The 57,671-nt window shown below is 66.6% G+C and carries 50 protein-coding genes (2 of these 50 running past the window's edge); 25 read left to right on the top strand and 25 right to left on the bottom strand.

Annotated features, from left to right (window positions below):
* The 8 genes from G6P88_RS10695 to G6P88_RS10660 form a co-directional block, all read right to left on the bottom strand.
* Positions 1-483, bottom strand: the beginning of a protein-coding gene (locus G6P88_RS10695) for a heavy metal translocating P-type ATPase (protein WP_165323141.1). Its footprint begins 1,635 nt before the window's first position; only the first 483 of its 2,118 coding nucleotides appear in the window; it begins with the start codon at positions 481-483; the stop codon falls past the left edge of the window.
* The gene (locus tag G6P88_RS10690; RefSeq protein ID WP_345719153.1) at positions 480-938 is read right to left on the bottom strand and encodes a FixH family protein; all 459 of its coding nucleotides are present in this window, start codon (positions 936-938) and stop codon (positions 480-482) included. The genes G6P88_RS10695 and G6P88_RS10690 overlap by 4 nt, the downstream gene beginning before the upstream one ends.
* Positions 935-2,377 carry a cytochrome c oxidase accessory protein CcoG gene (gene ccoG, locus G6P88_RS10685; protein WP_165323140.1) on the bottom strand — a complete coding sequence of 481 codons (1,443 nt, stop codon included), beginning with the start codon at positions 2,375-2,377 and terminating at the stop codon, positions 935-937. The genes G6P88_RS10690 and ccoG overlap by 4 nt, the downstream gene beginning before the upstream one ends.
* The gene (ccoP, locus tag G6P88_RS10680; protein WP_165323139.1) at positions 2,377-3,246 is read right to left on the bottom strand and encodes a cytochrome-c oxidase, cbb3-type subunit III; all 870 of its coding nucleotides are present in this window, start codon (positions 3,244-3,246) and stop codon (positions 2,377-2,379) included. Before ccoP ends, ccoG begins: the two co-directional genes overlap by 1 nt.
* On the bottom strand, positions 3,239-3,403 hold the full coding sequence (locus G6P88_RS10675; RefSeq protein WP_165323138.1) for a cbb3-type cytochrome c oxidase subunit 3: 165 nt from the start codon (positions 3,401-3,403) through the stop codon (positions 3,239-3,241). The genes ccoP and G6P88_RS10675 overlap by 8 nt, the downstream gene beginning before the upstream one ends.
* Entirely contained in the window at positions 3,400-4,134 is a 735-nt protein-coding gene (gene ccoO, locus G6P88_RS10670) for a cytochrome-c oxidase, cbb3-type subunit II (protein WP_165323137.1), read from the bottom strand. The genes G6P88_RS10675 and ccoO overlap by 4 nt, the downstream gene beginning before the upstream one ends.
* 11 nt (positions 4,135-4,145) lie before the next feature.
* On the bottom strand, positions 4,146-5,795 hold the full coding sequence (gene ccoN / locus G6P88_RS10665; RefSeq protein WP_165323136.1) for a cytochrome-c oxidase, cbb3-type subunit I: 1,650 nt from the start codon (positions 5,793-5,795) through the stop codon (positions 4,146-4,148).
* Positions 5,796-5,867: 72 nt separating this feature from the next.
* Positions 5,868-6,596 (bottom strand): Crp/Fnr family transcriptional regulator, encoded by a 729-nt coding sequence (locus G6P88_RS10660; RefSeq protein WP_425594445.1) that lies wholly within the window; start codon positions 6,594-6,596, stop codon positions 5,868-5,870.
* A 317-nt stretch (positions 6,597-6,913) separates the two neighbouring features.
* Between G6P88_RS10660 and G6P88_RS10655 the strand changes: the two genes are divergently transcribed.
* Positions 6,914-11,392, top strand: coding sequence for a beta strand repeat-containing protein (locus G6P88_RS10655; RefSeq protein WP_165323135.1), 4,479 nt, complete (start codon positions 6,914-6,916; stop codon positions 11,390-11,392).
* Positions 11,393-11,454: 62 nt separating this feature from the next.
* On the top strand, positions 11,455-12,303 hold the full coding sequence (locus G6P88_RS10650; RefSeq protein WP_165323134.1) for a sugar phosphate isomerase/epimerase family protein: 849 nt from the start codon (positions 11,455-11,457) through the stop codon (positions 12,301-12,303).
* On the opposite strand, the gene G6P88_RS10645 is transcribed toward G6P88_RS10650, so the two are convergent.
* A complete protein-coding gene (locus G6P88_RS10645; RefSeq protein WP_165323133.1) occupies positions 12,289-13,065 on the bottom strand; it encodes an SDR family oxidoreductase in 777 nt (258 codons plus the stop codon). The genes G6P88_RS10650 and G6P88_RS10645 overlap by 15 nt on opposite strands.
* Before the next feature lie 114 nt (positions 13,066-13,179).
* Between G6P88_RS10645 and G6P88_RS10640 the strand changes: the two genes are divergently transcribed.
* Positions 13,180-14,019 (top strand): MaoC family dehydratase, encoded by an 840-nt coding sequence (locus tag G6P88_RS10640; RefSeq protein WP_165323132.1) that lies wholly within the window; start codon positions 13,180-13,182, stop codon positions 14,017-14,019.
* Between the two features lie 12 nt (positions 14,020-14,031).
* On the opposite strand, the gene G6P88_RS10635 is transcribed toward G6P88_RS10640, so the two are convergent.
* The 9 genes from G6P88_RS10635 to G6P88_RS10595 form a co-directional block, all read right to left on the bottom strand.
* The gene (locus tag G6P88_RS10635) at positions 14,032-16,347 is read right to left on the bottom strand and encodes a xanthine dehydrogenase family protein molybdopterin-binding subunit (protein ID WP_165323131.1); all 2,316 of its coding nucleotides are present in this window, start codon (positions 16,345-16,347) and stop codon (positions 14,032-14,034) included.
* Entirely contained in the window at positions 16,344-16,808 is a 465-nt protein-coding gene (locus G6P88_RS10630) for a (2Fe-2S)-binding protein (protein WP_165323130.1), read from the bottom strand. The genes G6P88_RS10635 and G6P88_RS10630 overlap by 4 nt, the downstream gene beginning before the upstream one ends.
* Before the next feature lie 243 nt (positions 16,809-17,051).
* Positions 17,052-17,399 carry a hypothetical protein gene (locus G6P88_RS10625; protein ID WP_165323129.1) on the bottom strand — a complete coding sequence of 116 codons (348 nt, stop codon included), beginning with the start codon at positions 17,397-17,399 and terminating at the stop codon, positions 17,052-17,054.
* Between the two features lie 306 nt (positions 17,400-17,705).
* Positions 17,706-18,350, bottom strand: coding sequence for an N-carbamoylsarcosine amidohydrolase (locus tag G6P88_RS10620; protein ID WP_345719151.1), 645 nt, complete (start codon positions 18,348-18,350; stop codon positions 17,706-17,708).
* Positions 18,350-19,540, bottom strand: a complete 1,191-nt coding sequence (locus tag G6P88_RS10615) for a CaiB/BaiF CoA transferase family protein (protein WP_165323128.1) — start codon at positions 19,538-19,540, stop codon at positions 18,350-18,352. Before G6P88_RS10615 ends, G6P88_RS10620 begins: the two co-directional genes overlap by 1 nt.
* Positions 19,541-19,543: 3 nt before the next feature.
* Positions 19,544-21,430: a hydantoinase B/oxoprolinase family protein gene (locus G6P88_RS10610; protein WP_165323127.1), complete on the bottom strand. Its 1,887-nt coding sequence runs from the start codon at positions 21,428-21,430 to the stop codon at positions 19,544-19,546.
* A 14-nt stretch (positions 21,431-21,444) separates the two neighbouring features.
* Positions 21,445-23,493 (bottom strand): hydantoinase/oxoprolinase family protein, encoded by a 2,049-nt coding sequence (locus G6P88_RS10605; RefSeq protein ID WP_165323126.1) that lies wholly within the window; start codon positions 23,491-23,493, stop codon positions 21,445-21,447.
* A gap of 6 nt (positions 23,494-23,499) precedes the next feature.
* A complete protein-coding gene (locus G6P88_RS10600; RefSeq protein ID WP_425594493.1) occupies positions 23,500-24,408 on the bottom strand; it encodes a hydroxymethylglutaryl-CoA lyase in 909 nt (302 codons plus the stop codon).
* A gap of 20 nt (positions 24,409-24,428) precedes the next feature.
* Entirely contained in the window at positions 24,429-25,487 is a 1,059-nt protein-coding gene (locus G6P88_RS10595) for an LLM class flavin-dependent oxidoreductase (protein WP_165323125.1), read from the bottom strand.
* 280 nt (positions 25,488-25,767) lie between these two features.
* On the opposite strand from G6P88_RS10595, the gene G6P88_RS10590 reads away from it, so the two are divergent.
* From G6P88_RS10590 to G6P88_RS10580, 3 genes are all read left to right on the top strand, one after another.
* Complete coding sequence (locus G6P88_RS10590) at positions 25,768-28,227, top strand: TonB-dependent receptor (protein ID WP_165323124.1); 2,460 nt, start codon at positions 25,768-25,770, stop codon at positions 28,225-28,227.
* A gap of 53 nt (positions 28,228-28,280) precedes the next feature.
* Positions 28,281-29,036 (top strand): SDR family NAD(P)-dependent oxidoreductase, encoded by a 756-nt coding sequence (locus G6P88_RS10585; RefSeq protein ID WP_165323123.1) that lies wholly within the window; start codon positions 28,281-28,283, stop codon positions 29,034-29,036.
* Between the two features lie 91 nt (positions 29,037-29,127).
* Positions 29,128-29,787: a GntR family transcriptional regulator gene (locus tag G6P88_RS10580; RefSeq protein ID WP_165323122.1), complete on the top strand. Its 660-nt coding sequence runs from the start codon at positions 29,128-29,130 to the stop codon at positions 29,785-29,787.
* A 31-nt stretch (positions 29,788-29,818) separates the two neighbouring features.
* Here G6P88_RS10580 and G6P88_RS10575 read toward each other — a convergent pair whose 3' ends face one another.
* A complete protein-coding gene (locus G6P88_RS10575) occupies positions 29,819-30,733 on the bottom strand; it encodes a peptidase associated/transthyretin-like domain-containing protein (protein WP_165323121.1) in 915 nt (304 codons plus the stop codon).
* Positions 30,734-30,851: 118 nt separating this feature from the next.
* Complete coding sequence (locus tag G6P88_RS10570; RefSeq protein ID WP_226946519.1) at positions 30,852-31,595, bottom strand: response regulator; 744 nt, start codon at positions 31,593-31,595, stop codon at positions 30,852-30,854.
* A gap of 160 nt (positions 31,596-31,755) precedes the next feature.
* On the opposite strand from G6P88_RS10570, the gene G6P88_RS10565 reads away from it, so the two are divergent.
* From G6P88_RS10565 to G6P88_RS10520, 10 genes are read left to right on the top strand one after another with little or no spacing between them, the layout of a single operon-like run.
* Positions 31,756-32,424, top strand: coding sequence for a lytic transglycosylase domain-containing protein (locus G6P88_RS10565; RefSeq protein ID WP_226946518.1), 669 nt, complete (start codon positions 31,756-31,758; stop codon positions 32,422-32,424).
* Positions 32,421-32,669: a TrbC/VirB2 family protein gene (locus G6P88_RS10560; protein WP_165323120.1), complete on the top strand. Its 249-nt coding sequence runs from the start codon at positions 32,421-32,423 to the stop codon at positions 32,667-32,669. The genes G6P88_RS10565 and G6P88_RS10560 overlap by 4 nt, the downstream gene beginning before the upstream one ends.
* Before the next feature lie 9 nt (positions 32,670-32,678).
* Positions 32,679-32,957, top strand: coding sequence for a VirB3 family type IV secretion system protein (locus tag G6P88_RS10555; protein ID WP_165323119.1), 279 nt, complete (start codon positions 32,679-32,681; stop codon positions 32,955-32,957).
* Between the two features lie 11 nt (positions 32,958-32,968).
* Entirely contained in the window at positions 32,969-35,359 is a 2,391-nt protein-coding gene (locus G6P88_RS10550; protein ID WP_165323118.1) for a VirB4 family type IV secretion/conjugal transfer ATPase, read from the top strand.
* Positions 35,356-36,528 (top strand): TrbL/VirB6 family protein, encoded by a 1,173-nt coding sequence (locus tag G6P88_RS10545; RefSeq protein ID WP_165323117.1) that lies wholly within the window; start codon positions 35,356-35,358, stop codon positions 36,526-36,528. Before G6P88_RS10550 ends, G6P88_RS10545 begins: the two co-directional genes overlap by 4 nt.
* Positions 36,525-37,253 carry a TrbG/VirB9 family P-type conjugative transfer protein gene (locus G6P88_RS10540; RefSeq protein WP_165323116.1) on the top strand — a complete coding sequence of 243 codons (729 nt, stop codon included), beginning with the start codon at positions 36,525-36,527 and terminating at the stop codon, positions 37,251-37,253. Before G6P88_RS10545 ends, G6P88_RS10540 begins: the two co-directional genes overlap by 4 nt.
* A complete protein-coding gene (locus G6P88_RS10535; protein WP_165323115.1) occupies positions 37,250-38,353 on the top strand; it encodes a TrbI/VirB10 family protein in 1,104 nt (367 codons plus the stop codon). The genes G6P88_RS10540 and G6P88_RS10535 overlap by 4 nt, the downstream gene beginning before the upstream one ends.
* Positions 38,350-39,318 (top strand): P-type DNA transfer ATPase VirB11, encoded by a 969-nt coding sequence (gene virB11 / locus G6P88_RS10530; RefSeq protein ID WP_165323114.1) that lies wholly within the window; start codon positions 38,350-38,352, stop codon positions 39,316-39,318. Before G6P88_RS10535 ends, virB11 begins: the two co-directional genes overlap by 4 nt.
* A 17-nt stretch (positions 39,319-39,335) precedes the next feature.
* Positions 39,336-39,500 (top strand): twin-arginine translocase TatA/TatE family subunit, encoded by a 165-nt coding sequence (locus G6P88_RS10525; RefSeq protein ID WP_165323113.1) that lies wholly within the window; start codon positions 39,336-39,338, stop codon positions 39,498-39,500.
* A gap of 30 nt (positions 39,501-39,530) precedes the next feature.
* Positions 39,531-41,753, top strand: coding sequence for an ATP-binding protein (locus tag G6P88_RS10520; RefSeq protein WP_165323112.1), 2,223 nt, complete (start codon positions 39,531-39,533; stop codon positions 41,751-41,753).
* Positions 41,754-41,765: 12 nt separating this feature from the next.
* On the opposite strand, the gene pcaF is transcribed toward G6P88_RS10520, so the two are convergent.
* Positions 41,766-42,965, bottom strand: a complete 1,200-nt coding sequence (pcaF, locus tag G6P88_RS10515; protein ID WP_165323111.1) for a 3-oxoadipyl-CoA thiolase — start codon at positions 42,963-42,965, stop codon at positions 41,766-41,768.
* A 205-nt stretch (positions 42,966-43,170) separates the two neighbouring features.
* On the opposite strand from pcaF, the gene G6P88_RS10510 reads away from it, so the two are divergent.
* From G6P88_RS10510 to G6P88_RS10470, 9 genes are all read left to right on the top strand, one after another.
* Positions 43,171-43,632, top strand: coding sequence for a MarR family winged helix-turn-helix transcriptional regulator (locus tag G6P88_RS10510; protein ID WP_165323110.1), 462 nt, complete (start codon positions 43,171-43,173; stop codon positions 43,630-43,632).
* The gene (locus tag G6P88_RS10505; RefSeq protein ID WP_165323109.1) at positions 43,632-44,042 is read left to right on the top strand and encodes an acyl-CoA thioesterase; all 411 of its coding nucleotides are present in this window, start codon (positions 43,632-43,634) and stop codon (positions 44,040-44,042) included. Before G6P88_RS10510 ends, G6P88_RS10505 begins: the two co-directional genes overlap by 1 nt.
* Before the next feature lie 134 nt (positions 44,043-44,176).
* Entirely contained in the window at positions 44,177-46,201 is a 2,025-nt protein-coding gene (locus tag G6P88_RS10500) for a 3-hydroxyacyl-CoA dehydrogenase NAD-binding domain-containing protein (RefSeq protein WP_165323108.1), read from the top strand.
* A gap of 103 nt (positions 46,202-46,304) precedes the next feature.
* Positions 46,305-48,620 carry a bifunctional salicylyl-CoA 5-hydroxylase/oxidoreductase gene (locus tag G6P88_RS10495; protein WP_165323107.1) on the top strand — a complete coding sequence of 772 codons (2,316 nt, stop codon included), beginning with the start codon at positions 46,305-46,307 and terminating at the stop codon, positions 48,618-48,620.
* On the top strand, positions 48,617-49,375 hold the full coding sequence (locus G6P88_RS10490; RefSeq protein WP_206335743.1) for an SDR family NAD(P)-dependent oxidoreductase: 759 nt from the start codon (positions 48,617-48,619) through the stop codon (positions 49,373-49,375). The genes G6P88_RS10495 and G6P88_RS10490 overlap by 4 nt, the downstream gene beginning before the upstream one ends.
* 10 nt (positions 49,376-49,385) lie before the next feature.
* A complete protein-coding gene (locus G6P88_RS10485) occupies positions 49,386-50,198 on the top strand; it encodes an enoyl-CoA hydratase family protein (RefSeq protein WP_165323106.1) in 813 nt (270 codons plus the stop codon).
* Between the two features lies 1 nt (position 50,199).
* Entirely contained in the window at positions 50,200-51,381 is a 1,182-nt protein-coding gene (locus tag G6P88_RS10480; protein WP_165323105.1) for an acyl-CoA dehydrogenase family protein, read from the top strand.
* Entirely contained in the window at positions 51,378-51,770 is a 393-nt protein-coding gene (locus G6P88_RS10475; RefSeq protein ID WP_165323104.1) for a RidA family protein, read from the top strand. The genes G6P88_RS10480 and G6P88_RS10475 overlap by 4 nt, the downstream gene beginning before the upstream one ends.
* Before the next feature lie 65 nt (positions 51,771-51,835).
* Positions 51,836-53,020: an acyl-CoA dehydrogenase gene (locus tag G6P88_RS10470; protein WP_165323103.1), complete on the top strand. Its 1,185-nt coding sequence runs from the start codon at positions 51,836-51,838 to the stop codon at positions 53,018-53,020.
* Positions 53,021-53,216: 196 nt separating this feature from the next.
* Here G6P88_RS10470 and G6P88_RS20220 read toward each other — a convergent pair whose 3' ends face one another.
* The 4 genes from G6P88_RS20220 to G6P88_RS10455 form a co-directional block, all read right to left on the bottom strand.
* Complete coding sequence (locus G6P88_RS20220; RefSeq protein ID WP_206335742.1) at positions 53,217-53,405, bottom strand: hypothetical protein; 189 nt, start codon at positions 53,403-53,405, stop codon at positions 53,217-53,219.
* 100 nt (positions 53,406-53,505) lie between these two features.
* Positions 53,506-54,990, bottom strand: a complete 1,485-nt coding sequence (locus G6P88_RS10465; RefSeq protein WP_165323102.1) for an indolepyruvate oxidoreductase subunit beta family protein — start codon at positions 54,988-54,990, stop codon at positions 53,506-53,508.
* Positions 54,990-57,116: a ferredoxin family protein gene (locus G6P88_RS10460; RefSeq protein ID WP_165323101.1), complete on the bottom strand. Its 2,127-nt coding sequence runs from the start codon at positions 57,114-57,116 to the stop codon at positions 54,990-54,992. The genes G6P88_RS10465 and G6P88_RS10460 overlap by 1 nt, the downstream gene beginning before the upstream one ends.
* A 16-nt stretch (positions 57,117-57,132) precedes the next feature.
* Positions 57,133-57,671, bottom strand: partial view of a cyclase family protein gene (locus tag G6P88_RS10455; RefSeq protein ID WP_165323100.1) — the 3' portion only. It continues 244 nt past the right edge of the window; 539 of the gene's 783 nt are visible here — the last part of the coding sequence; its start codon lies beyond the right edge, outside the window — the gene reads right to left on this strand; the stop codon is at positions 57,133-57,135.

The raw sequence follows: 57,671 nt of genomic DNA, 5'->3' as shown, positions 1-57,671 counted from the left end.
GATCGGCACATCCATGTTGGTCCGCCCACGCCGCAGCGCCGCCCAGGCCGACTTGAAGAAGGGGCGCCCGGAATAGGCCACGGTGGGCATGGCGATCAGCGCCGACAGCCAGTGAAACAGCGCGCGGGTCGAGCCTTCCGCCCCCGACCAGATCGACACCGACAGCAGCATCACGTTCATGGCGGCGAAGCCGGCGACGGCCAGCGCCTTGAGCAATTCGCGACTCTCGCGCGCATGGGCACGGTCCTGCTCGCCCGCTTCGACCAGCAATTCTGCCGTAAAGCCGAGATCGCCGATCGCGCGGCGCAGCACGGCGTCGTCGAGCGAGCCGTCATGGTCGACCGCAACCCGCTTCGCCGTGAAATTCACCCGCGCGGAGACGACACCCGGCAGGTGGGACAGGCCGTCCTCGATCTTGGCGATACATCCGGCGCAGCGGATGCCGGGCAGGACGAACTCGGCGTGGGAAAGCAGCGCAGTCATGCGGGCACCTCGTCGACGAAGCGGGCAGCGTCTTTGCCGTTGCGGATTTCGATGCGCAGCCGCCAGCGACCGGCCGGCAGGCTTTGCGTGGAGCGATACTGTCCGTGACCCAGGCTCTCGAAGCGCAGCGGCCGATCGTGATCGCGACCCAGCGGGTGCTGCGCTATGGCCGTCACGGTCGCCCCTGCAATCGGGCCGTCGGTCCCGCGCAGCAGGACGTCGGCGCGATCACCGCTGCGGTCCGCGCTGATCGTCCAGCCGAGTTTGCGTTCCGCCGCCGCTTCGTCGAGCCAGCGGTTGAAATGCTGGCTCGCGACATAGCTGTTGTCGACGACCGTGCCGCCGAAGGTGCGCGAGGCGACGGTCGCCATCGTCACATTGACCGCGATCACGACGGTGAAGAAGCCGACCATGGATGCCGCCATGTGGCGGCCTGTGAACCCGTTCCGCATCATTCCTCCGGTCCTTCGAAACGACTTTCGACACGATCCTTCGCCCCGGCGTCGTCGGCCGCCATGACGGTGAAGCCGATCGGCACGCTGGCCTCGGTCTGGGCCGGACCGCGCAGATAGATGCGGCGCTGTTCGACGCTGTCGGCCGGGACGGTGAAGCGCAGCCGCTGTGCGGCGCTCGCTTCGGCGTCGGTCGAATCCCATATGCTGGCGCCGTCGATCCCGTCGAGGGTGAGCCACACGGTGCGCGGACGTGATTCCATGTTGCGCAGCTTGATCGTGTACGCGTTGCGAATATCGCCGTCGGACATGCGGACCCACAGGGGGTTGCGGTCATGGCCGACGGTCAGGTCGAGCCGTGTGCGATTGCCCAGCGCGAACATCATGGCGAGACCGACCAGCGCCCACAATCCGACGTAGAATAGCGTACGCGGCCGGGTCAGCGTCCGCGCGATCGGCACCGGGGGAGCGCCGGCGGACTCCGCCTGGCAGCCTTCCAGCGTTGCATAATCGATCAGGCCCCGCGGGCGGCCGACCTTCTCCATCATCTCGTCGCAGGCGTCGACGCACAGCGCGCAGGTGATGCAGGCGAGTTGCGGCCCTTCGCGAATGTCGATGCCCGTGGGGCAGACCTGCACGCAAGCCTTGCAGTCGATGCAGTCGCCGGCTCCGTCGCTGCGCTTGATCCCGTGCGACCGCGGCTCGCCGCGCCAATCCTTATAGGTAACGATCAGCGAGCGTTCGTCGAGCATCGCGCCCTGGATTCGCGGCCAGGGGCACATATAGATGCAGACCTGCTCGCGCATGAGCCCGCCGAAGACATAGGTGGTCGCCGTCAGCACTCCGACCGTTGCATAGGCGACGGTCGGGGCCTCCCCGTGAAGAAAGGCGTGCAGCAGGGCCGGGGCGTCGGCAAAGTAGAAGATCCAGGCGCCCCCGGTCAGCAGCCCGACCGTGAGCCAGGCGCCGTGCTTGACGAACCGCCGTGCGAATTTAGCCGGGCTCCATGGAGCGTTCTTCAGCCGCAGCTGCGCGTTGCGGTCCCCGTCGATGAAGCGCTCGATGTGCAGGAACAGGTCGGTCCACACCGTCTGCGGACAGGCATAGCCGCACCAGGCGCGGCCCACCGCCGAGGTGACGAGGAACAGGCCGACCCCCGCCATCACGAGCAGTCCCGCGACGAAGTAGAATTCGTGCGGCCAGATCTCGATGCCGAAAAAGTAGAAGCGGCGATGGGCGAGGTCGACGAGCACCGCCTGGTCGGGCGCATAGCGGCCCCGGTCCCAGCGCAGCCAGGGCGTGACATAATAGACCGCCAGCGTCGCGGCCATGACATACCATTTGAGCCGGCGATAGAAGCCGTCGACCGCGCGCGGAAAGATGTCGGCGCGGCGGGCGTAGAGCCCGCCGTCCTTGCCGGTCCTGTCCGCGTGACCGGACATTATTCGCCGCCACCCAGCGAGTGGACATAGGCGGTGAGCATGTTGATCGTCGCCGGGTCCAGCTTCTCGCCCCAGGCCGGCATGACCCCGTAGCGGGCATTGGTAATGGTGGTCGTCAGGGCCTCGCGGTCGCCGCCATAGAGCCAGATGGCATCGGTCAGGTTCGGCGCGCCGAACTCGCGATTGCCCTTCGCGTCGTTGCCATGGCAGGCGGCACAATTGGCGGCGAACAGCGCTGCGCCGCGCCGGGCAGCGGCGCTTCCGCCCTCCTGCCGCGACACCAGTCGAACGTAAGAGACCACGTCCTGGATCTCGGCAGGCTTCAGGATGCCGTCGCGTCCGAAGGCGGGCATCTGCGACATGCGGGTCGTGCTGCTGTCGGGCTGGCGGATGCCGTGGAGGATGGTCTGGTGGATCGCGGCGCGGTCGCCGCCCCACAGCCAGTCGTCGTCATTGAGGTTGGGATAGCCCTTGCTGCCGGCCGCACCGGCGCCGTGGCAGGGCGCGCAGTTCACCTTGAACGCGGCGCGCCCACCCGCGACGGCCGCCTGCATCAGCGGGCCATGCGGGTCGAGCGTCGCGATGTCGGCCTTGGCGATGGCCGTCCGCGTCGTTGCATTGGCCGCATCCGCCGCGCGCATCTCCTGCCCCAGCTGGCTGCGGCTGGACCAGCCCAGCAGCCCGGTGGTCGCCCGGTCGAGCAGCGGAATGGCGGGATAGGCGACCGAATAGCCGATCGCGAACAGGATGGTCGCGTAGAAGGTCCACAGCCACCAGCGGGGCAGCGCCGTGTCGAGTTCCTCGATGCCGTCCCACTCATGGCCTTTGGTTTCGATCCCGGTCGCTTCGTCGATCTTCTTCTCAGTCATCGCACGGGCTTTCGTCACGAAGAGGAATGAGGCTCGCGTCGCGATGGGCCGCTTGCGCCGAGGGGCGCAGCGCCCGCCAGGTCGCGAGCAGGAATGTGGTGGTCAGGAAGAGCAGGCCCCAGCTGTCGGCGGCGTGGCGCAGCGTTTCGTAGCTCATCGCGCCTGCTCCATCGGTTCGGCGGCGCGGGTGTCGACCAGCGTGCCGAGCATCTGCAGATAGGCCACCAGCGCATCCATCTCGGTCACGCGCTTCGGGTCGCCGTCGAAGTCGCGCGCCTGCGCCTTGGGATAGCGCGTCTTGAGCAGGCTGCTGTCGGCATCGGGGCTGGCCTGGGCGAGCGCATCCTCGACCGCCTTGTCGATATCTTCCTTGCTATAGGGCACGCCGACCTTGCGCAGCGCCGCGAGATGCCCGTCGAGATGTTTCACGTCGAGGTCGCGTTCGCGCAGGAAGGCGTAGCCCGGCATGATGGACTCGGGCACGACCGAGCGCGGATCGACCAGATGCTGGACGTGCCATTCGTCCGAATAGCGTCCGCCGACGCGGGCAAGGTCGGGACCCGTCCGCTTCGATCCCCACTGGAACGGATGGTCGTACATGCTCTCGGCGGCGAGGCTGTAATGGCCATAGCGTTCGACCTCGTCCCGGAACGGGCGGATCATCTGGCTGTGGCAGTTGTAGCAGCCCTCGCGGATGTAGATGTTCCGGCCGGCCAGTTCGAGCGGGGTGTAGGGTCGCACGCCCTTCACCTTCTCGACGGTCGAGTCGATCCAGAAGAGCGGTGCGATCTCGATGATGCCGCCGATCGAGACGGTGATCAGCGCGAGGATCAGCAGCAGCGTGACGTTGCGCTCGATCCTGCCATGGTCGAGGAATTTGCTTGCCATGGGACGGTCCTTCAGGCGGCGACCGGCTGGAGCGGCTTGTCCAGCGCGGGGTCATAGGGGGCGTCGGCGAGGGGCGCTTCGTCGCGCAGCCTGCCGCGGATCGTCTGGACGATGTTCCAGACCATGAAGAGCGCGCCGAGCAGATAGAGGGCGCCGCCTGCGGCCCGGATCAGATAATAGGGCTTCATCGCGGCGACGACGTCGGAGAAGCCGTAGACCAGATAGCCGTCGGCCCCATATTCGCGCCACATCAGGCCCTGCATGATCCCGGCGACCCACATCGACGAGGCGTAGAGCACGATGCCGATCGTGGCCGACCAGAAGTGCCAGTTGATCATGCGCAGCGAATAGAGCCGGCTGCGGCCCCACAGGCGCGGCGTCATGAAATAGACTGCGGCGAAGCTGATCATGCCGACCCAGCCGAGCGCACCCGAATGGACGTGGCCGATGGTCCAGTCGGTATAGTGCGACAGGCTGTTGACCGCCTTGATGCTCATCAGCGGACCTTCGAAGGTCGACATGCCGTAGAAGGCGAGCGCCAGCACCATCATGCGGATGATCGGATCGGTGCGGACCTTGTCCCAGGCGCCCGACAGGGTCATCAGCCCGTTGATCATGCCGCCCCAGCTGGGCATCCACAGCATTACCGAGAAAACCATGCCCAGCGTCTGCGCCCAGTCGGGCAGCGCGGTGTAGTGGAGGTGGTGCGGGCCGGCCCAGATGTAGAGGAAGATCAGCGACCAGAAGTGTACGATCGACAGCCGGTAGCTGTAGACCGGCCGCTCGGCCTGCTTCGGCACGAAATAATACATCATGCCGAGGAAGCCGGCGGTCAGGAAGAAGCCGACGGCGTTGTGGCCGTACCACCATTGGGTCAGCGCGTCCTGGACGCCCGCGAAGGCGGAATAGCTCTTCGAGCCGAAGATCGACACCGGCATCGACAGGTTGTTGACCAGGTGCAGCATCGCCACGGTGACGATGAAGGCCAGGTAGAACCAGTTGGCGACGTAGATATGCGGTTCGGCGCGGCGAACGATCGTGCCAAGGAAGACCGCGAGATAGCTGACCCAGACGATCGTCAGCCAGATGTCGACATACCATTCGGGCTCGGCATATTCGCGGCCCTCGGTGATGCCGAGCAGATAGCCGGTCGCCGCCAGGACGATGAACAGCTGATAGCCCCAGAAGACGAAGCGGGCGAGGGCGGGGAAGGCGAGCCGCGCGCGACAGGTCCGCTGCACCACCCAGAAGCTGGTCGCGATCAGCGCGTTACCGCCGAAGGCAAAGATGACGGCGGAGGTGTGCAGCGGGCGCAGCCGGCCGAAGCTGGTATATTCGAGGCCCAGGTTGAGCATCGGAAAGGCCAGTTGCAGCGCGATGTAGAGGCCGACGGCGAAACCCGCGATGCCCCAGAAGAGCGTCGCGATCGTGCCCCAGCGGATCACATCGTCATAATAGCCAGTCTCGACGGGGGCCGGCTTGCGGCCCGCCAGCACCTCGAAATCGGTGCGCGACAGCGTGATCCACAGTGTCGTCAGCGCGGCCAGGGCGACGATGCCCATCTGCACGGCGAAGGCGGAATCCTCGGCCTCGGCGGCCGCGATGATGGCGAGCAGAAGGGCGAACAGCCACCCTCCGCTCCGGAACAGCAGAGCGATCATATAGGTCCTCTTGAGCGATCCTGGCCTCCATCGACCCGGCGCGGCGCCGGGTCGTTGACGGAGATCAACTGGTCAGCCGGCGGCGATGCGCTCGAGCTTTTCGGGGTGGGCGATCGACAGCAGGCGGGGCCCAGGCAGGCTGATGATGCCCGACTGCTTGAGCTTGGTCAGCGAACGGCTGACGGTTTCGATGGTGAGCCCCAGCACGTCCGCCATCTGCTGGCGCGATAGCGGCAGAACCAGATCGCGCCCGCCACCCATGCGTTCGGCCATCTCCAGGATCAGGCTGGCGACGCGTTCGCAGGCGGACTTGCGGCCGAGCAGCAGCATCCAGTGCCGCGCCCGGTCGAGTTCGGTCAGGGTGCGTTGGAGCAGGGCATGGCCGACCGCCTCATGCTCGCGCGCGAAGCGGTCGAACGCGCCGCGACCGAACACGCACAGCGAGGCGTCCGTCAGCGCGGTGACGCTGTGCTGGCTGTCCTTGCCGAAGGGCCGACCGATGAAATCCGACGGATAGACGATGCCGACAATCTGCTCGCGACCGTCGCCGGTGACGGTGGACAGCTTCAGCATGCCAGACAGGACATTGCCGACGACGACGGATTCGTCGCCTTCCCAGACCAGTGTCTGCCCCGCATTCAGCCGCATCTTCCGGCCCAGCCGCCCCAAGGCGGACAGTCCGGCGCTGTCGAGCGAGCAACAGATCGCCGTCCTGCGGATTTCGCAGCTCTCGCAACTGTCGGGCATGGTCCGGTCGAATCGCTCGCCGGGCAGCGCCGTCAGCTGGACATCGTTGTACATCGCACCCCTCTTTCGTTCGATGGTGCGGAACTTGGCGCTGCCGGGCCAGCGTCGATATACGCAAAGATACCAAGAACGCGTCTCCCGGAAATCGTGCGCCCTACCGGTTCCGTAACGAAAATCCTTCGAAAACCGCCTATTAGCCACATGACAAGCGGCTGAGGTGGGAGTAATGCCGCTGCGGGGGCGCTTCCGGTTTGGGGACCGGACGGGGAGAGTATTCGTGTCTGTGATTGTCTTGCGCCGCGCCTCCGCCGCGGAACCCGCTCGTGCGGACCTCGCATGCCACCTCCGCTCCAGCCGGGGAGCGACCGCACATGGTTGACCGCCTCGATCCCATCGATCCGTTCGCGCGTCACAACCGCGATGGCCGCACCCATGCGAGGACGCTCACCTCGGTTCTGGCGGTAGCGACGATCCTTGCCCTGCCGGCGCGCGAAACGCTGGCGGCCAACGGCGCCTTTGCGGGCACCCATGACAATCCGAGCGGCGTATTCTTCTCGCAAAGCGAGAATGTGGACATCATCACGGTCGACGTTCCTACGGCGATCATCAATTGGCAGCCGACCGACACCATGGCCGGCGGCGGCGCGATCGACTTTCTACCGAGCGGCACGACTGCCTATTTCCGGAACAGCACGGCGAACCAGCAGGGCTACACCGTCCTCAACCGAATCCTGCCTGCGGGTGACGCGGTCGGACGCGGCATTGCCCTGAACGGCGCCATAATCGCCCAGTTGCAGGATGCCGGCGGGGGCGTGACGAGTAATGGAGGCCGGCTGTGGTTCTACAGCCCGGGCGGGATATTGGTCGGGGGAAGCGCGACCTTCGACGTCGGCGGACTGCTGCTGACCACCGCCGATCCGATGAACTCGCTGTCGAACGATCCCAACCAGACGATTTCGATGGCCAATGGCGACCCGACGGCGGGCGTCGTCGTCCAGTCGGGCGCGCAGATCAATGCGCTGGCGACCGAGCGGGTGTCGGGTGGGGCGACCGCGGGCTCCTATGTCGCTCTCGTGTCGTCCACCGTAAGGCAGAGCGGTACGGTGACGGTCAACGGCGCGGCTGCCTATGTCGCGGGCGAAGAGGTCAACCTGACCATCAACGATGGCCTGTTCGACATCCAGATCCCCGTCGGTTCGGACAGCCCGGTCGAGCATCAGGGGTCGACCCTCTGGCAGAATGCCAATACGGCCGAGATCGAGCGGAGAATCTATCTCGTCTCGATGCCCAAGAACACGGCCCTGACGATGGCGCTCAATCCCGGCACGCTCGGGTTCGACGAGGCGGTGTCGGCAGCGCGCGCCGAAGACGGAACGATCGTGCTGGGCGCCGGCCAGATCGTCGTCAGCGGCGAAATGACCGGGACGACGACATCGCTCGATGCCAGCGTCCATATCAATGGCGGCAATTTCGCGGGACGCGTGCTGGCAACCGCGACGCGCGACGCCTGGGCAGCCTCGCTGAGCGATACGGCCCAGTTCGCCGGCGACGTCGAACTGCGCGGGGGCAACAGCGCACATATTGGCGCCCGCCAAAATGGGGTTACGATGAATGTCGGCGGCAACGTGCTCGTCGATGCGAGCAAGAGCGCCGACGACAGCCTGTCGCCGATCGCGGGTGGCGAGGCACTCCTCTATGCCGACAATGGCGGCATTCTCCAGATCGGCGGCGGCGCGGATGTGCGCGCCGAGGCGAACGGCGTTTATTTCGACGGCGAAGGCTTCAATTCCGCGAATGCGACAGGCGGCAGCGCCACCATCAGCGCAAATGGCGGAACGGTGTCGATCGGCGAAACGGTGAATGTCGCCGCTGGTGCCAACGCCTTCGGTTTCATGGACGCACCAACCGTCGGCAACTCGACCGGCGGCTCCGCCAACATCTTCGTGTCGGGCGGCGGCGCGCTGACGATCGACGGGACGCTCGATGTGGATGCCTCGGCATCGGCGCTCACGGGCACCTCGGTCGGTGCCTCGGCCACCGGCGGAACGGTCACCGTGAACGTGGCCGATACGGGCTCGTTCTCGGTCAACGGACAGACCGAGGGCCCAACGCTCCGGCTTAGCGCGACCGCCTATGGCGGCGATAACACCAGCTCCGGGTCAGGCGGGCTCGCGACCGGCGGTGCCATCACGATGACCTCGGGTAGCAGCGGCTCTGTCTTCATCAATGGCAGCGTCTTTGCCGATGTTTACGCCGAGGGCGGCAGCGCCGAAACAGGCGAAGGCGGCAATGCCGTCGGCGGCAGCGTTCTTCTCGGCACCACGCCCGGCGGCACGTCGATGCAGATGGGCAGTGTATTCATGAGCGCCGACGCCGGTGGTGGCTATGGCGATCTTGCGGGGGGAGATGCCGTTGCCGGAACCGCGGAGCTTACGTCGCTTGGAGCGGGCTCGGTCGTTGGCATGGGCGCGCTTGAAATAAGTTCGGATGGGCGGGGCGGCGGTGCCTTTTCGGGCAGCGGTGGTGCCGGAACGGGCGGCCTGGCTTGGATACATGCCGTTTCGGGCGGCCAGATCACGACCAGTTCCAATGCCATATTGACCGCCAATGGCGATGGCGGCGATGGAGCCTCTGGCGGTATCGGCCGTGGTGGTCTGCCGCCGGGCCTCGACTCGGGCGATCTCGACCCGTTTCGAGGCGCTGCGGCGACCGCGGTCTCGGGCAGCCTGTCGATTGACGGTCAACTGGCGCTCAGTGCCAACGGTGAAGGCGGCGCGGCGACCGGCGGTCCCTTCGGTCCGTCCCGAGGCGGGGACGGCTTCGGCGGCTATGCGGAGGTGGTGGCTCTGCCAGCCTCGAATGAATCGACTCCCGGCCCGTCGACGATCACTGCGGCCGCGCTGATCGTCAGCGCATCCGGAACAGGCGGAAGCGGAGAATCTGCGTTCGGCCCTGGTCTCGACGGCGGCGTGGCAGGTGGTAACGGGCAGGGCGGTAGCATCCGGGTCGTCGCAACCGCAGGCGTCGGGAATATTGCCTTTACCAGCAGCTTCCTGTCGGCGACCGGGATGGGCGGCGCCGGTGCCGACAGCGGCGAAGGCGAACCGCTGTCGCCGGAGCCCCCAAGCGCAGGCGCGGGCGGCGACGGGGCCGGTGGCTTCGTCCAGGTCGGTTCGATCAGCGGCGCGGTCACGACCGCGACCGACGGCGAAGCCGCGCTTGGCCAATTGACGGTCTATACGACCGGCACGGGTGGCGATGGTGGCCGCGGCAGCACGGGTGGCTTCGAAAGCAATGGGGGCAATGGCGGCGCCGGCGGCAGCGGGCAGGGCGGCGACATCGCGCTCACCGGCTATGGCGGCCAGGTCAGTGCTGGAACCACGATGCTCTACGCATCGGGCGAAGCGGGCGAGGGCGGCGCGGGTGGAGAAGCCCCCACGGGTCAGCCGGGCTTGGCTGGAGCGGTTGGGAACGGCACGGGCGGCAACGTCGCCGTCGTCGTTTCACCGCGTTTCGACGTGCCGACGCAGCTCGGATCGCTGACGCTTTCCAGCCTGATGATCGATGCCTCCGGTTCGCGCGGTAACGCGGCTGCAGGCGGCACCACGACCGCTGGATCGTTCACGATCAGCAACGCCAGCGCGAGCAGCGCCGGTGGCTCGCTGACGGTGTCGGGCACGACCGATATAACAGCGCTAGGCGACGTCGCGTCGTCCGTTCGGAACGAGGTTTCCGCCGGCAACGGCACCGTGCGGTTCGAGGGTTCGTTCACGGCCAATGTGACCGGGCCGGTCGATTTCTTCCTCGATCCAGGCGGCACCCTGCAATTCGCAGCATCCTGCACCGTTAACGGCCAGACCTGCGCACCGCCGGTCCCGCGCAATCCGGAGCCGCCGGCCTTCGAAACCTCGGAGCTGCCGCCGGGAACCAGTGGGGCCAACTATTCCGCGAGCATTGGTGCGTCCGGGGGAACTCCGCCCTACAGCTTCTCCGTCACCGACGGCACCCTTCCCCCGGGCCTCACGCTCGCGCCTGACGGCTCGATCAGCGGAACCCCGACGGCGGCCGGCACCTACAGTTTCCAGGTGACTGTCTCCGATGCGAACGCGCAGCAACAGTCGATGGGTTTCTCAATCGGCGTAAACGGCGCGGTGTCGCCGCCACCCCCACCCCCGCCGCCGCCGGTCTCACCGCCGCCGCCCCCGCCGGTATCGCCTCCGCCACCGCCGGAGGTGCCCCCGCCGCCACCGCCTGTCTCGCCGCCTCCTCCGCCCGAGGTTCCGCCGCCGCCGCCGCCGGTGTCTCCGCCTCCACCTCCGGAAGTTCCGCCACCGCCTCCTCCGCCGGTGTCGCCCCCGCCGCCGCCGGAGGTTCCGCCTCCGCCGCCGCCGGTCTCTCCACCACCACCTCCGCCGGTGTCGCCACCGCCTCCGGTCTCGCCGCCTCCGCCGCTGCAGCAGCCGGGCGTGGTGGAAACGGTGACGCGTGAAACGACCAACATCGTCACCAACCTGCAGGCGTCGTTGGCGGATTCGCGGATCTCGGGAAGTTCGGTCGCGAACGATGCGTCCGGCAATGGCGAGAGCTTGGCCACTGCCAGCTCGGGCACGACCGCAACCGGATCGAGCGAAAGCGGCGATGCCGCAGCCGATGACGGCGGCGACGAGGAGGCGAGCGACACGGCTGGCTCGGGCGGCTCGACACAGATGGCCGGGCCCAATGTGCTGATCGACACCAGCACGATCGGCTCGGCAGCGGTCGAGATCGACACGCCGATCACGTCCAGCGGCAATGCCAGCCTATGGCCGGGTGCCGATGGCCTGACGGATAGCCTGAATGCAGATCGATGAGCCCTGCAGGCTGACGAACACCTCCGCGTGACAGGGGTGGAGCGGGCTGGCAGGAGAGAGGGATGACGCCTCGCCTGTCGCTCGCTCCGCTCTCGCTTCCCGAACTGACGCCCGACCTCTTCCTGCGGGCCGCTGCGGCAGCGGGCTTTTCGCGCGTGGCCTTGCGTCTCTTCGGCGGTGATGCGGCGAAGCCGCGCATCCTGTCGCCCGCGCTCGTCGAGAGCCCTGCGATGGTGGCCGAACTCGGCCGGATCGCGGCGGGCGAAGCTGTGGCGGTCGCCGAGATCGAGGTGCTGATGATCGGGCGAAGCAGTGATATCGCTGCCTGCGAGCCGATGCTCGCCGCCGCCGCCGGGATCGGCGTCGGGCAGCTTGTCGCCTGCGTTGTCGACGAGGATCTCGGCCGTGCCGCAGAGCGCGTGCGTGACCTGGCGTTGCTCGCCCGCAGCCACGGCATTCGCCTTGGCCTCGAATTCGCGCCGACGACGCGACTGCGCTCGCTCGACGCTGCGCTCGCGCTGATAGAGGCTACGGGAGAGGCCGATATCGGCATCGTGGTCGATGCCCTGCATCTCGCCCGGTCGGGCGGGACAGCCGCCGATGTCGCGGCGGCACCGGGGGACCGCCTGTGCCTGCTCCAGCTTTGCGACGCACCGCTGGTGGCGCCGGTCAATCCCGAAGATCGCATGCGCGAGGCGCGCGAACGGCGGCTGGTGCCGGGCGCGGGCGAGATCGATCTCGTCTCGCTGGTCGCCGCCATGCCCGCTGGCGCCAGTTTCAGTGTCGAGGTACCCGATGCCGAACGGGTCGCCCGGCTGGGCCCGGTCGGTCATGCGCGGGGGGTGCGCGAGGCAGCCGAGCGGCTGTTCGCCCAGGCTCCGCCTCGGCGGGAGCGGCTACTGGGCTGCTAGCCCACCGTCGATCAGCAATTCGGCGCCCGTTACGAACTTCGCTTCGTCCGAGCAGAGATAGACCGCCGCCCAGGCGACGTCGTCGGTGTCGCCGACGCGGCCGATCGGAACCTGCCGGGCGAGCTTTTCGATCATCGCCTGGTGGTCGGCGCCCTTGGCGAGCGTGTCGATCAGGGGCGTGTCGATGAACGTCGGGTGGATCGAATTGCAGCGGATCGCATAGCGCTGCCTGGCGCAATGGAGGGCGATCGACTTGGTGAGGTGGCGCACCGCCGCCTTGGACGAATTGTAGCTGGCGAAATTGGCCGACGCGACCATGGCTGACACGGAGGAAATGTTGAGGATCGCGCCGCTCGACCCACTGGCTGCGGTGGTCTTCGCCATCAATGACAGCAGGCTGTGACAGCCGAGGAAGACGCCATCGAGGTTGATCGCATGGCTATGGCGCCATGCGGCGAAGTCGGTGTCCTCGACCGAGCCTGGTACGCAGATGCCGGCATTGTTGACGAGGATGTGGAGGCCGCCGAGCGTGCGCTCGATCAGCGCCGTGGCTTCGGCCCAGCTGGCTTCGCTGGTGACGTCGAGCGTCGCCGCGTGGCCGCCCGCGCCCGCCGCAGCCTCGCGCGCCTTGTCGCCGTCGATGTCGGTGAACAACACTGTCGCGCCCTCGGTCGCGAAACGCCGCCCGATGCCCAGGCCGATCCCCGAACCCGCGCCCGTCACCAGCGCGATGCGTCCCGCCAGCCGTCCCGTTCCCGCCATCCCGTCCGTCTCCGATTGCCTGCGCCGCTGCTATGGCGGTTCCGGTCCCCGATCTCAATCGCTATGCCCGGTGCGTGAAGCGGCATTGGCCGGCCGCAAAGGGAGCAGGGTGCGGTGGATATAGAGAGGATTCGGGCCTGGGGGGCGGAGCCCACGACCGACGGTTACGACGCGCAACGCACCATACTTTATGCTCTCGGCATCGGACTGAGCACCGACGGCCCCGACCTCGATTTCGTCTATGAAGCGCGGCTGCGGGCCTTTCCGACGCTGGCGGTCACGCTGGGCGCCGAGAATTTCCTGCGGGGCGAACGCCATGGTGAGCTCGACTGGAGCCAGGTCCTGCACGCGGCGCAGAGTGTGGAGTGGCACCGGCCGCTGCCCCCGACCGGGCGCGTCGCTGCACGCTCCGAGGTCGAGGCGATCGTCGATCGGGGCGCGGGCCGGGGCGCGCTGATCCAGCTCGCGCGCCATCTGTCCGGTGCCGAGGACGGCCAGCCGCTCGCAACCCTCCGCTTCACCCTCTTCGCGCGGGGAGACGGCGGCGGGGGCGTCTCCTTCGGGTCAGTCGATGTGCCCGCCGAATTGCCTGCGACGCCACCCGACGACAGTCTGGCGCTTCCGACCCGCCCCGATCTCGCTTCGATCTATCGGCTGTCGGGGGACCTCAATCCGCTGCATATCGACCCCGATGCCGCGCGCCGCGCCGGCTTCGACCGGCCCATCCTGCACGGATTGTGCAGCTATGGCATTGCTGCCCGCGCTCTATCCACAGTGCTGCTCGACGGAGAATGCGAGCGCCTTGCGCGGCTGGACGTCCGCTTCTCGGCGCCGGTCTTCCCCGGGGACACACTGGTCACCGAGGTCTGGCGCATCGGCGATCGCGAGGCGCGTTTCCGGGTTCGCGCGCGCGATGTCACCGTTCTCGACAAGGGGCTGGTGCGCTGGCGCTGAACGGGTCGCCGGTCAGAGCTTCTGCACCGGCCCCGTGAGCTGGTCGCCGATCGGCAGCACGCGGATGCGGCGACCGGTGGCGGCGTGGATCGCGTTGCACAATGCCGGCGCAACCGGCGGCACGCCCGGCTCGCCGACACCGCTCGGCGGCACGTCGAACCCACCGCCCACCAGATGGACGTCGAGCTTGCGGGGCGCGGCATCGATGCGGAGAACCGGATAGTCGTCGAAGCTGCCCTGCTGGACGGCGCCCTTGGCAAAGCTGATCTCTCCGGTCAGGGCGAGGCTGAGCCCCATCATCACCGAACCCTCCATCTGGGCGCGGATGCGATCCGGGTTGATCTGCACTCCGCAATCGACCGCGATGTCGGCCTTGTGGATGGTCAGCTGCCCGTCGTTCACGGAGACCGCGAAGGCGCAGGCGGTGTAGCTGACGAAGCTGCGGTGACAGGCAATGCCATAGCCCCAGCCCTTGGGCCGCTTGTCGTTCCAGCCGACACCCTTGGCGGCGACCTCGACCACCCGGCGCAGGCGCCCGGTGTCGATCGGGTAGAGTGCCGGATCCTCGCCATAATTGGCGTCCTTGATCGATCGTGGATCGATCAGCCGGTCTGGTCCGATCAGGCGGAGCAGATAGTCCTTCGGATCCTGTCCGGCGGCCTCGGCGAGTTCGGCGGCGAAGCACTGGATGGCGAAGGCATGCGGGATGTTGGCCACCGACCGGAACCACCCGATGCGGGTGTGCGCCAGCGCCTCGCCGGTCTCGATCCGGACATTGGGAATGGCAAAGGGCATGCTGAGCAGCCCCAGGCCGGTCTCCAGCCCCTGCTCGCGGTCGATACCATCGGCGAAGATCGAGATGATCGAGGGCGACACGACGCGGTGGATCCATCCGGTCGGCATGTCGCCGTCCATCGCAGCTTCGAGCCGCTGGACCGCGACCGTATGATAATAATCGTGGCGGACGTCGTCCTCGCGGCTCCACACGATCTTGATCGGGGTGCCCTTCATCGCCCGGCTGAGCATCGCCGCCTCGACCACGAAGTCGGGTTTCGACTTGCGGCCGAAGCCGCCGCCGAGGAAGGTCTGCCGAACGACGACCCTGGCCTTGTCCAGCTTGAGCATCGCGGCCAGCGTGTCGCGTGTGCCGCTCGGGTCCTGCACGCAGGCCAGCGCCTCGCAGCTCTCGCCGTCGCAGCGGACGACTGCCGCCGGCGGCTCCATCGTCGCATGGGCGATATGGGGCAGATAATATTCGGCTACCACGCGCTTCCTGGCCTTGGCGAACGCGGCGTCGACATCGCCCTCGTTGCGGACCGGCTGGCCAGGCTTGCGTGCATTGGCGAGCGACAGATCGCGGTAGGCGCGCGAGTCATAGCTGTCGTGGGGCGAAGCCGCCCACTCGATCTTCAGCGCATCGCGCCCCTTCATCGCCGCCCAGCTGTTCTTCGCGACCACGGCGATGCCGCCGAGCGGCTGGAACAGCGGCGGCCCGGCCGGAGCCGGCAGTTCGATAATGTCGATCACGCCTGCGACCGCACGCGCCGCCGTCGCATCGAAGGAGGCGACCTTCGAACCGAGCACCGGCGGTCGCGCGACTGCCGCGAACATCATGCCCGGCATCGTCGCGTCGATGCCATAGGTGGCGGTGCCGGTGGTCATGGCGCGCCCGTCGTGGGCGAACACGCGATCCTTGCCGACCATCGTCAGCGCCGATGCATCCTTCAGCCGCACGATATCGCGCGGGGGCACGGACAGTTTCGCGGCATCCTCGGCGAGATCGGCGAAGGCAACCGAACGGCCGCTGCGCGCATGGACCACCTTATGATCGCGCGCCTCGAGTTCGCCGACCGGCACGCCCAGCCGCGTCGATGCGGCCTGGATGAGCATCATCCGCATCGCGGCACCACAGCGGCGCAGCGGCGCCAGCCAGTGGCGGATGCTGCGCGACCCATCGGTGTTCTGGTTGCCGTAGCGCGCTTCGTCGCCCTCGGCCTGACGGATCGACAGGCGGTTCCAGTCGGCACCCATCTCGTCGAGGATGATCATCGCCACGCTGCTACGGATGCCCTGGCCCATCTCCGCGCGATTGCAGATGATGGTGATGCCGCCGTCCGGCGCGAGCTGCACGAACAGGCGGGGATCGTCCTTCGCGCCGCCGGGCTGCGAATCCGCGCCATATTTCGGCTCGTCCGCTGCCGAGGCGGCACCGGGAAGCGAAAGCGCGAGGACCAGGCCGGCACTGCCGCCGAGCAGCATGCGCCGGCTGAGCTCGGGCGAGGGGGCGAAGATCTCGGCGGTGTCTTCGGGGTGGAGGAGCGCGTTCATCGGCCGGCCTCCTGCGAAGCCGCCCGCTTGATGGCGGCCCGGATACGGTCATAGGTGCCGCAGCGACAGATATTGCCCGACATGGCGCTGTCGATGTCGGCATCGGTCGGCTTCGGCGTCATCTTGAGCAGCGCTGCCGCCTGCATGATCTGCCCGGGCTGGCAATAGCCGCACTGGGCCACGCCGATCTCGCGCCAGGCCTTCTGGACCGGATGATCGCCCGTCGTGGACAGTCCCTCGATCGTCGTCACCGAAAAGCCCTCTGCCGCCGACATCGGGGTCTGGCAGGAGCGGACGGCGTTGCCGTCGAGGTGCACCGTGCAGGCGCCGCACAGGGCTTTGCCGCAGCCGAACTTCGTACCCGGGAGATTGATCTCGTCGCGGAGATACCAAAGCAGCGGCATCTCCGGATCGCCTGCATAGCGGCGCTCCTCGCCATTGACCTTCAATGTGATCGACATCTCGCTCTCCCCCGTCTTTCTGTCCGGCCGCCAGCCCTATCGCGCTTTTCATAACCCGATCGAAAGCGAAGTTCACCCCCGCCACCTGGGAGATTGCCGAAAAGGGATCACGTTATGGAAGGGGGAGCGCGGCGTCCGGTCGAGGGGGGAGGGCCGGACGCCGCGCCATGGTGCCACCGGGAAGGAGCGAACCGGTGTGCCCGCTCCTTCTGGGCCCCGGCACCTGTCGGGGACGTGCCCGGATCATGAATTGGCGGTAATGTTGCCCATCGAGCCGCGTGGCATGGGTCGTGCGGCGAGACGCAGGCAGGTCCAGAAAGCGTCGACGCAGCGCATCGACAGGTCGGTCGAGCCATCCTTGCCGATCACATCGTCGAGGATCGCGCGCAGGGCATCGCCGAAACGGCTGGCATGACGCCGGAACGGGAGCAGGGCATCGGGTGCCGGCGTGGCGCCCGTTGCCAGATGGTGCAGCAGCAGGCCGAAGAGCGCCTTCGCCGGCCGCGCGCCGGTCGAACCGCCGGGAGCATCGCCGGTCAGGCAACGGTCGAGCGCCGCCTCGATCATGGGGCGGCGCTTCTGGAGAAGCATCAGGTCCGAACGGGATAAGGGACGGGAAGAGGGGGAGTCGGGGGGCATGGACGGTTCCGATCGCGCGGATGCCGATGCTGCCCGTCGGGCGCTTCGGCATGCAGTGGGACGAAGGGGAGGCCGCTGGGGCCTCGCCACTGTGCCTCGGTGCCCGTCAGGCCCTGCGCAGGCCGCGAGGCTCCGAGGCGCGCGGGCGCGTCATCAGACTGCTCCCATAAGCGCGAAATCGGAGAAAGGCGGCGGAAAGGGCCATGGCCCAGATATAGGAGGAAGCCCGGCGGCGGCAAGCCGCGCCGGATTCCGGGGTCAGCGGCCCTGCATGTCCGCGATGATGCGCAGCGCTTCCGCCTCGTCGACCACCTCGGCATATTTGGCCTGGAGATCGAAGAGGTTGGCTTCGTGCGGTCCCGGATGCCGGTCGCCACAGGCGTCGCTGACGACGATCGGAATGAAGCCATGCTGGCAGGCGTCGAGCGCGGTGGCGCGGACGCAGCCGGAGGTCGAGACCCCGGTGATGAGCAGCGTATCGATCCCGTCCGCCGTGAGCGTGGCCGCCAGATGGGTGCCGAAGAAGGACGAAGCGTAGCGCTTGGTGATCAGCAGATCGTCGCCTTCCGGCTTGAGGCTGTCGGGGAAGCGGGCGAGGGGATTGCCGCGCTCGAACACCTTGAGCGCCGGCACCTTGCGATAGAAGACCCCGCCATCGGCGCCTCCGGGCTGATATTCGACATTGGTGAAGATGACCGGGACGCCCGTCTCGCGCGCGGCGGCGGCCAGCCGCTCGCAGCTGTGGAAGGCGGGCTCGACGCCGGCATAAAGCGGCGAGCCCTCCTCCAGATAGGCGACGACGAAATCGATGATGATGAGCGCCGCCCGGCGCCCGGGACGGAGATGCCCGTCAAAGGCTCCCGAGTAATTTTCCGAAAGATCCTTTTCCGGGCGTCCCATCATCAAACGATCCCTGCTTCCTTCAGTTGTGCCAGCTTGCCCTCGTCGAGGCCCAGCAGTTCACCGTAGATCTCGGCATTGTGCTGGCCCGGTGCCGACGGCGCCGGGCGGCGCACGCCGCTCGGGGTCTTCGACAGCTTCGGGAAGGCGTTCTGCATCTTGAGCTTGCCGAACCTCTCGGTCTCGACCTCGACGATCGCCTCGCGCGCCTGGAAATGCGGATCGGCGAGCATCTCTGGAGCACGATAGACGCGCCCGGCCGGAATCGAGAAGCGGGTCGTGATCTCTTCCAGCTCGTCGACGGTGAGGGTCTGGGTCCAGTCGTCGATCAGATTGTCGAGTTCGGTCTGGTTGATGCCGCGCGCGATATGCGTCGCATAGCGCTCGTCTTCGCCCAGTTCGGCCCGACCCATGGCGATGGCGAGACGCTTGAAGATCTCGTCCTTGTTCGCCCCGATCATGAACTCGCCGTCCTTGCAACGATAGACGTTGGACGGCGCGATGCCCGGCAGGATCGAGCCCGAGCGTTCGCGAATGATGCCCATCAGGTCATATTCGGGCACCAGGCTCTCCATGACCTGCAGCACAGATTCGTACAGGGCCGCGTCGATCACCTGACCCTGGCCGGTGCGCTCGCGCGAGTGGAGCGCGGCAAGCACGCCCATGCAGCCATAGGTTGCGGTCAGCGTGTCGCCGATCGAGATGCCCATGCGACTCGGCGGCCGGTCGGGCTCGCCGACGACATAGCGCCAGCCGCCCATCGCCTCGCCGATCCCGCCGAAGCCGGCGCGGTCGGCATAGGGGCCGGTCTGGCCATAGCCCGACATACGGGCGATGATCAGGCCGGGCTGCTCGGCGAGCAGCACGTCCGGGCCAAGACCCCATTTCTCGAGCGTGCCAGGCTTGAAATTCTCGACCACTATGTCGGCATGGCGGATCAACTCGCGGACCAGCTTCTGGCCCTCGGGCACGCGCAGGTTGGCGGTCACCGAACGCTTGTTGCGGGCGATGACCTCCCAGTTGACCTTGCGATCGCCCTGGCCCCACTGCCGCATCGGATCGCCCGCGCCCGGCGGCTCGACCTTGATGATGTCGGCGCCCATGTCGCCCAGCAACTGTCCGCAGAAGGGCCCCGCGAGGAGCTGCCCCAGCTCCACCACGCGGATGTCCTTCAAAGCACCTTTATTCTCCACGATTCACTCCGCAGCTTCGAGATGGGGCCAAGTCGGCTGGATCGGCGCGGGCAGGCCCGTCTCCGCCTCGCAGCCGGCGCGCAGCGCTTCGATACCAGGACCAAAATTGAACACCGTCGTCGGCCCGCGCTGGGTCCGCATGCTGTCGCGCAGCGCGGTCGTGCCGGCCATGTCGATCGATCCGTCCGCGGTAATGACGACGCCATAGGCGCGGGCGCCTTCGACCGTGACCAGCCCCTGCGTGATCTCCTTGGCAACCAGCGCGGGGTCACGCTCGAGCGGGTCGCCCCAGCCGCCGCCGCCCCAGGTGATGAAGTGCAGGATATCGCCGGCTTCGACCTCGACATCCTCGACCTTGTTGCCGACGATGATCTGGGTGCCATCGGCCTTTTCGAGGATCTTGCGCGCGCGCTTGCCGGGATCGCCGCCATTGACGCCCCAGGGGGGCACGAACCAGCGATCGTCATGGATGCTGATCGTGCCTTCGGCGAGGAAGCGATAGCTCATGCGGATGCCGTTGCCGCCGCGGTGCAGACCGGCGCCGCCGCTGTCGGGCTCGGTTTCGTACCCCTCGATCATCATGGGGAAATAGCGCTCGAGAAATTCGTTCGGTACATTGGTGAAGCCCGGCCACAGAGAGTGTCCGTCGGGTCCGTCGCCCATCGGCCGGCCGGGGATGCCGCCGAAGCCGATCTGGAACAGCTGGAACCACTGGTTGCCCTTGCCCGGGCGCGTGTCGTTGCCCGAGTAGAACAGGTGCGGCGAGGAGGAGAAGCCGGCAGCATTAAGGAACTCGGGCGTCTTTTGGCCGAGCAGGCCGCCCAATATGTCGAAGATGCGGCCGAGCGCATGGGTGCGTCCCGAAAGCGCCGCCGGGAATTTCGGCTTGAGCAGCGATCCTTCCGGGATGCGGACTTCGATCAGGTCGTAGAAGCCGTCGTTGAACAGGATCTGCGGGTCGAAGACCATGATCATGTAGATGCCGAAGAACATCTTGAACATGTTTTCGTTGAGATAGAAGTTGATCGACGCGCTGCTCTGCGGGTCGGTGCCATCAAAGTCGAGAACGACCTTCTCGCCCTCGCGGCGCATCGTGCATTTGATCTTGTACGGGCCGTAACCCATACCGTCGTCGCAGATATAATCCTCGAAGCTGACCGGTTCCTCGGACACGGCCTGACCGAGCAGCTGCTTCATCGCGCGATGGTTGCGGGCGAGCAGTTCCTGCGTGGCCGAGACATAGACGTCGTCACCGAAGCGCTCGGCGATCTCGGCGACGCGGCGGGCGGCCACGCGGCACGAGGCGATGAGCGCGTTGAGATCGGCCTGGCACCAGTCGGGCTTGCGGGTCTGGTGCATCACCAGCTTCATCAGATCCGCATTATATTCACCCTTCTTCCAGATCTTGACCGGCGGGATGCGCACGCCTTCCTCGAAGATCGAGCGGGCGTTGATCGGCATCGAGCCGACGACCTTGCCGCCGATGTCCGACTGGTGGCCGAACATCGCGGTATAGGCGAGCAGGCGACCGTCCTTGAACACGGGCAGGAGGACGAGCCAGTCGTTCGAGTGGCTGATCGCGCCCTCGCAGCTGTACGGATCGGAGAGGAAGATCATGTCGCCCTCCTCCAGCGTTCCGTCGAAGCTCTTGAGGAAGCCGCCGATGAACGAACCGAACTGGCCGACGATCATCTTGCCGGTGTGATCGGCGATCAGCGGAAAGGCGTCACCCTGCTCGCGAATGCCCGGCGACATGGCGGTACGCACGAGCGTTGCGTCCATCTCGATACGGGCGTTGCGGAGCGCGTTCTCGATCACTTCGAGCGTGACGGGGTCGATCTCGACCCGGTTGAACGGGGTCGGATTGGTTTCGACGATCGTTGCGGGCATGCTTGTCCCCTCCCTCAGGCCGGGTTGATCAGGATGTTGCCGACATGGTCGACGGTGGCGACGCAGCCGCTCTCGATCAGCGTCGTCGAGTCCATCTCGATGACGATCGCCGGGCCGGGGATGACGTCGCCCTGGCGCAGCTTGGACCGGTCATAGATGACCGCCGGCTGCTCCTTGCCGTCCATCCACAGGCTGTGGTCGCGCATCTTGGCGGCGATCGGATTGCCGTCGCCCTTGGGCAGTTCGGCTGCCGGCAGATCGAGCGCGCGGCCCAGCGCGACGGCGCGCAGGTTCACGATCTCGTGCGGCGTATCCATGTTGAAGGTGAAGAGCCGGTGATGCTCTTCGTCGAAGCGCTTGAGGATGCCGTCGATGCCGTCCTCGCGGAGCAGGTCGGAGCTGATCGTCAGCGGCACCTCGAACGCCTGGCCCGCATAGCGGACGTCGACTTCGAACTGGCTGGTGATCTCCGAGTCAGGAACGCCATCGGACTTGAGCTCGGCGCGGGTCTGCTCCGCCATCTCGTCGAGAATGGCAATCAGTTCCTCGGCCTTGGTGTGGGTGGCGAGGCGCGAGAAGCTGCGCGCCGTCTCGGTGCGCATCTGGGTCGTGGCGTCGCCGAGCGCGCAGAGCACGCCGGGGCTGACCGGCGAAACGGCCGGCCAGCTGCCCATCAGCCGCGCGACAGCGTTGACGTGGAGCGGGCCGGCTCCGCCGAAGCCCATCAGCGCGAAGTCGCGCGGATCATAGCCCTGCTGGACCGAGATCATGCGCAGCGCGCCGAACATATTCTCGTTGACGATGTCGATGATGCCGCGTGCGGCTTCCATCAGGCCGATGCCGAGCGCGTCGGCGATCGTCTGGACCGCTTTCTTGGCGCCCTCGCGGTCGAGCTTGAAGGTGCCGCCAAGCAGCGCCTCGGGCAGATAGCCGAGCACGACATTGGCATCGGTCACGGTCGGCAGCGTGCCGCCCTTGCCATAGGCGACCGGGCCAGGAACCGCACCCGCCGACTGCGGGCCGACGCGCAGCGCCTTGGTCAGTTCGGGCACATAGGCGATAGAGCCGCCGCCGGCGCCCACCGTCTTCACGTCGAGCGCCGAGGCGCGGACCGAAAGGTGGCCGACTTCGGTGGTGCGGACGCGCCGTGCCTCGAGATTTTCGATCAGCGCGACGTCTGTCGAGGTGCCGCCGACGTCGAGCGTCAGGATGTTCTTGATACCGGCATTGCGGCCGACCCAGATCGCGCCGGTGACGCCGCCGGCCGGGCCCGACATCAGGATGTTGACCGGATGCTCCTCGGCCTTCTGCGCCGACATAAGGCCGCCGTCCGAGCGCAGCAGCGACAGCTTGCCGGCCATGCCCGCCGAGGCGAGCTTGTTGCGCAGATTGGACACATATTTGCCGACCACCGGACGAACCGACGCATTGGCGACGGTCGTCAGGGTGCGCTCATATTCCTGCATTTCGGGCAAGACTTCGTGGCTGAGCGAGACCGGAACGCCCGGCATGATCTCGGCGGCCAGTTCGCCGACGCGCTTCTCGTGCGCGCCGTTGAGATAGGCGTTGATCAGGCTGACCGTGATCGCCTCGACGCCCTGTGCCTTCAGCACTTCGAGCTGGGCGCGGATGTCGGCATCGTCGATCGGCCGGACTTCCTGGCCGTCCGCATTCATGCGACCCTTGATGGTGACGGTGTCCTCGAGCGCGGCGAGCGGCTGCGGCTTGGGCCACACGATCCATCCCGCGAGGCCGCCCGGCACATAGCTGCGGGCAATCTGCATGATGTGGCGATAGCCCTCGGTCGTGACCAGGCCGACCCGCGATCCCTTGCCCTCGAGCACCGCATTGGTGGCGACGGTGGTGCCGTGCAGGAAGAACTCGACATCGGCCGGGGTTACGCCCGCCTTCTCGCAGATGGCGACGACGCCATTGAGGATGCCTTCGGAACTGTCGTGAGGAGTCGACGGCGTCTTGTGACGCCAGAAGGCTCCGCTTTCGACGTCGAATAGCAGGAGATCGGTGAAGGTTCCTCCGACGTCCACGCCCAGGCGATAACCCATTCGTTTCTACTCCTGTACGGTCTTGGGGAAGAGCGGCGCCTGCGCCACCATCCCGGGAAGTTTGCGTTGCATGATCTCGCTGAACCAGGCGTTGGTTTCGACCAGGCGGGCAAGGTCCAGCCCGGTGGATATTCCTGCACGGTGCAGCATATAGACGACATCCTCGCTGGCGACGTTGCCGGCGGCTCCGGGGGCGAAGGGGCATCCGCCCAGTCCGCCAAGCGAAGCATCGACGATCGTGGCGCCCGATTGTACTGCCGCCCACACATTGGCGATGCCGGTGCCGCGCGTATTGTGGAAGTGGACACGCACCGGAATCGGCGCAATCGCTTCGGCCACTTTGTTCACCAGACGGGAAACGCTCGCGGGATCGGCGACGCCGATCGTATCGGCCAGCCCGATCTCGATCGGATTCGCTTCCGCCAGCGCGACGGCCATGGCGACGACGCGATCGGGATCGACCTCGCCCTCGAACGGACAGCCGAAGGAGGCACCGATCGTCACCTGCCCCTTCAGGCCGGCGTCCTGCGCGGCGCGGATTATGGCTTTCGCGGCCTCGACCGATTCGTCGCTGGTCTGGCCCTGGTTCGCCATGGCGAAACTGTCCGTCGACACGCACACCGCGCCAAGCTCGTGGAGACGGTTCGTGGCGATGGCGCGTTCGGCGCCGCGCATGTTCATCACAAGACCGATATAGCTGACGCCGTCCGCCTCGGGCAGCAGCGCGCAAAGATCGTCGGCGTCGGCCATCTGGGGTACGCGGCGCGGGTTCACGAAGCTGGTCACCTCGATCCGGCGGGCGCCCGCGTCGATCGAGCGGCGGATGAGCTCGATCTTGTCTGCGGTCTCGATGACCTGCTTTTCATTCTGGAGCCCGTCGCGAGGTCCGACCTCGACGAAGCTGATGCGATCAATCGTCACTGGATGGTGTCCGTTCAATATCTGACCTTCGGCGCGATCTTCTCGCCGAATTCGCGAATGCCTGCGGTAAAATCGAGCCAACTCATCATCACGCCGGGAACGCCGGTTTCTGCGACGATATCGTTGATCTTGCTCGCCACCGTCTCGGGCGTGCCACAGAGGAGCGGGAAGCTCATGAAGGCCATGTTGCCCTGTTCGGCCGGCAGGTCGAGCGCGGCCTGCAGGTGCGAGCTCGAACCGCCCTCGTTGGTGTCGAGCGCGGCGCTGCCGAGGATGTTGCCGATTGCCGAGCGGTCGGCCTTGGCGATGACATCGTCGGCAAGGCGCTGTGCCTCGGCGTCCGTGCGGCCCGTCACGACCGCATAGAGCGGCAAGGTGCCGACCTCGCGACCGACGGCGGCGGCCTTCTCGTTCATGCTGGCGGTGAACTTCTTGAGGTTCTCCGTGCCGGTCATCACGAAGCTGTAGTCGGCATTGTTGACCGTGAAATCGAGCCCCTTGGGCGACTGCCCGGCGCTGACGATCGTCGGCATCTTGGCCGGCTTGGGCGACACGGTCGCACGGTTCAGCTTGAAGAACTCGCCGTCATGCGTGACCTCGTCCTCGGTCCACAGCCGCTTGACGACGTGGATATATTCGGCGGCATAGTCGTAGCGGCGCTCATAATAGTCGCTGCCCGGCCAGATCCCCATCGATTCATATTCGATGTGGTTCCAGCCCGTGACGATGTTCAGCCCGCAGCGGCCACCGGAAATGTCGTTGATCGTCGCGATCATGCGGGCGCAGACGGCGGGGTGGGTGGTCAGCAGGGTGGTGCTTGGGATCAGCTGGATCTTCGACGTGCGCGCGGCCATGCCGGCGCACAGGGTGAAGGTCTCGAGGCAGCCGTCCCAATAGCCGGTGGTGCCGCCGAAACCCTTCCACTTCATCATCGCCAGGGCGAAATCGAACCCCTGCCGTTCGGCTTCCAGCGTCGCCTCGAGATTATGCTCGAAGCTGGGATCGTAAAGCGGCGCAGCTTCGGAGATGGTGAACCCGTTACGCGCGCTTGGCAGAAACACACCGTATTTCATGAAGCCTCCCTCAGGACTGGATCAGTGGCAGGGCTTGGATGTGCCGACCTTGGCCGACCAGCTCGATTTTGTGTACCAAAAATTTATCCTTGTGCACTAATTTTCTGCGTGTGGCCGAAAAACAGCGGTCTGGGACGAAAATCGGGACCCAAAACAAAGGACTTGCAAAGCGATTTTATACAGTCACAACTTTTTTGTGTACGAACGACCTGATTCGCGGCACAGTGAGCGTAACGAAAAGAGATGCCGCGCAGGGGGAAGCTCAAAAGGGGAGCCGACTATGATGAAGATTCGCGCTGTTTTGCTCGGTAGTGTCGCGATGCTGGCCTTCGGGGGCCAGGGGGTTCAGGCGCAGGAGACACCATCGGGGGCTGTCGAAGGGCAGCAGGAAATCACCGTCACCGCCCGTCGTCAGAATGAACGCCTCGTAGACGTTCCGGCATCGGTCTCGGTCCTTACCGCCGATAATCTCCGTGCATCGGGTATCGTCACGACCGAACAGGCGATCGCCTTCACGCCGGGCGTGACCATCGTGTCGAACGCCGCGCAGGTCGGCGACGCCCAGATCAACATCCGCGGCGTCAACGGCGCACGCGACGCAGAGAACAACGTCGCGCTCGTCGTCGACGGAATTCTCAAGACCAACACCGCCGCAGTGAACCAGTATCAGGGCGATCTGCAGCAGTTCGAAGTGCTGAAGGGTCCGCAGGGCGCCTATTATGGCCGTGGCGCCACGGCCGGCGCGTTCGTGCTCTCGACCAAGAAGCCCGGCAAGACGCTCGAAGCGAGCGGCCGTGGCTATCTGGCGACGCAGAACGGCCAGTTGGCAGAAGGTTCGGTTTCCGGCCCGCTCAGCGACACGCTCGGCTTCGTCCTGTTCGGTCAGTATCGTCATACCGACGGTTTCTACCGGAACAACGGTCCGACCAAGGACGTGCAGGGCAAGATCGTCGACAATTACAAAGGCTGGAGCGTCGGTGGACGCCTCGTCTATGATCCGACCGACCGTCTGTCGGTCGACATGAAGGCGCGCTACGGAAAGGTCAACGCAGCCGCGCTGAACTTCGAGGCGATCTTCGCACTTCCCGATTTCGCAACCGGTCTGAACAGCCCGAAATTCTTCGAGGACGTGAACGACCACACCCGCTTCAACTATCAGCGGAACATCAAGAACCGCGATAACCAGCGGACGGTCGAGGCCTCGATCAAGGCCGATTACGAATTCGATACGGCCAAGCTGACCGGCTGGGTGTCCTATTCGGACATCGACGAGACGCTTGTCGGCGACGCCTCCGCCGCCTCGCTCGGCCGCTTCAACAACCGGCCGTCCTGTATTGCCAGCACGGCCGCCCTGTTCGCCGCTGGCGTCACCCTGCCGGCTCCGCTGGCGCTGGGCCCGACGCCGGCCGCGTCGCTGTTCGGTCCCTTCGGTCCGACGACCTGCGACGGCATCCAGGTCACGGTGCGCGACCAGAAGGACATCAGCGCCGAGGTCCGGCTCGTTTCGACCACCGACGGTCCGCTGTCCTGGTCGGTGGGCGCCTACTACCTCCACATCAACCGTCATTATGGCGTGGCGGTGAACGAGGATACCGGCCAGGGCTCGCTCGACACGCTGTACAACCCGCCGGGCTCGATCAACCCGACGTCGCAGCTGTTCGACGACAAGCTGCTGACCGATGCCTATGCGGCCTTCGGCTCGCTGCAATATAAGCCCACCGAAAAGCTGACCGTGTCCGGCGCGCTGCGCTATGACCGCGAAGAGCGCAAGGTCGAGCCGCTTGTTCCCAACGTCCTCGATCCGGTCACCGGCGGTCCGATCAACCCGGGCTTCTCGGTCGGATCGCTCGTGCCGAAGAAGAAGACCTACCAGCTGGCGCAGCCGAAGTTCACGGCGCGCTATGAGGTGACGCCGGACGTCAATCTCTACGTCGACTATGGCGTGGGCTTCAAGGCGGGCGGCTTCAACAGCCAGGGCTCGGGCGCGATCATCGACCAGTTCTTCAACCAGCTGCTGGGCTCCAACCTCGGCGTGACCGACGACTATAAGAAGGAGAAGTCGAACGCGATCGAAGCCGGCTTCAAGCTCCGGCTCGCGGACGGCAAGCTGCAGATCGACGGTGCGGTCTATCGCAACATCGTTCGCGACATGCAGTTCTTCGAATTCTACACGGGCACCTTCGGCCTGCTGCGCGTGGTCTCGAACATCGACAAGGTCCGCCTTCAGGGCGCCGAGCTCGGCGTCGTCTATCGCCCGGTTCGCGGCGTGACGCTGACGGTGGGCGGCAACGTGCTCGACAGCAAGATCCTGCGCAACACGGTTCGTCCGGACACGGTCGGCAACAAGTCGCCCTACACCGCCGACTACACGCTCAACGCCGGCCTGCAGCTCGAACAGCCTGTTTCGGACACGCTCGACCTTACCTTCAAGGCCGATTATCGCCTGACCGGCCCGACCTGGTTCCACGTCGTGCAGAACCAGAAGCGCCGGACGATCTTCGACGTGTTCTTCCCGGGTCTCGGCACGGGCGACTATTCGAAGTCGCAGCGCGATGCCTATGGCATCCTCAACCTGCGTGCCGGCGTGAAGTCGCAGAATTGGCGCCTGACGGCGTTCGTCAACAACGTTTTCAAGAAGCGTTACCTCGAGGAGGTCATCCCGGCCCCCGAGTTCGGCGGATCCTTCTCGACCCCCGGCCAGCTGCGCACCATCGGTGTCGAAGCCGGCTTCAACTTCTGACGCGACAAGAGTGGCCGGGCCAACCCCGGCCACTCCCTTCAGGAGGAGACGCCATGAGACTGCAGGGCAAGACCGCGCTCGTCACCGGCAGCAGTTCGGGCATCGGGGAGGCGGTCATCCTTGCCTTCGCGAGCGAGGGCGCATCGCATCTCGTGGTCAACTACCCCGACGAGCGGGAGCGGGAGCGGGCCGAAGACGTCGCTCGCCGCGCATCGGATTGCGGAGCGCAGGCGATCGCCATTCGTGCGGACGTCAGCGATCCGGCCTCCGTCGAAGCGCTGGTGGCGGAAGCCGAAGCGTTCGCCGGCCATATCGACATTCTCGTCAACAATGCGGGGATCGGCCATGCCGATCCGGTGGAAAGCCTGTCGATCGATACCTGGGACAGGGTGATCGGCATTCACCTTCGCGGCACCTTTCTTGTCACCAAGGCGGTGCTGCCCGGCATGTATGCCCGCAATGCGGGGCGGATCATAAACACCGCGTCCCAGCTCGCCTATAAGGGCGCGCCGGGCCTGTCCGCCTATACGGCGGCCAAGGGCGGCATCCTGTCCTTCACCCGGTCGCTGGCGCTGGAAGTCGGCGAGCGCGGGATAAGGGTGAACTGCGTGGCGCCGGGCGCCACGCGAACCCCGATCCTCGACGCGGTTCCGCCCTCGGTGATCGAGGCGGTTCGTGCCGCGATACCGACAGGCAGACTCGCAACTGTCGACGACATTGCGCCGGCTTATGTCTTCCTCGCCTCCAGCGATGGCGATCATTTCCAGGGGCAGTGCATCAGTCCCAACGGAGGCGATCATTTCCTGTAAGCGAAGCCATGCGGGAGCGGGTGGAAAGCGTCCGCTCCTCTTGGTAAGGCGCCGCCGCTGATCGTATACAATTCACCGCTCGTGGGGGCCGATGTCCAAATCATCCGAACAGGCATATCGACTTATCCGCGGAGCGATCCTCTCGGGGCACTTTCCTGCGGGTCAGTTCGTACCCGAAGACGAGTTCGCCCAATATTGCGGCATGTCCCGGACGCCCGTCCGCGAGGCGATTGCCCAGCTCGTCGCCGAGATGCTGCTGCAGCGTTCGGATACCAACCGCGTGTTCGTGCCGGTCTGGTCGGACGAGGATTATGAGGAGCTCTTCACTCTCCGCGCCTATCTCGAAAGCCACTGTGCCCAGCGCGCGGCGCTTTTCATCACAGATGAGCAGATCGAGGAGCTCAAGAGCCATTATGCCTTTATCGAGCGAGCGATCACGCGCCGGCCCGATGCGAGCGTTTCCGATTTCGTCGAGGGCAATCGCCGCTTCCACCGCGTGCTGATGCGTGCGGCCCAGTCGGAGCGGTTGAACCAGCTGATGCAGCTGGTGGTCAATCAGATCGTCATCCACCGTACCGCCGAACGCTATTCCACCGTGGACATGGCGCGCAGCCAGAGCGACCATTTCGACCTGATCACGGCGCTCGAGGCGCGTGATGCGGAATGGGCCGGATCGATCGCGACGAGCCACATCCGGCGCGCGGCCGGCGCCTATCGGCACAATCGCGACCGCCCGGCCAACGGGGAATGAGGGGGCGGTCGTAGAGGCGACCGCCCGGCGGTCACAGGGCCAGCCCGATGGTCGCGGTAGCGGTATAGCCCGCCGATGCGCTGCCGGACATTGTGAGCGTCTGGGCTGCAATCTGCGCCGCTGTGTTGTCGCCGAAGACATTGTCGGTGGCGATCGTGATATTCCCCAGGTTGCGCGAGCTGTCACTGTAACCGCTGGTCGCGTAAACCGCTGCGCATTCGCTGCGTGGCATGGCCAACTGGGAAATGAGCGCGGCTGCCCGCCCGCTGGTCGCGCCGGCGAGGCTGCTGAACACTTCGAAGTGAATATGCGGATAGCGGCCCGAGTAGCAGCCGGGGAAGATCGTCGTAAAAGTGACCTGGCCGCTCGAATTGGTGACCTGGATGCCGCGCAAATAGCTTTCCGTCGGCAGGTCGTAGAGAGAATAGTCGCCATTGGCGTCGCAATGCCAGATGTAGATGGCGTAGTTGGACAGCGCGGCGCAGCTGGCGTTCACATTGACGATGGTCAGCGTGATGTCGACGCGTACGCCGCTGGCGGTGGTGGTGCTGTTGAGGAAGCTCGAGCGGATATCGCTGCGAACGGCGCTGCTGAGGGTCAGCACATTGCTGGTCGACCCGTTCGAACTGTTGGTGCCGTCGGCGGGATAAGGACCGTTCGTCTCGGTCGGATCTGCCACGCAGGTGGCAGAGGAAGAACTGCCCGTACTGGTTCCGCTACCCGTCGAGGTGCTGGAGCCGGTGGAGGTGGAGGTCGACGTGTCGGTGGATGTCGAGGTGGACGAGGTCGACGCTGTCGAATCGCTGCCGCCGCAGCCTGCGAGCAGGGCGGTCACGCCCGCGCCGGCGAACAGGCCCAGCGCTCTGCGCCGGCCCAGAAGCTGGCGGCTCATCGTCTCCAGATCATGGGCGAGGCCGCGATCATGATCGTCGTCATGGTGGGTCATGGTAGCTCCGTCACTGCATCGGGGCGGTGATCTACCACCCCGGTGTGCGGGCTATCCGGGCCCGGCTTTGCCTGAGGATGTCAGGCATTTTGCCGGCGCCGCTACAATGTTGCGATGGTCAGCGCTCGACGATGGGGGCGAACATATAGCCTTCGTTGCGAACCGTGCGGATCAGGTCCTGGCCGCCCTGCCCCCCCAGCTTGCGGCGAAGCCGGCTGACCTGCACATCGATCGCGCGATCATAATGTTCGCTGTCCTCGCCCCGCGCATAGTCGAGCAGCTGGTCGCGCGTTAGCACGCGCCGGGGATGTTCGACGAAGGCGCGCAGCAGGCGGAATTCGCCGTCCGAGAGGATCACGGGGCTGCCCTGCGGATCGTTCAGCGTCCGCAGGTTCACGTTCATGCGCCAGCCGGAGAACAGAAGATCGCCCTCCGCTTTCGGTGCTGATGCCGAGGCGGCCGAGGGATCGATCCGGCGGCGGCGCAGGACGGTCCTTATGCGGGCGAGCAGCTCTCGGGGGTTGCAGGGCTTCGCCAGATAGTCGTCGGCGCCCAGTTCCAGGCCGACGATGCGATCCACATCGGTTCCTACCGCGGACAGCATGATCACCGGGGGGCCGGCGTTTCGCTGGAGCTCGCGCAACGCCGAAAGACCGTCCTCACGCGGCATCATCACGTCCAGCACGATCAGGTCGTAGGATTGCCGCGCAAGCAGGTCGCGCATCTCGATCGGATCGCCCGCCGTGTCGGTGCGGAAACCGTGCTTGTCGAGAAAGGAGGACATGAGGGTGCGGATGCCCGGATCGTCGTCGACGATGAGAATGCGGGTTTCCAGGTCCATGCGGTGGAGAATGGCGTTCATCGGCGCCGAATGCCAGCGGAACGTCGCAGGGATTTTTCAATGCTGCCGATGAACGGCGGGTCGCTGCAAAGAAGACGCTACAATGCTGCGACCGACCTGAAATCTGCCCGCAAAACGACTCGCCCATCTTCGGTTCCGCACAGTGAACGGGAGTATCGAGGTGATCCGCATCGGCCACAGGCACCGGAGAAAGGCGGGGAGACCGGCAGCAGGCGCAATCCTGCTCTCCCTGTCGGTATGGGCTCCGGCCCGGGCGGATGTTCTGGAAATCGACCTCGATGGTTCCATCCGCACGATCGCCGGCATCGGTCCCCAACGCCTGGCCGAGCGATCTGTCGGGGACGTCGAGGGAATGGCAATCCCGGACGTCGTCGTCCCCGCCGAAGCGATCATCGGCCAGCTTTCGTACCGCGCCCCGGTCCCCTTTGCGGCGAAGCTGGTCGAGATCGCGGAGGCACATGATCTGAGCCCCGCCCTCCTCGAGGCGCTGGTGTGGCAGGAAAGCCGCTGGCGCGTCGATGCCGTCTCTCCCGCGGGCGCGGTTGGCCTTGCCCAACTGATGCCGGCGACGGCACGGGCACTGGGCGTCGATCCGCGCGACCCCGTCCAGAATCTCGCCGGCGGGGCGCGCTATCTCCGCCAGCAGCTCGACCTTTTCGACGGTGACGTCGAGAAGGCGCTCGCGGCCTACAACGCCGGTCCCGGGCGCGTCCTCAAGGCCGGCGGCATCCCGCCGATCCGCGAAACCCAAGCCTATGTGCAAGCGATCGTCGCGCGGCTTTCGCGTGCGGGGGCCCCTTCCGACACAGTCTTCCTGAAAGGAGAATGACGATGCAGGCCGATCCCCAGGGCTCCGGCCCCATCCTGGCCGCTCTCGGCTGGCTGCAGGGCACGTTGCTGGGCAATGTTGCCACTGCCGTGGCGGTGATCGCCGTGGCCATGGTCGGCTTCATGATGCTCAGCGGGCGCATCAACTGGCGTTTCGGCGCGACCGTGATCCTCGGCTGCTTCATCCTGTTCGGCGCCAGCGCGATCGTCAGCGGTATCCAGTCCGCCGCGCTCGTCGCGCGCTGAGCGTCGGCGATGCTCAGCCGGGCCCCCATCTTCCGGGCGCTGACACGGCCCCAGATGTTCGGTGGCGTCACCTACAGCTTCTTCATCGTCAATCTGGCGGTGACGACCGAGGCCTTTCTGGTGACCCGCAGCTTCTGGGCGCTGCCCGTCGCGCTCGGTGTGCATGGCTGCGGCTATCTCGCCTGCCTGCGTGAGCCGCGCATCTTCGATCTCTGGCTGACCCGCGTCAGCCGCTGTCCCCGCACCCGCAACTGGCGGCGCTGGGGTTGCAACAGCTACGCGCCCTGAGGAGAATCCGCATGACACGCTGGATCGGACCAGCCGCCTGGGCAAGGCGCGAAGCGAGGGCTGGCGATCGGCTGCCTTATGAGCGTCTCGTCGATGAGCACAGCGTGGCCCTGCGGGACGGTGCGCTGATGCGGTCGATGCACATTCCCGGCCTGCCGTTCGAGACGGAAGAGGCCGACATGCTGAACCACCGGCTGGCGGTGCGCGAAGTCATGCTGCGCAGCATGCTCGATGCCAGGTTCGTTCTCTATCATCATGTCGTCCGGCGCCGGATCGTGCCGGAACTGGCCGAGGTGCAGTCGGATCCGCTTTCTGTCGAGATCGACAGAGGGTGGCGCGAGCGGCTCGGCGCGCGCAGGCTCTACGTCAACGAGCAGTTCGTGACGATCGTGCGCCGTCCCGCACGGGGCAAGAGCGGCTGGGCCGAAAGACTGCGGCGCAGTCTTTCCAGCGCGATCGACCAGAGCGACCTGCGCGCCCTCGATCTCGCGACGACCGCCTTGCTGTCGGCGCTCGAGCCCTATGGTGCCAGGCTGCTGGGCTCCTACCCGCTCCATGGGGGAGCGTGTTCCGAACCGCTGGAGCTGTTGTCCGCCTTGTACAACGGCGAGATGCGGCCCGTTCAACGGCCACAGGACGACCGCGTCCTCGGCGAGTTCCTCCCTTATGCTCGGGTCAGCTTCGGCCTCGACGCCATCGAGACGCGCGGTCCCTCGGGGCGGAGCTTTGCTGCGATGCTGGGCATCAAGGACTATCCCGATGCGACACGGCCGGGATTGATCGACGGGCTGCTGCGGCTGCCCCATGAACTGGTGCTCACCGAAAGTTTCGCTCCGGTCGACCGGCAGGTCGCACGTGAGCGGATCGACCTGGCGCTGCGGCGTCTGCGCGTCGCGGACGAAGGGGCCGCCGCGGAGCGCGCCGAGATGATGGCGGCGCGCGATGCGCTCGGGTCCGGTCAGGCCGGTTTCGGCGATCATCACCTCAGCCTTCTGGTGCGCGCGTCGGATCTCGGCGAACTGGATCGCGCCATGGCCCTGGCGACGGCCGCGCTGGCCGATACAGGCACCGTCGCCGTGCGCGAGGACGTCAATCTGGAGCCGTCCTTCTGGGGTCAGTTTCCCGGTAACGAAGCCTATATCGTTCGCCGGGCTCTCATCTCCACCGCCAATGCCGCCGGCTTCCTGTCGCTGCATGGACACCCGATGGGCCAGCCGCGCGGCAACCACTGGGGGGCGGCGGTGACGGTCCTGGAGACAACGGCCTCGACGCCCTATTTCTTCAACTTCCACGAAAATGATCTCGGCAACTTCACGGTCATCGGCCCGTCCGGATCGGGCAAGACGGTCGTGCTGAACTTCCTGACGGCGCAGGCGCAGAAATTCGCGCCGCGCACCGTCTTCTTCGACAAGGATCGAGGCGCAGAGATCTTCCTGCGCGGCATTGGCGGCCATTATGCCCGCCTGACCCCGGGAACCGCGACCGGCTTCAACCCGCTTCTGCTTGCCGACACCCCGGTCAACCGTGCGTTCCTGCGCGAATGGCTGGCGACCCTCGTAAAGGCGGAAGGCGCGGAGGAGAGCGCGATCGTCGCCGAGGCGATCGATGCCTGCTACGATCATGAACCCGTGCTCAGGCGGCTGTGCCATGTGCGTGACCTGCTGCGCGGGGGACGGCGGCCGGAAGCCGGGGATCTCGCCTGCCGGCTCGACCCGTGGATCGGGCAGGGCGAGCATGCCTGGCTGTTCGACAATATGCGCGACGCGCTCGATCTTTCGGTGCGCGTCGCCGGTTTCGACATGACAGCGCTGCTGGATCAGCCCGAATTGCGCACCCCCACGATGATGTACCTGTTCCATCGGATCGAGGAGCGGCTCGATGGGGAGCCGACGATGATCCTGATCGACGAGGGGTGGAAGGCGCTCGACGATCCGCTGTTCGCGGCGCGGATCCGCGACTGGATGAAGACGCTTCGCAAGCGCAACGCGATCGTCGGCTTCGCGACGCAGTCGGCCAGGGATGCGCTCGACAGCAGCATTGCCTCGGCGATCGTCGAGCAGACCGCGACGATGATCTTCACACCGAACGCCAAGGCGCGAAAGGAGGATTATTGCGCAGGTTTCGGGCTGTCGGAGCACGAGCTCGATCTCATCCGTTCGCTTCCCTCGAACAGCCGCTGCTTCCTGGTCCGGCATGCCAACCATTCGGTGGTCGCCCGGCTCGACCTTGCGGGAATGCCCGCGTTGCTGACGGTCCTCTCCGGTCGCGAAGCGACCGTTCGCCGGCTCGACATCGTCCGCGCCGCGGTCGGCGATGATCCGGCGCGCTGGTATCCGATCATCGCGGGTGCGGCATGGCCCGCCGGGGATGGCGATGCGGCGCTTTTGGAGGCTGCCGAATGACCGGCTGCCCCAGCCTGTCGATGGAGGGCGCCGGTGGGATCGCCACCGCCCTGCGCGCGGTCGATTGTGCGAGCGGCAAGGCGACGGCGATGGCCTTCGGGCGGTTGTTCGGCGTCGACGGACAACTGGGCCTGGCGCTGACGGCACTGCTGACGCTGTTCATCGGCTGGATGGCGGTCGGCCTGCTGACGGGACGATCGCGCTTGTCCCTGTCGACCCTCAGCCCTCGCGCGATGACGCTCGGGCTCGTCCTGACCTTCGCCACATCGTGGGTCGCCTATCAGAGCGTCGTCTGGAATCTGGCGGTCGGGGCGCCGGACGAGGTTGCAAGCCTGCTCACGGGGGTGCGCGGTTCGGCGACGCTGCAATTTGCGGAGCGCCTGGACACCCTGTTTGCAGTGATAGCCGAGGCCGCAACGTCCGCGCAGGCCGATGGCGCGACAGCGGCCGGCAAGAGCATTGCCACGCCTTCGGACATACTCTGGCTCGGCGCGTTGCTGCTTCTGATCGGGACCGTCGGCGTGCTTCTGATCGCGCGGATCACGCTAGCAGCCCTGCTCGCGCTCGGACCCGTATTCATCGTCCTGTCGCTGTTCGAAGGAACACGCGGACTGTTTCAGGGCTGGCTGCGCTGCCTCGCCATGTTCGCGCTCGTGCCCCTTTTTGCGGTGCTGATCGGCGGCGGCGCACTGGCGATGATCGCGCCCGTCGTGGCGGGTCTTGGCATGGGGGAGCCGACCATGCGGTCCTGCGTCACCATCCTCCTTGCCGCTATCGTCTATTGCGGGCTGATGATCGTCGTCTTCCATATGCTTGCGGCCCTCACCGCAGCCTGGCGGACTTCGTCCTCCGATACCACGGAACGGCCCATGTTCAGCGTTGGCGCGCCCGAGCCTCCGACGGTCGGCGGCGGCAATCCGGTCGGGGCGGTCGTCCGGCCCGCCGAAACCGAGCGCGTTCGCGAGATCATTGCCGGCCTGAACCCGATGGCCGGCTCTCCGCCGCAAACCTCCGCTGCGACGATCATGTTGCGCAGCGAAAGCCTTGCGGAGGCCGCCATGCAGTCTTCCGTGCCCGGCGGTTCGCCCTCGGCCGACGGTCGGGCACGGGGGATCGGCAGCCAGTATCGCCAGACCGCCCCCCAGCTCCCCCGGGAGACGTACCGATGATCCGCTTCGCCTTCGCACTCTGCATCCTCGCGACCGCCGGACAGGCGTCCGCCGAGGATCAGCGCATCCGTGCCCAGCTCTACGATCCTTCCGCCGTCGTCACCGTGGTCGGCCAGCCGGGCATCCAGTCGACGATCGAGTTCGCTCCGGATGAACGGATCGAGAATGTCGCGATAGGGGACTCCGCCGCATGGCAGGTTACGCCCAATCGCCGTGCCAGCCTGCTGTTCCTGAAGCCGAACGGCGTCGCAGCGCGTACCAACATGACGGTGGTCACCGACCGGCGGACCTATATGTTCGACCTGGTCGCGCCGCGCCGCGCCGCACGGCCGCTCTATGCGCTGCGATTTACCTATCCCGATCCCGTCATCAGCGATGTGTCGCAGCCACCCCCTCCGCCGCTGTCGGTGGCGGTTCAGCGGCCAACGGCGCTCGATCTGCGGTTCGACTGGGCTGGCAAAGGCAAGACCGCGCTTCTTCCCCGTCGGGCTTTCGACGACGGGCAGGCGCTGTATCTCGCCTGGGACCGGTCGGCGACCCTGCCGGCGCTGCTGGCGCTCGATGCCCAGGGCGTCGAAGGTCCGGTCAATTACAGCATCAAGGGGGACTATGTCGTGATCGATCATATTCCCGACACGCTCGTCCTGCGGTCGGGCCAAGCCATGGCCACGCTGAGCCGCGCGGCAGCTGCCGCCAGCAAGGCTCAGGAAAGGGCGGCGCGATGAACGGCGTCCTCATTCCTGTGCCGGTGATCGGAGGAGATCCCCGCGCCGATCTGGACGATCAGGCGCTGCTGCTCGCGAGCCGCAATGCCTATCCGGTGGTCGCGGCGCGTCCGCGACGCTCGGATCGCGCGGGATTGCTTGCGGGCGGGGCGATCGCCTTGCTGCTGGGCGCGGCGACATTCTGGTCGATGAGCGGCCAGCGCGCGCCGCGCGCGACCGCTGCTCCCCGCCCTGTCGCTGTACCGGTCGCGGTGCCGCCACCTGTTCCTTCCCCCCGATCCGCCGTCCCGCCCGATCCGTCCACGGCTCAACCACTGCCGCAGGCTGCTCCCGACATGGCTACGGCTCCGGTCCAGGGTGGCGCCATGTCCTCCCCGGTCATGGTGTTCGACATGAGTGGCGCCAGGACGGCGGCGGTGCCGACCCCGATGGCTGGCCCACAGGCGGCCGCCCCTCCGAAGGCAGCTGCCGGACAGGGGCTGGGTGACAATGAGAGTTTTGCCGCCCGGCTGGCCGACGCCGGCGTGGAGACGGCCAGCGCTACGCGCCTGGTTGATCCCGCCAACACGATCACCCAGGGCACGCTGATCGCCGCGATACTGGAAACGGCGATCGACAGCGATCTTCCCGGCTATGTCCGGGCGGTCGTCAGCCAGGACGTGCGGTCGTTCGACGGCAGTCGAATTCTCATCCCGCGCTCCTCGCGGCTGATCGGGCAGTATAAGTCGGGCCTCGCGGCGGGCCAGACCCGCGCCTATGTGCTCTGGACGCGCCTCATTCGCCCGGACGGGGTCTCGATCGCGCTCGCCTCGCCGACGACCGACTATGCCGGCCGCAGCGGCCTGACCGGCGAGGTAGACGGCCATTTCGGCAAGCGCTTCGGATCCGCCGTTCTGCTGTCCGCAGTGGGTGGGCTGGGGGCGCTGGCATCCGGCGGCGCTTCCCTCATCGTATCGGGCGGACAAAGCGCGGCTTCGGTCGCAGCACAGCGCGACGCCCACATTCCGCCTACCATCAGGATCAGGCAGGGGCAGCCGATACGCATCTTCACGGCCCGGGACCTCGACTTCTCGACGGTGGTCGAGGAGCCCGCTCCATGACCATCCCCTTGCGTGCCGTCGAGCCAGACAGCGACGTCTTCCTGTCCGCTTATCTGGGCATCTTCGCACCCTGGCTGGAACGGGACGACGTTACCGAACTGCTGGTGAACCGGCCGGGCGAGATCTGGGTCGAGGGGGCCTCCGGCATGGAAGTCCATGCGCTGCCCGCGCTGGACGCGCGCCTTCTGCGTCGCCTGTCCGAACAGGTCGCGCGGATCAGCCATCAGGGCATCAATCGCGAGCAGCCGTTGCTGGCGGCCACGCTCCCGGACGGGGCCCGGATACAGATCGTCGCGCCGACGGCGACACGTGGCGACTGGGCGATGGCGATCCGGCGGCATCGCCTGCTCGACGTGCCGCTGGAGAGCTATGGCCGGTCGCTGGTCCGGGGTCAGGCTCCGCTCGAAGCCCTGCCGGATGGAGCCGATCCGATCGACTATCTGCGCGAGGCGGTCCGCCAGCGTCGGACGATCCTGATCAGCGGGGGGACGTCGACCGGGAAGACGACCTTCCTCAACGCCCTGCTTCGCGAGGTAGGATCGCAGGAACGGATCGTGTTGGTGGAAGACACGCCGGAAATCCGGATTCCGGTTGCCAACGGTGTCGGCCTTGTCGCCGTGAAGGGCATGCTCGGCGAGGCCAGGATCACTGCGGACGACCTGGTTCAGGCCGCGTTGCGGCTGCGCCCCGATCGCATCGTCCTCGGCGAGCTGCGCGGGGCCGAAGTCGTCAGCTTCCTGAGGGCGATCAACACCGGGCATCCGGGATCGCTGGCCACGATCCACGCCAATTCGCCGCGCGGTGCGCTGGAGCAGCTGGCTCTCATGGTGATGCAGGCCGGACTGGGGCTCGGGCGCGCGGACACGCTCGCTTATGCCCGCACGGTCATCGACATCGTGGTGCAACTCGACCGGTGCGAGGGACGGCGCGGCATCGCCGCGGTCGCCCGAACGGCGGACATATAGCGAAGGAAGGCTGGGGCATGGGTGGAGTGAGCATCGCGCATTGGGCGATCGTGGCCGTGGCGGCGACGTTGCTGTTCGGCGGGCGCCGTTTCTCATCGGCGATGGCCGATCTGGGGCAGGGGCTGAAGAGTTTCCGTCGCGGTCTCGCGGAGGAGCCCGACGACGCGCGCGTCGATGGCTAATCGCCGAGTCTCGTGGCACAATCGCCGGCCATGACAAAGGCTTCTCTTCGTCCGCTGCGCGGGCCGGCGCTGGTCGTCCAGATCGTGATGCTGCTGCTGGGCGGTCTGGTGGTCGCGCAGATCGTCACTCTGCTGCTGACCGTGCTGCTGCCGCCGGCGCCGACCCCGCAATATCATCTCGACTCGGTGGCGGCCGCGCTGCGTGGGCAGAAGGTGGCCGGTAACCTGCGGCGCGATATCCAGACGGGTCCCCCCGACCTAGGCGGGCGGGGTTGGCTCGTGTCGGAACGGTCCCGACGGGATCTCGCCAATATGCTGGGCGCCGATCCGCTCGACGTAAGGCTGAGCTTTTACACGCCGCTTCCATTCGCGGGTACGGTCGCGACGCGCAAGATGGCGATGGCCGGCGACGGCGCCGCGGCGCCGCGTGAGGCATGGCTGCACCTGTCGGCCGGGACAGCTGCGCCAGACGACGCACGGCCCCGGTTGATCCTGGCGCAGGCGACGATGCCGCCGGTCAGGCCGCTTCCGCCCGGCGCGCAGGGCATATTGCTGCCCAACGGCGTCCGGCTGCCGCCCTCGCGCGGGGCACCCAATCGCGACATGCTTCCGCCGGAGGTTCGTCCTCAGCGTGATGGCGGCAGGGCGGGGACGCCGATCGATATTCCCGCCGGCCGGGAGGGGCAGCGGCCGTTCCCGGGTGCGCTGTTCGAGATCGATCCGACACCGCTGCAAGGGCGTGACGGCATCTGGATCGGCGGTGATCGCGGCGAGACGATCCCCGAGATACTGGGTGGCCCCCAGCAGGGCGGCGAGGTCATAACCCTTCCGCCTTTCCGCCCCGGCGCCATCGGCGTGATCCCGGGCACGACCATCGTGCCCGGCAACACTGGTACCGCCGGCGCCGGCAGCGCCGTGCCGCAGCCGCCCCTCAACGCCCTCCAGCCGGGATTGCGGCCGTTCATGCCCGGCATGCCGACGCCGATGTCCTCGCTCGAAAACCAGCTTCGTGCGCAGAGCCAGCCGCCCCAGGCCGCGACCGGCGGGGCTACGATAGACCTGTCGCGCGTGCCGACGATATTGCTCAAGCCGCAGCAATCCGCCCCTCTGCCCCAGCTTCCCTTGCGGAGCGGCCCGATGCCTTCGACGATCCTGCAATTGCCTCTTCAGGAAGCCCCTGCCGCGCCCGCGCCGGATCAGCTCGATCCCGCCATCACCTATGATGCGCCGGTGCCGTTGGTGCCGCGCGAGCGTGGGCTGTTCGGCCTGGCGCCCGCGCCCTTCGTCGAAGGCGATTTCGTCGCCGCGCTGCGACTGCCGGACGGTCACTGGTCGGTCGTGCAGCCGGCACCGGAACCCTTCCCCAATAGCTGGCAGCGCCGCGTCCTGCTCTGGTTCGCCATGGCGTTCGCCATCGTCGCGCCGCTGGGCTGGCTGTTCGCCCGACGGATGAGCAAGCCGCTCGTCGCCTTTGCCGAGGCGGCGGAGAAGCTCGGTCGCGATCCGACCGCGCCGGTGCTCGATCTCGACGGTCCCGCCGAAGTCGGCCGCGCGGCGCATGCCTTCAACGTCATGCAGAGCCGGCTCAAGAGTTTCGTGGGGGACCGGACGGCCATGATCGGTGCGATCAGCCACGACCTGCGGACCCCGCTCACGCGGCTGCGCTTCCGCATCGAAGAGGTCGACGACGAGGCGACGCGCGAAGGCATGATCGAGGAGGTCGAGGAGATGGAGGAGATGATCAATTCGGTCCTCGCCTTCATCCGCGACGCCTCCTCGCCGGGCGTCCGCGAACGTATCGACCTGCGGACGATCGTCGAGGATGTCGCCGAGGATGCGGCGATCGTCGGCAACGACGTCCGTATAGAAACGATGGCGCCTGCGCCGGTCGATGTCGACGTGATGGGCATGCGCCGCCTGTTCTCCAATCTGTTCGAGAATGCAGCGAAATATGGCGAGCGCGCCCGGGTGCGCTTGCTGGTCGACGATGCCGACGTCGTCGCGCAAGTGATCGACGAGGGCCCCGGCGTGCCGGTGGAGGATCTCGAAAGGGCGTTCGAGCCCTTCTACCGCGCCGCCAATGCGCGGGCGAGCGACAAGCGCGGCAGCGGCCTGGGACTTGCCGTCTGTCGCTCCATCGCCCGGGCGCATGGCGGCGACGTCACGCTCCGTCCGTCACCGGAGGGCTTCGCGGCGGAAGTACGCATTCCGCTGGCGTTCGAGGCGCGGGAACTCGCGGTCGTGTCCGCCTGACCTCGTCAGGCGTCAGACGCGTTCGACCGCGAGGGCAAGGCCCTGGCCGACGCCGATGCACATCGTGACGAGCGCCCGCCGGCCCGCCCGCTTTTCCAGCGCATGGACGGCGGTCTGCACAAGACGGGCGCCGGTCATGCCGAGCGGGTGGCCCAGCGCGATAGCGCCCCCATGCGGGTTCACATGCTCGGCGTCGCCGGGGAGGCCGAAATCGGCCAGCGATGCCAGCACCTGTGATGCGAAGGCTTCGTTGAGTTCGATCACGTCGAAGTCCCCGATCGTCAGGCCGAGACGATCGAGCAGCTTGCGGGTCGCCGGAACCGGACCGATCCCCATCAGCCGTGGCTCCACCCCGGCCGTCGCCATGCCCAGGAAACGTGCGCGCGGCGTGAGGCCATGGCGTTTCGCGGCGGTCTCGCTCGCCAGCAGCAGGGCGGCGGCGCCGTCGTTCACGCCCGACGCATTGCCCGCCGTGACGGTGCCGTCCGGGCGGACGATCGGCTTGAGCGCAGCAAGCGCTTCCAGCGTCGTATCGGCGCGCGGATGTTCGTCGCGATCGACGATCACCTCGCCCTTCCGGCCCTTGATCGTGACCGGAACGATCTCTTCTGCGAAATAGCCGGAGGCCTGCGCGGCGGCGGTGCGTTGTTGGCTGCGTAGCGCATAACCATCCTGGGCTGCCCGGTCGACGCCATGAAGGTCGGCGACATTCTCGCCGGTTTCGGGCATCGAGTCCGTGCCGTAGAGGCTCTTCATCTGGCGGTTGACGAAGCGCCAGCCGATCGTGGTGTCCGCAATCTCGGCATTGCGTGCGAAGGGCTTGTCCGCCTTGGCGAGCACGAAGGGCGCACGCGTCATGCTCTCGACCCCACCGGCGATGGCGACCTCGATCTCGCCCAATCGGATCGCGCGGGCGGCAGTCCCGACAGCATCAGCCCCGCTGGCGCAAAGGCGATTGAGGGTGACGCCGCCGACGGTGACGGGCAGACCGGCGAGCAGCGCGGCCATCCGGGCCACGTTGCGATTGTCCTCGCCCGCCTGGTTGGCGCAGCCCAGAAAGACGTCGTCGATGACGGCAGGATCGAGGCCGCTGCGCTCGACCACCGCGCGGATCGGGGCGGCTGCGAGATCGTCCGCGCGAACGGCGGAAAGCGCGCCGCCATGGCGGCCGATGGGCGTGCGCAGCGCGTCGCAGATGAAAGCTTCGGTCATGATCGTTCCTCCGATGCGGTGACCCGTGCCGACACAGGCTGCCGCCTTCTCCATGATAGTTTAGCCTTAAAGCAAATTGTGCAGCGCAGCGCGAAAGGAAATTTAGGCTCGGCCTTACTATTTTAAGATTGAACCAAGCTGCGCGCGCCGTCAGATGGGCTGTTCCCGGCCGATCGCGGGAACGACGCGCGTTGGCGAGGGATAGATGGAGGAAAAGCACGACGGCTCTCTCGAGGCGCCGATGGACCTGCGGGTCTGGGTCCGCCTGCTGAGCTGCGCCATGCGGATCGAGAAGCGGCTGCGGCGCAACTTTGCCGAGCAGTTCGACACGACCCTGCCGCGCTTCGACGTGATGGCCTCGCTCGATCGCTATCCCGAGGGGCAGACGATGGGCGATCTCTCGCGGGCGCTGCTCGTGTCCAACGGCAACGTCACCTCGATCGTGCGACAGCTCGAATCGCAGAAGCTCGTCGCCACCAAGGTCGATCCCAACGACCGGCGCTCGGCGATCGTGACCCTGACGCCCGAGGGCAAGACGCTCTTCCGGCGCATGGCCCGCGATCACCAGGGCTGGGTACGCGACGCGATGAAGGAGTTCCCGCGCGAGAAGCAGCAGCAGCTCTACGACCTGCTGGCCGATCTCAAAGTCTCGATCGGGCGCTCCTGATGGGCTTTCGCACCAAGGCGCAGGTTCGCTTTGCGCATATCGACGCTGCGGCGATCGTCTTCTACCCGCGCTATTTCGAGTTTCTCAACGGCGCGGTCGAAGACTGGTTCGCCGCGATGGGCCATGATTTCCACGGGCTGCATGTCCGGCGGCAACTGGGCGTGCCGACGGTGAGCCTGCAGTGCGACTTCCAGGCACCGAGCGAGCTTGGCGACATACTCGACATCGCGATCGAACCCCGCCGCATCGGCGGATCGAGCTGCGCCTATGACTTTCGCATGTCGGTCGACGGACAGCAGCGCATTTCCGGAAGCGGGGTGCTGGTGTGCATGGATCTGGCCGCACGGAAGGCCGTGCCCTGGCCCGACGACATGCGTAGCGCGATGAACGCGTTTCTCGTCGTCGCCTGAACCCGTCGCCGATCCGGTGAACATGGCGAGAAGCCGACCGGTCGCTGTCGGGCGATAATAGTATAGACTTAAAATAATTCCTCGTTAGTGCGGTGGCGCCGGAGACATTCGAAATCGCCTTGGAGGGTGGGACGATGGTTGTGACGCAGGAGAAGCTCGCCGGGATATTGGTCCTCACGGCCAACTATCCCCCCGTCAACGCGTTGGGCCATGCCGTCCGCGCCGGCCTTGCCGAAGGCATAGCGGCTGCAGCTTCAGACCCCGAGATATCCGCCGTCGTCATTCTTTGCTCCGGCAGGACCTTCTTCGCCGGGGCGGATATTGCCGAGTTCGGCAAGCCCCGCCTCGATCCTGTCCTGCCCGCGCTGTGCGATGCGATCGAAGCCAGCTCGAAGCCGGTGGTGGCGGCGATACACGGCACCGCGCTCGGCGGCGGACTGGAAGTGGCGCTGGCGGCGCATTACCGGATCGCCGCCCGCAGCGCGAAGTTCGGCATGCCGGAGGTCAAGCTGGGGCTGATCCCCGGCTCTGGCGGCACACAGCGCCTGCCGCGGCTGGTCGGACTCGATGTCGCGATGCGCATGATTGTCCTGGGCGATCAATCGGGTGCCGCAGTCGCCGCGGACCATGGCCTGATCGACCGGGTCGTCGACGACGCCGAGCTGCGCGACGCGGCGATCGCCTTTGCGCGTGAGGTCGCGGACTGCCACCCGCTGCCCCGCACCGGCGAGCGTCCGGTCGCGTCCGACGAGGCTTTGGTCGCCCGGTTCAAGGCCGATAATGGCCGCAAGATCGCGGGCCAGGCCGCGCCCGAGGCGGCGATCGAGGCAGTGCTCGGTGCAGCGACCCTGTCGATGACGGACGGGCAGGCACTGGAACGCCGCCTGTTCCTGGCGCTCGAAAATGGCGAGCAGTCGCGCGCGCTGCGCTATCTGTTCGGCGCCGAGCGGCAGGCGAGCCGGATCGACGGGATCGGCGACGATGTCGCCGTCCGCCCGGTCGAGCATGTCGGCATCATCGGCGCCGGCACGATGGGAACGGGCATCGCGATCAACTTCCTGCTGGCGGGGCTGCGGGTCTCCTTGCTCGAGCTGGATGCAGCAGCTTTGGATCGCGGCGTCGCCAGCATCGGCAAGACGCTCGACGGATCGGTTGCCAAGGGCCGTCTCAGCGCAGACGCAGCGGCGCGCGCGAAGGCTTTGCTGTCGCCGTCGCTCCGCTATGAGGAGCTTGCCGGCTGCGATCTCGTGATCGAGGCGGTGTTCGAACTGATGAGCGTCAAGAAGGATGTCTTCGGCGCGCTCGACAAGGTCGTGCGTCCCGACGCCATTCTCGCGACCAACACCAGCTATCTCGATGTCGACGAGATCGCGGCGTCGCTGTCGCATCCCGAGCGCTTCCTGGGGATGCACTTCTTCTCTCCGGCGAACATCATGAAGCTGCTCGAGATCGTCCGTGGGGCACGAACGGCGCCGGACGTGCTCAAGACGGCGATGCAACTCGGCCGCCGGATCGGCAAGACCGCCGTCGTTGCCGGCAACTGCTATGGCTTCATCGGCAACCGCATGCTGGCGCAGCGCCGCAAGCAGGCGATTGCGCTGCTGATGGAGGGCGCGACGCCCGAGCAGATCGACCGCGTCCACACCGGCTTCGGCATGCCGATGGGTCCGTTCCAGATGTCGGATTTGGCCGGTGTCGACATCGGCTGGCATCGTGACCCCGCCCGCATCGAGACATTGCAGGATGCGATGTGCGCGGCCGGTCGTTTCGGTCAGAAGGTCGGCAAGGGCTATTATGATTATGACGCCGACCGCCGCCGGACGCCGTCGCCCGAGGCGCTGGCGATCATCGAGGACTTTGCGCGAAAGTCGGGTGCTGAGCGCCGTGCGATCGGTGACGACGAGATCCGCGAGCGCACGCTCTACGTGATGGTCAACGAGGGCGCGCGCATCATCGAGGAGGGAATCGCGCAGCGCGCGTCCGATATCGATGTCGTCTGGATCCACGGCTATGGCTGGCCGCGCTATCGCGGCGGGCCAATGCATTGGGCCGATCAGGTCGGCGCCGGTACGATTTTCGAGTCGTTGCAACGCCACGGGTTGGAGACCAGTTCGCTATTGGAAGGGCTGGCCCGGGAGAACGGCCGTTTCACGTCCTGAAGTTTCATTGGCACGGGCGTTGATCCAGATCATTTACTTTACGCTTGAAATATCCCCGGCCTCCGATATGTTTTAGACATAAAATGTTTTCGGAGGCTCCCCGATGAAGATTGCATGCGTGGGCGGCGGCCCGGCCGGGCTCTATTTCGCCATCTCGATGATGCTCCGCGACCCGTCGCACGACATCACCGTGTTCGAGCGCAACCGGCCCGGCGATACCTTCGGCTGGGGCGTCGTCTTCTCGGACCAGACGATGGAGCATCTGAACGGCAACGACCCGATCAGCGCCAAGACGATGATCGACGAGCTTGCCCATTGGGACGATATCGACGTCCACATCGTCGATGGCGACAAGAAGGTGAAGAACACGTCGACCGGCCACGGTTTCATCGGCATAGGCCGCAAGCGGCTGCTGAACATCCTGCAGGACCGGGCGCGCGAACTGGGCGTGAAGCTGGAGTTCGAGGTCGACGTCGATCCGAACGAGGAGTTCCTGTCGAGCTACGACCTCGTGATCGCGTCCGACGGCGTCAACAGCAAGCTGCGCCGCGCCTATGAGGAGCATTTCGACGTCGACATCGACGTCAAGCGCAACAAGTTCGTCTGGCTCGGCACGCACCAGCGCTTCGACGCGTTCAACTTCATCTTCGTGAACACCGAATATGGCTGGATCTGGGCCCACGCCTACCAGTTCGACAAGGACACGGCGACCTTCATCGTCGAGACCACGCCCGAGGTCTATGAGAAGGTCGGCTTCGACCGGATGACCCAGGAAGAGAGCTGCCGCTTCTGTGAGGAAATCTTCGCGGACCATCTCGGCGGCCATAAGCTGATGACCAATGCGAGCCATATTCGCGGCTCGGCCTGGATCAACTTCCCGCGCCTGATCTGCGGCAAGTGGAGCTACAAGAACATCATCCTGCTGGGCGATGCCGCCCACACCGCGCATTTCTCGATCGGCTCGGGCACCAAGCTCGCGCTCGAGGATGCGATCAAGCTGGCCGACGTCGTCAGCCGCCCCGACTTCAAGAGCAAGGAAGGCGTCGTCGCCGCGCTCGACGAATATCGCGAAGAGCGCCATCTCGAAGTGCTCAAGATCCAGAATGCGGCGCGCAACTCGACCGAATGGTTCGAGCATCTGGACCGCTATCTGAAGATGGATCCGATGCAGTTCACCTATACGCTGCTGACCCGCAGCCAGCGGGTGAGCCATGAGAATCTGCGCCTGCGCGACCCGGCCTGGCTCGCCCAGCTCGAGCGCGAGCTCGCCACCAAGGCGTTCGGCGAGGTCGTGAACGAGCCCGTCCCGCCGATGTTCCTGCCCTTCCGTCTGCGCGACATGGAGCTGCGCAACCGCATCGTGATGTCGCCGATGGCGATGTATTCGGCGACCGACGGCGTGCCCAACGACTTCCACCTCGTCCATTATGGCGCGCGTGCGCTGGGCGGCGCGGGCCTGATCCTCACCGAGATGACCTGCATCTCCCCCGAGGCGCGGATCACCCCGGGCTGCACCGGACTGTGGAACGACGAGCAGACCGCCGCCTGGAAGCGCGTGACCGACTTCGTTCACAGTGTGCCCGGCGCCAAGATCTGCGTCCAGCTCGGCCATAGCGGCTCGAAGGGCTCGACCCGTCTCGCCTGGCAGGGCATCGACAAGCCGCTGGAGGAAGGCAATTGGCAGGTCGTCGCCCCATCCGACGTCCCCTACAGCCCCGACAATCAGGTTCCGGTGCCGCTGACCCGCGAGGGCATGGACGCGATCCGCGACGATTTCGTCAACGCGACGCGCCGAGCGCTCGACGCCGGCTTCGACATGGTCGAGCTGCACTGCGCACACGGCTATCTGCTGTCCGGTTTCATCAGTCCTACGCAGAACAAGCGGACCGACGACTATGGCGGCAGCCTGGAGAACCGCCTGCGCTATCCGCTCGAGATCTTCCACGCGATGCGCGCGGTCTGGCCGGCCGACAAGCCGATGTCGGTGCGTATCTCGGCGCATGACTGGGTCGAGGGTGGCATCACCCCCGACGAGGCGGTAGAGATCAGCCGTGCGTTCAAGGAGGCCGGCGTCGATCTGGTCGACGTGTCGTCGGGCCAGGTCAGCAAGAAGGAGAAGCCGGTCTACGGCCGCATGTTCCAGACGCCCTTCTCCGACCAGATCCGCAACGAGCTCGACGTCAGGACTATGGCGGTCGGCAACATCTACGAGGTCGACCACGTCAACTCGATCATCGCTGCCGGCCGTGCCGATCTCTGCGCGATGGGTCGCCCGCACCAGATGGATCCGAACTGGACGCTGCACGCGGCCGCCAGCCAGCAGTATAAGAAGGCCCCCGTGCCCGATCAGTATAAGAGCGGCTTCTTCCAGGCCCAGCTCAACGCGCAGCGCGCCGCGCAGATGGTGCCGCTGAAGTGAGCGCATTCCGCCATGTCGTGGTGACCGGCGGCGGCAGCGGGATCGGTCGGGCCATCGCGCTCGACATCGCCCGCGCCGGCCACCGCGTCACCATCATGGGCCGGAATGCCGAACGGCTCGAAGCGGCGCGCGCCGAGCATCCGGACATGCTGGCGGTCGCCTGCGACGTCGGCGATGCAGAAGCCGTCGACGCCGCCTTCGCGCGCGCGACCCAGGAGCGCGGATCGGTCGACACGCTGGTCAACTGCGCCGGATCGGTAAAGACCGCGCCCTTCCTGAAGACGGGCAACGACGTCTGGGAAGCGCTGTGGCGGACCAATGTCATGGGTGCGGTCAATGCGACCCGCGCGGTGCTGCCGGCGATGCGCGAGCTGCCCTCGGGGCGGATCATCAACATTGCCAGCACCGCGTCGCTCAAGGGCTATGCCTATGTGAGCGCCTATACCGCGACCAAGCACGCGCTGCTCGGGATGACCCGCGCGCTGGCGACCGAGCTGGCGGGGACTGCGATCACGGTCAACGCGATCTGCCCCGGCTATGCCGACACCGACATCATCCGCGACGCCGTCGCGACCATCGTCGCCAAGACGGGACGGAGCGAGGCCGAGGCGCTGACGACCTTCACCGGCACCAACCCGCAGGGCCGGCTGATCCAGCCCGACGAGGTGGCGGGCGCGGTGCACTGGCTGATGTCCGATCTTGCGCGCTCTGTCACGGGCCAGGCGATCGTCGTCGCCGGCGGAGAAGTCATGTGAGGAGGATGGGATGTTGAACCCGGCAGAATATTCGCCGAAGCACTTTGCCTATGCGTTCGACGGCAAGGTCGCGACGGTCACGCTGAATCGACCCGAGCGGAAAAATCCGCTGACCTTCGAATCCTATGCCGAGCTGCGCGATTTCTTCCGCGACCTCGTCTACGCGACCGAGGTCAAGGCGGTGGTCGTGACCGGCGCCGGCGGCAATTTCTGTTCGGGCGGCGACGTGCACGAGATCATCGGCCCGCTGACAAAGATGGAGATGCCCGAGCTTCTCGCCTTCACCCGCATGACCGGCGATCTGGTCAAGGCGATGCGCGCCTGCCCGCAGCCGGTGATCGCCGCGATCGACGGCATCTGCGCGGGCGCGGGCGCGATCATGGCGATGGCGTCCGACATCCGGTTCGCCACTCCCGCGACCAAGACCGCCTTCCTGTTCACCCGTGTCGGCCTCGCCGGCGCCGATATGGGCGCCTGTGCGATCCTGCCGCGCATCATCGGCCAGGGACGCGCCTCGGATCTTCTTTTCTCGGGCCGGTCGCTCGGCGCGGAAGAGGGTGAGCGCTGGGGCTTCTACAACCGCATCGTCGCCTCCGAAGAGGTGCTGAACGAGGCGCAGGCCTATGCCGGGATGCTGGCGTCGGGGCCGACCTTCGCCCATGGCATCACCAAGAACCAGCTCAACATCGAATGGGCGATGTCGCTCGACGTGGCGATAGAGGCCGAGGCACAGGCGCAGTCGATCTGCATGCAGACGCGCGATTTCGAGCGCGCCTATAATGCGTTCGTCGCCAAGTCGAAGCCGGTCTTCGAGGGCAATTGAGATGGCGGACCAGAGCTTTCTGTCCTGGCCCTTCTTCGAGGATCGCCATCGCAGCTACGCCCAGGACCTGGAAGCCTGGTGCCGCAAGAACGCCGATGCCCTGCATCATGAGACGGGCGACGTCGATGCCGACTGCCGCGCGCTCGTGCGGCTGCTCGGCGATGCGGGTTTCCTGCGCGCGGCGGTGCCGGCCGACTTCGGCGGGCTGAACAGCCCCGTCGACGTCCGCACCCTCTGCCTGACCCGGCAGATATTGGGCTATCATCACGGCCTCGCCGACTTTGCCTTCGCGATGCAGGGGCTCGGCACCGGCGCGATCGGCCTGTTTGGCAGCGATGCGGTCAAGGCCGCCTATCTGCCCAAGGTCGCGCGCGGTGAGATGATCGCGGGCTTCGCGCTGTCCGAGAAGGAAGCGGGCTCCGACGTGGCGGCCATGGCGACCAGCGCGACCAAGGTCGACGGCGGCTGGATCATCAATGGTGAGAAAACCTGGATATCCAACGGCAGCATCGCCGATATCCTGACGATCTTCGCCCGCAGCGGCGAGGCGCCGGGCGCGCGGGGCCTCTCGGCCTTCGTCTTCCCGACCGCGACCGAGGGCTTCTCGGTCACCGAAAAGATCGACGTGATCGCGCCGCATCCGCTGGCGACGATCCGCTTCGACAATTGCTTCATCCCCGACGATTATCTGCTCGGCGAGCCGGGGCGCGGCTTCATGGTCGCGATGGCGACGCTCGACATGCTGCGGTCGACCGTCGGTGCCGCAGCCCTCGGCTTTGCACGTCGGGCGACCGACGAGGCGCTCAACCGTGCGACGACGCGCAAGCTGTTCGGCGCGCCGCTGTCCGACCTGCAGCTGACGCAGGCCGCACTCGCCGACATGGCGCTGGGCAACGACGCCAGCGCGCTGCTGATCTATCGCGCGGCCTGGGCCAAGGACAGCGGCCAGCCGCGCATCACCCGCGAGGCGGCGATGGCGAAGCTCTATGCGACCGACACCGCGCAGCTGACGATCGACAAGGCGGTCCAGCTGTTCGGCGGCGAAGGCGTCGTCAGCGGCAAGATGGTCGAGCGGCTCTATCGCGAGATCCGCGCGCTGCGCATCTACGAGGGCGCGAGCGAGGTACAGAAGGTGGTGATCGCGCGTGCGACGATCGCCGAAGCGCAGGAACAGGCACAGTGAAGACATTGCAACCGGCCGGCTGGCCGCGCCCGAAGGGTTATGCGAACGCGATCGAGACGCGTGGCCGCACCATCTACACCGCCGGCCTGGTCGGCTGGAACGAGGAAGAGAAGTTCGTTGCCAAGGACCTGCCCGGCCAGTTCGAGCAGCTGCTGCGCAACCTCGTCGCCTTGCTCGCCGAAGCGGGCGCCAAGCCCGAGCATGTCGTGCGTATGACCTGGTACGTCACCGACAAGCAGGCCTATCTCGCCGAAGTCCGCCGCATCGGCGAAATCTACCGTGCGATAATGGGGCGTGTCTTCCCGACGATGGCGGTCGTGCAGGTCGTCGCCCTTATGGAAGACGAAGCGCTGATCGAGATCGAGACGACCGCGGTCATCCCCGACTGACATTCACCATCATCATTCCGGCCCGACCGTCTGGTGCGCGACGGCCCCGCAAAGAGGAACATGACATGAGCCAGATGAGCCGGTTCGACTGGTCCGACCCCTTCCTGCTCGACGACCAACTGACCGATGACGAGCGGATGATCCGTGACGCGGCGCGCGCCTACGCGCAGGACCGCCTCCAGCCGCGCGTGATCGACGCCTTCGCGCGTGAGCATACCGATCCGGAAATCTTCCGCGAGATGGGCGAGCAGGGCCTGCTCGGTGTGACCATTCCCGAAGCCTATGGCGGCGTCGGCGCCTCCTATGTCGCTTATGGCCTCGTCGCGCGCGAGGTGGAGCGCGTCGATTCCGGCTATCGTTCGATGATGTCGGTGCAGTCGAGCCTTGTCATGTACCCGATCTACAGCTACGGCTCGGAAGAGCAGAAGCAGCGCTATCTGCCGAAGCTGGCTTCGGGCGAGTGGATCGGCTGCTTCGGCCTGACCGAGCCGGATGCCGGTTCGGACCCGGGCGGCATGCGCACCCGCGCCACCAAGATCGACGGCGGCTATCGCCTCAACGGCAACAAGACCTGGATCTCCAACTCGCCGATCGCAGACGTGTTCGTGATCTGGGCGAAGTCGGACGCGCATGACGGGCAGATCCGCGGCTTCGTCGTCGAGAAGGGCGCCAAGGGCCTGTCCGCGCCGAAGATCGAGGGCAAATTCTCGCTGCGCGCGTCGATCACCGGCATGATCAACCTCGACGATGTCGAAGTGGGCGAAGACGCGCTGCTGCCGAACGTGCAGGGCCTGAAGGGGCCGTTCGGCTGCCTCAACCGTGCGCGCTACGGCATTTCCTGGGGCTCGCTCGGCGCGGCGGAATTCTGCTTCCACGCGGCGCGCTCCTACGGCCTCGACCGCAAGCAGTTCGGCCGTCCGCTGGCCGCGACCCAGCTTTACCAGAAGAAGCTGGCCGACATGCTCACCGACATTGCGCTCGGCCTGCAGGCCAGCCTGCGCGTCGGCCGCCTGATGGACGAGGGCCGCTTCGCGCCGGAGATGGTCTCGATCGTCAAGCGCAACAATGTCGGCAAGGCGCTCGACATCGCGCGCATGGCCCGCGACATGCACGGCGGCAACGGCATCTCCGAGGAATATCAGGTGATCCGTCACATGGTGAACCTGGAGACCGTCAACACCTATGAAGGCGCGCATGACGTCCACGCCCTGATCCTGGGCCGCGGCATAACCGACATCGCCGCCTTCTGACGAGGCCCACCCTTCCCCCAGTGACGGGGGAGGGGCGGGAAGGGGCTGGCCGTCACCGCTGCAGGAGCGGCCGGCCCCTTCCCAAAACATCGCAGCATAGGTGCAGCAAAAAGGGGCCCGTCGCTTGGACGGGCCCCTTTTTTGTGCGCAGCAATTGTGACGGGAGAGATGCTTCTGGAGGCACCAATTGCGGGCCTCACCGCTCCTTCGGTGCGCCGATATCCGAGGAATTGCTGATCTCTACAGGGCCCTCTTGAAAGGGGGACACGACCTCCCGCTCGCCGCCGATAGCTTCGAACAATGTCGCGACCTTATGTGCCACGTCCTTCCTGCTCTCCACGGGCAGGTCGTCGCGAAGAAGGCTGAAACTGTTTCGACCGGTCACGCCTACCACTTCTTCCCATCGGAGATAGGCTCATCGCCCAAAAGCCGGGCTGGAATGTACCACCAGCTCGGCCTTGGGTAACAGATAGCTGTCGAGCCTGTCAGGCCGCAAGCATGTCCTGCAGATGCTGGCCCTTTTCATCGGCCAGCGCGGTTTCGCGCGCCTGGGCGAGCCAGCCGGCCGAGCGCTCCGAGGCGGGGAGCGCCTGGAGGCGGTCGCGGATAGCGGCGTAGTTGCGCAGGCCGCGCTCGAACGTGTCGCTATAGCCCTTGATCAGCCGCTGGCAGCGCGCGATCTCGACCGCGAGGGCATTGTCCGCCGGGGCCGCCTCGCGGATGTCCTGCAGCCATTGCTCGATGCGATGCTGCTCCTCGCGATAGCGCAGCGTCCGCCGACGCATGCCGCGCATCCGCGACAGCAGCCAGAGCACCGCGAACCAGCGGGCGCTGGTCGTTTCGACATGGCGGCCCTTCTGGAAGAAGCGATCGAGCCAGCGCTTCAGCCGGTCGGAGGCGAGGATCCTGCTGCCGATAGACTCCGGCAGCGTCTCGCACACTTCCTGCAGGCGCGGGTGCATGAACTCGGTGACGGTCATCAGCTGGTCGGAACCGGCATGGACCTCCTTGCGGACGCGCTCCATGCGGCTTTCGCGCACCTTGAGATCGGCGACGCGGATCGTGTCCTCATAGCTCATCCACAGCGCCAGATGCCGCGCGGTCTCCTCGGTCAGCAGGAAGGGCGCGGCGTCGAGCGCGGCGACCGCCTCGAGCCGGTCCAGATAGAGCTCGGCATAGGCCGCGTCCTGATAGTCCATCATGCGCTGCACGCCGTGCAGGGCATTGGCATGGGCGGCTGCCGGAAGCTTCGCCGCGACCCGCGCGGCCAGCCTGCGGCCCGTGTCGCTGGTCGGCTGCGGCACGTCATGCTGCACAGCTTCGGGCAACGTGACTGCGCCCTGGGCGGCGCGCAGTCCCTCGTCGAAGCCCTTGAGGTTGGACGGAACCGCGATGCCGCTCTGGCGGATCGCTTCTTCGAACGCGTCGCGGCCGAAGGGCAACGTGCCGCTGCCGGCGAGCGCACCGAACATGACCGCGCTGATCACGCTGCCCGAACGCTCGGTCGCGGCTTCCATGTCGAAGCCGATGAAGCGCTTGGCGCGGCGTCCGGCGGCCTCGATGATCTTGTCGCTGTTGCCGCGCCCGTCGCCCATCGCCGACTTTTCGGCGATCGAATAGACGCGGTGGGTGGAGCTGATCAGCGTGGTGCGGTCGCCGGTGGAGAAGTTGCGCAGCATGGCGCGCCCCGCCTCCATCAGCTCGGAGGCGATGACGATGTCGACGTCGCCCGGCACCGGCATCTGCGCCATGATCGGGAAGCGCCCTTCGACCGCCCGGGCCAGTTCGATATAATAGACGGTCGAGCCGGTGCGTTGGGCGACGCCGGGGACCGAGGTGCCCTGCGCGAGCCAGCCATGGTGGCGCGCCATTTCCTGGATCCAGTCGGCGAGCACGCCGCCGCCCTGGCCGCCCATGGCGAGGATCGCGATGCAGATGCGGTTGCGGTCCGCAGGGATTACAGCGTTCATCAGAAGGCCCTCGCGGCGCGGGCGCGGTTGTCGCGCTGTTGCAGGAAGCCGATCACGGCGTCGCCGATCCGCTTGCGGAAGCGTTCCCAGCCGGTCGGGTTGGAGACGATGCTCGCCCGGTAGAAGCTGGGGCAGAGCACGGCGGCATGGCTGACCTCGCCGCACAGGCCGCAGCCGACGCAGCTGTTCTCGACATGCGCCACCGGATCGCGCCGCAGCGGATCGGGGTTGGGCTTGATCGTCAGCGACGGACAGCCCGACAGGCGGACGCAGCTATGATCGCCGGTGCAGGTGTCGGAATCGACGCCGAAGCGCTCGCGCAAGACGCGCTTACCCTCCTTGATCGCCTTGCGCACCGCCGGCTTTTCGCGGCGCTGCTTGTTGAGCATGCATTCGGACTGGGCGACGATGATCTTCGGGCCCTTTTCGGGGCTCGTCAGCGCCTCGCGCAGCGCCGCGGTCATCCGCTTCAGGTCATAGGTGCGGTCGATCGTGCGTACCCATTTCGCGCCGATGCCGCGCACCGCGCGCTCGATCGGGTGGCGCGTCGCGCGCTCCTTGTTGTCGGCGCGCGAGGACAGGATGTCCTGGCCGCCGGTCGCCGCCGAATAGCCATTGTCGATGATCAGCGTGACGGTGTCGTCCTTGTTGAACACCGCATTGCCGACGCCCGAGGTGAGGCCGTTATGCCAGAAGCCGCCATCGCCCATCACCGCGATCGCGCGCTTGTCCTTCGGCTTGAACGCCGATGCGCCGGCGGTGCCCAGGCCATAGCCCATCGTCGTGTTGCCGATGTTGAACGGCGGCAGGATCGAGAAGAGGTGGCAGCCGATATCGGCCGAGACATGCGCCGGGCCCAGCTCGCGCTCGATCAGCTTCATCGAGGTGAAGACGGGGCGTTCCGGGCAGCCGGTGCAGAAGCCGGCCGGGCGGGCGGGGATCTGCGATGCGACAGGGGCCGGCAGCGGCTCGATCACCTGCTCGGGCAGGGTCATCGCAGGCTTCCATTCGGCGAGGAATTTCCGCAGCCCTTCGAGCACCACATGCGCGGTATAGTCGCCCGCGCGCGGCAGCACGTCCTTGCCGACGATGCGCGTCTGCAGGTCGGCGCGGCGGACGAGCGTGTTCAGCTCATGCTCGATGAACTCGGGCTGGCCTTCCTCGATGATCATCACCGCCTTCTTGCCCTGGCAGAAGGCCGCGACCTCGTCGGGGATCAGCGGATAGGTGACGTTGAGGCAGTAGATCGGCAGCTGCGCGGTGCCGAAGGCATCGGCCAGCCCCAGCAGCTCCATCGCGCGGTTGAGATTGTTGTAGAGGCCGCCCTGGACGATGATGCCGATATCGTCCTGCGCCGGGCCGAACCATTCATTGAGCTTGTTGTCGCGCACGAAGGCGATGCCCGCCGGCCAGCGCTGCTCGACCTTCTCGACCTCGTGGAGGAAATTGGCCGGCGGCAGCACGATGCGGTTGGTGTCGCGCACCGGGGAGGCAGCGGCCTGGTCGACCGTCATCGCGGGGCGGACATTGTCCTTGGCGATGAAGCTGCCCGTCATGTGGCAGGAGCGGACGCGCAGTTCGAGCATCACCGGCGTGTTCGACGCCTCGGACAACTGGAAGGCCTGCTCGACCGAATTGACGATGCTGGGCAGGTTGGGGCGCGGATCGAGCAGCCACATCTGCGACTTCATCGCGAAGGCGTGGGTGCGCTCCTGCATGATCGAGGAGCCTTCGCCATAATCCTCGCCGACGATGATCAGCGCGCCGCCCTTCACCCCGCCCGATGCGACGTTGGACAGCGCATCCGACGCGACATTGGTGCCGACGACCGATTTCCACGCGACTGCGCCGCGCAGGGGGTAGTTGACCGAGGCGGCGAGCATCGCGGCGGCGGTCGCCTCGCTGGCGCTCGCCTCGAAATGCACCCCCAGGCTTTCGAGCAGGTCGTTCGCATCGGCGAACACGTCCATCAGATGGCTGATCGGCGACCCCTGATAGCCGCCGACATAGGCGACGCCCGACTGGAGCAGCGCCTTGGTGACGGCAAGGATGCCTTCGCCGACGAACTCCTCGCCGGCGCCGGCTTCCAGCTTCTTGACCTCCGCCTTGAACGACCGCTCCGCCATGGCCCCTGCTCCCCGATCAGGCCGCGACGAGCGCGAGCACGCGCAGCGGGCTGCCCGAACCGTCGCGGATCTTCAGCGGCGGCGCGACCACGACCGCGCCGGTCGGCGGCAGCTTGTCGAGATTCTCCAGGCACTGCAGGCCATAGAGGCCGGCGGCGTGCAGCAGCGTGTGGGCGGGATAGGGCGGCTCGAGCAGATGCGCCTGCCCCGCGTCGGTGCCGATCGTCTCGACGCCGAAGCCCAGGATCTTGCGCTGGTCGATCAGGAAGCGGACCGCCTCGGTGCTCGGCCCCGGTGTGTGCGCGCCATCCTCGCGGCGGTTGGTATAGGCGTCGACGTCGCGCTTCGACCAGTCGGTGCGGAACAGCACCCAGCTGCCCGCCGGGATCGTGCCATGCTGCGCTTCCCACGCCGCGATATGCTCGACCTTCAGCAGGAAGTCCGCATCGGCCGCAGCCTCGGCCGAACAGTCGATGACGACGGCGGGCGCGATCAGCTTCTGCGCCGGGATCTTGTCGACCGTATTGTCTTCGAGCTCCGCGCCCGAGACCCAGT

Origin of the sequence: Rhizorhabdus phycosphaerae (assembly GCF_011044255.1) — a bacterium.
Lineage (GTDB): Bacteria > Pseudomonadota > Alphaproteobacteria > Sphingomonadales > Sphingomonadaceae > Rhizorhabdus > Rhizorhabdus phycosphaerae.
The sequence above is the reverse complement of the archived record's forward strand: the minus strand, read 5'-3'. Positions and strand labels throughout refer to the sequence as shown.

Excerpts from the sequence above, each read along its gene's own strand:
- G6P88_RS10690 (WP_345719153.1), bottom strand. The coding sequence starts at position 938 with ATGATGCGGAACGGGTTCACAGGCCGCCACATGGCGGCATCCATGGTC.
- ccoG (WP_165323140.1), bottom strand. The coding sequence starts at position 2,377 with ATGTCCGGTCACGCGGACAGGACCGGCAAGGACGGCGGGCTCTACGCC.
- ccoP (WP_165323139.1), bottom strand. The coding sequence starts at position 3,246 with ATGACTGAGAAGAAGATCGACGAAGCGACCGGGATCGAAACCAAAGGC.
- G6P88_RS10675 (WP_165323138.1), bottom strand. The coding sequence starts at position 3,403 with ATGAGCTACGAAACGCTGCGCCACGCCGCCGACAGCTGGGGCCTGCTC.
- ccoO (WP_165323137.1), bottom strand. The coding sequence starts at position 4,134 with ATGGCAAGCAAATTCCTCGACCATGGCAGGATCGAGCGCAACGTCACG.
- ccoN (WP_165323136.1), bottom strand. The coding sequence starts at position 5,795 with ATGATCGCTCTGCTGTTCCGGAGCGGAGGGTGGCTGTTCGCCCTTCTG.
- G6P88_RS10660 (WP_425594445.1), bottom strand. The coding sequence starts at position 6,596 with ATGTACAACGATGTCCAGCTGACGGCGCTGCCCGGCGAGCGATTCGAC.
- G6P88_RS10655 (WP_165323135.1), top strand. The coding sequence starts at position 6,914 with ATGGTTGACCGCCTCGATCCCATCGATCCGTTCGCGCGTCACAACCGC.
- G6P88_RS10650 (WP_165323134.1), top strand. The coding sequence starts at position 11,455 with ATGACGCCTCGCCTGTCGCTCGCTCCGCTCTCGCTTCCCGAACTGACG.
- G6P88_RS10645 (WP_165323133.1), bottom strand. The coding sequence starts at position 13,065 with ATGGCGGGAACGGGACGGCTGGCGGGACGCATCGCGCTGGTGACGGGC.
- G6P88_RS10635 (WP_165323131.1), bottom strand. The coding sequence starts at position 16,347 with ATGAACGCGCTCCTCCACCCCGAAGACACCGCCGAGATCTTCGCCCCC.
- G6P88_RS10630 (WP_165323130.1), bottom strand. The coding sequence starts at position 16,808 with ATGTCGATCACATTGAAGGTCAATGGCGAGGAGCGCCGCTATGCAGGC.
- G6P88_RS10625 (WP_165323129.1), bottom strand. The coding sequence starts at position 17,399 with ATGCTTCTCCAGAAGCGCCGCCCCATGATCGAGGCGGCGCTCGACCGT.
- G6P88_RS10620 (WP_345719151.1), bottom strand. The coding sequence starts at position 18,350 with ATGATGGGACGCCCGGAAAAGGATCTTTCGGAAAATTACTCGGGAGCC.
- G6P88_RS10610 (WP_165323127.1), bottom strand. The coding sequence starts at position 21,430 with ATGCCCGCAACGATCGTCGAAACCAATCCGACCCCGTTCAACCGGGTC.
- G6P88_RS10605 (WP_165323126.1), bottom strand. The coding sequence starts at position 23,493 with ATGGGTTATCGCCTGGGCGTGGACGTCGGAGGAACCTTCACCGATCTC.
- G6P88_RS10595 (WP_165323125.1), bottom strand. The coding sequence starts at position 25,487 with ATGAAATACGGTGTGTTTCTGCCAAGCGCGCGTAACGGGTTCACCATC.
- G6P88_RS10590 (WP_165323124.1), top strand. The coding sequence starts at position 25,768 with ATGATGAAGATTCGCGCTGTTTTGCTCGGTAGTGTCGCGATGCTGGCC.
- G6P88_RS10585 (WP_165323123.1), top strand. The coding sequence starts at position 28,281 with ATGAGACTGCAGGGCAAGACCGCGCTCGTCACCGGCAGCAGTTCGGGC.
- G6P88_RS10580 (WP_165323122.1), top strand. The coding sequence starts at position 29,128 with ATGTCCAAATCATCCGAACAGGCATATCGACTTATCCGCGGAGCGATC.
- G6P88_RS10575 (WP_165323121.1), bottom strand. The coding sequence starts at position 30,733 with ATGACCCACCATGACGACGATCATGATCGCGGCCTCGCCCATGATCTG.
- G6P88_RS10570 (WP_226946519.1), bottom strand. The coding sequence starts at position 31,595 with ATGAACGCCATTCTCCACCGCATGGACCTGGAAACCCGCATTCTCATC.
- G6P88_RS10560 (WP_165323120.1), top strand. The coding sequence starts at position 32,421 with ATGACGATGCAGGCCGATCCCCAGGGCTCCGGCCCCATCCTGGCCGCT.
- G6P88_RS10555 (WP_165323119.1), top strand. The coding sequence starts at position 32,679 with ATGCTCAGCCGGGCCCCCATCTTCCGGGCGCTGACACGGCCCCAGATG.
- G6P88_RS10550 (WP_165323118.1), top strand. The coding sequence starts at position 32,969 with ATGACACGCTGGATCGGACCAGCCGCCTGGGCAAGGCGCGAAGCGAGG.
- G6P88_RS10545 (WP_165323117.1), top strand. The coding sequence starts at position 35,356 with ATGACCGGCTGCCCCAGCCTGTCGATGGAGGGCGCCGGTGGGATCGCC.
- G6P88_RS10540 (WP_165323116.1), top strand. The coding sequence starts at position 36,525 with ATGATCCGCTTCGCCTTCGCACTCTGCATCCTCGCGACCGCCGGACAG.
- G6P88_RS10535 (WP_165323115.1), top strand. The coding sequence starts at position 37,250 with ATGAACGGCGTCCTCATTCCTGTGCCGGTGATCGGAGGAGATCCCCGC.
- virB11 (WP_165323114.1), top strand. The coding sequence starts at position 38,350 with ATGACCATCCCCTTGCGTGCCGTCGAGCCAGACAGCGACGTCTTCCTG.
- G6P88_RS10525 (WP_165323113.1), top strand. The coding sequence starts at position 39,336 with ATGGGTGGAGTGAGCATCGCGCATTGGGCGATCGTGGCCGTGGCGGCG.
- G6P88_RS10520 (WP_165323112.1), top strand. The coding sequence starts at position 39,531 with ATGACAAAGGCTTCTCTTCGTCCGCTGCGCGGGCCGGCGCTGGTCGTC.
- pcaF (WP_165323111.1), bottom strand. The coding sequence starts at position 42,965 with ATGACCGAAGCTTTCATCTGCGACGCGCTGCGCACGCCCATCGGCCGC.
- G6P88_RS10510 (WP_165323110.1), top strand. The coding sequence starts at position 43,171 with ATGGAGGAAAAGCACGACGGCTCTCTCGAGGCGCCGATGGACCTGCGG.
- G6P88_RS10505 (WP_165323109.1), top strand. The coding sequence starts at position 43,632 with ATGGGCTTTCGCACCAAGGCGCAGGTTCGCTTTGCGCATATCGACGCT.
- G6P88_RS10500 (WP_165323108.1), top strand. The coding sequence starts at position 44,177 with ATGGTTGTGACGCAGGAGAAGCTCGCCGGGATATTGGTCCTCACGGCC.
- G6P88_RS10495 (WP_165323107.1), top strand. The coding sequence starts at position 46,305 with ATGAAGATTGCATGCGTGGGCGGCGGCCCGGCCGGGCTCTATTTCGCC.
- G6P88_RS10485 (WP_165323106.1), top strand. The coding sequence starts at position 49,386 with ATGTTGAACCCGGCAGAATATTCGCCGAAGCACTTTGCCTATGCGTTC.
- G6P88_RS10480 (WP_165323105.1), top strand. The coding sequence starts at position 50,200 with ATGGCGGACCAGAGCTTTCTGTCCTGGCCCTTCTTCGAGGATCGCCAT.
- G6P88_RS10470 (WP_165323103.1), top strand. The coding sequence starts at position 51,836 with ATGAGCCAGATGAGCCGGTTCGACTGGTCCGACCCCTTCCTGCTCGAC.
- G6P88_RS10465 (WP_165323102.1), bottom strand. The coding sequence starts at position 54,990 with ATGAACGCTGTAATCCCTGCGGACCGCAACCGCATCTGCATCGCGATC.
- G6P88_RS10460 (WP_165323101.1), bottom strand. The coding sequence starts at position 57,116 with ATGGCGGAGCGGTCGTTCAAGGCGGAGGTCAAGAAGCTGGAAGCCGGC.